Raw genomic sequence first — 56156 nt, forward strand, 5'->3', positions numbered from 1 at the left:
TAGCCCGGACAGGCGCACAGCGCCGCCTCCGGGAAGGTCATCAGATTAAAGCCAGCCCGCCAACCACCGCGCCGCACAGCGCCACCATCACGCCGGTGAGCCACAGCGCCTTCGCCGGAAACGCTTTCCGCAGCATAATCAGTGACGGTACGCTGACAGCAGGCAGCGTAATCAGCAGCGCCAGCGCGGGCGCCACGCCCATACCTGCCAGCATCATCGTCTGCACTATCGGAATCTCCGCCGCTGTCGGAATAACAAACAGGCAGCCGGCAATCGCCATAGCAATCACCCAGAACAGCGTGTTATCCACCACCCCATCGGCATGAGGGAATAACCACACCCGCGCGGCTCCCAGCACCAGCACCGCCAGAATATAAACCGGGATAGTGTTCCAGAACAGCGTCCAGAGAGCGCGCAGCCAGCGGCTAAAGAAACCGTCCTGCACGGTTGCAACCGGCTGTTCAGGCACCGAAACCGGCTGCGTCGCCGCCTCTTTTACCCATTTCTGCACCAGCGTTGCGACCACCAGCACCGTCGCCAGACCAGCCAGCAGGCGCACCAGCGCAAACTGCCAGCCCAGCACAAAACCCATAAACACCAGCGTCGCCGGATTGAGCAGCGGATTGCCCAGCCAGAACGCCAGCGCGCCGCCCATCGAGGCCTGCTGTTTACGCATTCCTGCCGCCACCGGCGCGGCGCAGCAGGTGCACATCATGCCCGGCAGAGAGAATACGGTTCCCAGCAGCGTACCGCGAAAACGCGCCTGCCCCAGCGTGCGTAGCAGCCAGTCACGCGGGATCAGCACCTGAATCAGCGAACCCAGCAGCACGCCCAGGACCGCCGCTTTCCATACGGCCAGGAAATAGACCAGGGCGTAATCCCAGGCCGCAGCGAAAGGGTTAGCGTTACTGTTAGCAAGGATAGATTTGCCGATACTGTGCGTCTCTGCGGCGGTGAAGGCTTTGCCATAGTAGGGTTGCCATTTAACGAACCACAGACCAACGATAACGACGAGAAAAAAGAGCGCGGGCTTCCACCATTGAAACGGTGATGCCGCCTGAGATGAAGACTGACCAGCCATAGCATTCCCCGGGGAGTGTCATGATAAATTGAGGACATGAATACTACGCCTCCGGGGAAATTTTGGAAATCAGTAATCCCCCGAGCGTGCCGCCCTTTCGCGCAGCTGCGACGAAGAGAGAATTTGTACGCCCTCCTGCGTGGGCGATAGCGCCTCCGCGAGTAGCGCGCTCGCCACGTCCCGCGCCTCTATTGACTTCAGATTTCCCGGCAGCAGATTGAAAAGCGGCGCAAAGAGCGTTTCGCCGGCGCGTTTTTTTTCGCGCTCGCCTATCAGCATTGACGGGCGGGCAATGGTCAGGCGCGGCCACTGCTGCGCAATCAGCGCCTCTTCCATCTCACCCTTTACACGATTATAGAAAAAGGGCGAATGCGCATTGGCCCCCATCGCGCTGACGACCAGCATATGCTGCGCGCCCAGCTTTTTTCCCACCAGCGCGGTATCAATGACCAGCGTATAATCGGCATGCACAAACGCCTCTTTGCTACCCGCTTCCCGGCGGGTAGTCCCCAGACAGCAGAAAACGATATCTATCGGATCGACAACCTGCGCCAGGGCGTCCGTTAGCTGCGGATCGTGGGGGTTAAAGACGCCGGAGATATCGGCCAGCGGCCGACGCGTCGGGGCGGCAACGGACTTAACGCCCGGCGCGTTGAGTAGCATTCGAAGTAAGTGACCGCCAACTAACCCGGTTGCCCCCGTTATCAGTACCTGACTCATCGAAACTCCTTTGCAGATTTTTCTATGTTGCGATCCCAGCCTCATGTTCCAGACTTAATACTCTACGAGGTAATTATCCATCATCATCAGGGAAATGCCTCATTCCACACCAAAACACTGGAGGAAGAATGAGTAAGAAGATAGCCGTTTTAATTACCGACGACTTTGAAGACTCGGAGTTCACCTCACCCGCGGACGCCTATCGTCTGGCCGGTCATGAGGTCGTGACGATTGAAAAACAGGCGGGGAAGAAGGTAAAAGGGAAAAAAGGGGAAGCTGAAGCCGTTATCGATAAAGCCATTGATGACGTCACCCCTGCCGACTTCGACGCTCTGCTGCTACCGGGCGGTTATTCACCGGACGCGCTGCGCGGAGACGAACGCTTTGTCACCTTCACCCGCGATTTTGTGAACAGCGGCAAACCGGTATTCGCCATCTGTCACGGTCCGCAGCTGTTGATTAGCGCCGATGTGATTCGCGGGCGTAAGTTGACGGCCGTGAAGCCTATCATCGTCGACGTGAAAAACGCCGGTGGCGAATTCTACGATCAGGAAGTGGTTATCGACAACGAGCAGCTGGTGACCAGCAGAACCCCGGACGACCTGCCGGCGTTTAATCGAGAAGCTTTACGTCTGCTCGGTGTCTGATTCACGCAGCCAGTGCAGCTTTTTACCAAAGCCCAGCGTGTTATCGGTGAACTTAAGCTCATCGGGGAGAATCTCCCAGACGGGCGCCGATAGCATGCGGGCAACCGGAAAACGGCTGACGTAACGCTTACGCATCGCCGCCTCTTCCTCCCCGGACAGGCGGCGAATTTGGCCTTTAAACTGGACTCCGCGGATCAAGGCGACGGTCTTCGGCTGGCCGTTTACCGTTCCGGCCACCCTGGCGCCTTTCCCGGTCATCTGGCCGTGGCGCGTTTTTTCATCGCTAAGCAAATAAAAGGCGACCTTTTCCGGGTCATAAACGTAAAAGGCATTGGCGCACCACAGCTCGTCATCGCGGGCGACGCACCAGGTCACGACATGCTGCTTTCCCAGCCAACGGCTGATAGCGGCGAGCGTATCCATCTTTACTCTCCAGTATGTTATGGTGCTCACACCTTAACATAGCGACCTCTGTACCGTGTGCTGGTTTCTCTATCTGATTCGTACCGCCGATAATCGCCTTTATACCGGGATTACTACCGATGTCTCACGCCGCTTTTGCCAGCACCAGGACGGCAAAGGCGCGAAAGCGCTGCGTGGGAAGGGAGAGCTTCAGCTGGCCTTCAGCCAGGAAGTTGGTGAACACTCACTAGCATTACGACTGGAGTATCGTATCAAGCAGCTAACGAAGCGCCAGAAAGAGCGCCTCGTTGCCGGAGACGGTTCGTTTGAGGCGCTGCTGGAAAGCCTCAGAAGCGGTTAAAGTGGTCGCTGTATTCGACCAGCCCGCTGACGCCATCAAGGGCGTTATCGGCCAGGCGGTGAACCTGGAAAGCATCCGCGCTATCCGGCCAACGGCAGTGCAGATTAAAACGCGCTGCGGGTTCAAAGCCCAGACGACCATAAAGCGCCGGATCGCCAAGGGTGACAACAGCGGCATAGCCAAACTCGTTCAGTGAATCGAGCCCTTCATAGACCAGCTGACGACCGATGCCCTGACCGCGGTAGCTTTCATCGACCGCCAGCGGAGCCAGTCCAACCCACTGCAGCTCTTCGCCTTCAACGGCAACCGGGCTAAAGGCCGCATAGCCCACGACCTGACCTTCGTCATCCGTCGCCACCACGCCCAGCGTGATCAGGCCATCTTCACGTAGGCTGTGCACCAGCTGCGCTTCCGCATCGCTGCCGAAGGTACGACGCAATAGCGCGTCGATTCCCGGTGCATCAATCCCAATTTCTACTCGAATCAGCATGCCTCACCTACCGATGTCTGTTCAGGTTTCTGCGGGCCTTTCAGGCCTGCTTCAACAAAGTCCGCCAGCTGCAGCAGCATAATACGCAGCGCCTTGGGCATCTGCTCCAGCTCAATGGCATCCATCAGGTTTTTTACATAAAGACCCAGCTCGGTATCGCCTTCGATAACCAGGCGACGCTGGAAGAACAACGTATCCGGATCCTGCTTGCGCGCCGCAATCATCAGCAGGTCGCTGGCGTCGGCGCTAAAGCTGACGTCCGCTTCAGCCTCCGGGCTGACCACCAGACGGCCGTTAATCACCGAGGTATACCACAGCAGGCCGATATCACGCACATGAATACTTAACCAGCGCCCCTCGAGAAAATCCAGTTCCCCATCCGCCAGCGCCTGGCGAAACTGCCAGCTTAATACTTGTTCCAGCACCTGGCGCTTGAGGGCAAAAGGCGCCAGCTTAACCGGCACGCTTATTAACGACGGGCCAAAGTGAACCAGTTGGGAACGCAGTTTATCCAACACAAGCTTTACTCCATGAATGCAATAGTTCCTCTATTGTGCCATATCAAATAAACGACATAGCGGCGTAAATCAACAAAATCACAATGTCGGGCCGCTGGTATTGATCCCGCCAATACGCTTTTAACTGCCTCAAATCAAAAATTGTCACCAGAAGGTTAACTAAAATCCCAGCTCATTAACCATCCAGCGTCCCTGACGGGCCGCGTTTTTCAGGAAAAATTATGGAGCTGCTCTGCCCAGCCGGTAACCTTCCGGCGCTTAAGGCGGCCATCGAAAACGGCGCCGATGCCGTCTATATCGGGCTGAAAGATGACACCAACGCCCGCCACTTTGCCGGCCTTAATTTCACCGAAAAGAAACTGCAGGAAGCCGTCAGCTTTGTGCACCAGCATCGTCGTAAACTGCATATTGCCATCAATACCTTCGCGCATCCTGATGGCTATGCCCGCTGGCAGCGCGCGGTAGATATGGCGGCCCAGCTGGGCGCCGACGCGCTGATCCTCGCCGATATCGCAATGCTGGAGTATGCCGCCGAGCGCTACCCGCACATCGAGCGTCACGTTTCCGTTCAGGCCTCGGCCACTAACGAAGAAGCGGTAAAATTTTATCATCGCAACTTTGACGTCGCCCGCGTGGTGCTGCCGCGCGTACTGTCGATTCACCAGGTCAAACAGCTGGCCCGCGCCACGCCGGTGCCGCTGGAGGTCTTCGCCTTCGGCAGCCTGTGCATTATGGCGGAAGGCCGCTGCTATCTTTCCTCTTATCTGACCGGCGAATCACCGAATACCGTCGGCGCCTGTTCGCCGGCACGCTTCGTGCGCTGGCAGCAAACGCCGCAGGGACTGGAATCACGCCTTAACGAAGTGCTGATCGACCGCTATCGAGATGGTGAAAATGCCGGCTATCCCACCCTCTGTAAAGGGCGGTATCTGGTCGACGGCGAGCGCTACCACGCACTGGAAGAGCCCACCAGCCTGAACACCCTGGAGCTGCTGCCGGAGCTGATGGCGGCAAATATTGCCTCGGTCAAAATCGAGGGCCGCCAGCGCAGTCCGGCGTACGTCACCCAGGTGGCGAAAGTCTGGCGTCAGGCGATCGATCGCTGCAAAGCCGATCCGCAAAACTTCGTGCCGCAGTCCGCGTGGATGGAGACCCTCGGTTCGATGTCCGAAGGGACGCAAACCACCCTTGGCGCCTATCACCGTAAATGGCAGTGAGAACAGCAATGAAATATTCATTAGGGCCGGTGCTTTATTACTGGCCAAAAGAGACGCTGGAAGATTTTTACCAGCAGGCAGCCAGCTGCAGCGCGGACACGATTTATCTCGGCGAAGCGGTATGCAGCAAACGCCGCGCCACCAAAGTCGGCGACTGGATCGAGATGGCGAAAGCGCTGGCGGGAAGCGGCAAACAGGTAGTGCTTTCCACCCTCGCGCTGGTGCAGGCGTCCTCGGAACTGGGCGAACTGAAGCGCTATGTCGATAACGGCGAATTTCTGATTGAAGCCAGCGATCTCGGCGTCGTTAACCTGTGCGCGGAACGTAAACTGCCGTTCGTCGCTGGCCATGCGCTCAACTGCTACAACGCCGTCACCCTGCGTCTGCTGCTTAAGCAAGGTATGGTGCGCTGGTGTATGCCGGTCGAGCTTTCCCGCGACTGGCTGGCGAACTTGCTGACCCAGTGCGACGAACTGGGCATTCGCAACCAGTTTGAGGTAGAGGTGCTGAGCTACGGCCATCTGCCGCTGGCCTACTCCGCCCGTTGCTTTACCGCCCGTTCGGAAGACCGACCCAAAGACGAGTGCGAAACCTGCTGCATTAAATATCCTAACGGGCGCGACGTGCTCTCACAGGAGAACCAGCAGGTATTCGTCCTCAACGGCATTCAGACCATGAGCGGCTACGTCTATAACCTCGGGAATGAGCTGAGCACCATGCACGGGCTGGTGGATATGGTCCGCCTGTCGCCGCTGGGCATCGAGACCTTTGCGATGCTGGACGCCTTCCGGGCAAATGAGAACGGCGCAGCGCCGCTACCGCTGACGGCGAACAGCGACTGCAACGGCTACTGGCGGCGGCTGGCCGGACTGGAACTGCAGAGCTGATTAACCGCTCACTTTGTTAATGGCTATCGCTGCTTTTTAATGCACTATTAAAGATGCAGCTTTTCTGGCAGGCGTATCGCGGATGCGCCAGGCTGGAAGAAGACCTTCAATCTGATGACTATGCTGTAGCAAAGTGAGCCTTTATGACTGACAAATCTGTTTCATTCTCGGTGCTCGACCTGGCGCCAATCCCGCAAGGATCTTCCGCAAAGGAAGCTTTCTCCCACTCTTTAGATCTGGCGCAGCTGGCGGAAAAACGCGGTTATCATCGCTACTGGCTGGCCGAGCACCATAATATGGTCGGTATTGCCAGCGCCGCGACCTCGGTGCTGATTGGCTATCTTGCCGCCCATACCACCACTCTGCATCTGGGCTCCGGCGGCGTGATGCTACCGAACCATTCGCCGCTGGTGATTGCCGAGCAGTTCGGCACGCTCAATACGCTCTACCCCGGTCGTATCGATCTCGGCCTTGGGCGCGCGCCGGGTAGCGACCAGCCGACCATGCGCGCGCTGCGTCGCCATATGAGCGGCGAAGTTGATAACTTCCCGCGCGATGTCGCGGAGCTGGTGGACTGGTTCGACGCCCGCGATCCTAATCCGCACGTACGGCCGGTTCCCGGCTATGGCGAGAAGATACCTGTCTGGCTGCTCGGCTCAAGCCTGTACAGCGCCCAGCTGGCGGCGCAGCTGGGGCTGCCGTTCGCCTTTGCCTCGCACTTCGCGCCGGATATGCTCTTCCAGGCCCTGCACCTCTACCGCACCCACTTCCAGCCGTCAGAACGGTTAGCGAAGCCGTACGCGATGGTATGCATTAACATTATTGCCGCCGATAGCGACAGAGATGCGGAATTTCTGTTTACGTCCATGCAGCAGGCGTTCGTCAAACTGCGCCGCGGCGAGACCGGACAGCTGCCGCCGCCGGTGCAAAATATGCATCAGCTGTGGTCCGCTTCAGAGCAGTACGGCGTTCAGCAGGCGCTGAGCATGTCGCTGGTCGGCGATAAAGCGAAAATCCGCCACGGGCTGGCATCGATCCTACGGGAGACCCAGGCTGATGAGATCATGGTTAACGGCCAAATCTTCGATCATCAGGCGCGCCTGCATTCATTTGATTTGGCGATGCAGGTGAAAGAAGAGCTGATCGGGTAGTGAGCAATGCGGCATTTTTGCCGCATTTTCAATTATTGATAGGTGGGTAATACGTTAAAGCTTGAGAGGAAATGCACGATAACGTTACCCAGCCCAAACAGCAGCACCAAAGCGATCATCGGCTTTCCACCCCAAACGCGAAACAATGGGCTGCCAAAACGTTTACGCGATGCGCGAGCCAGCAGCGCCGGTACAATTGCCGCCCAGATCGTCGCGGCCAGACCTGCATAGCCGATCGCATAGAGGAATCCGTTCGGCCACAGCAAGCCTCCCGCCATCGGCGGAACGAAGGTCAGTACCGCTGTTTTAAAACGTCCCAGCGCGGAGTCATCGAAGCCGAACAGATCCGCCAGATAATCAAACAGCCCCAGCGTTACGCCAAGGAATGAACTGGCAACGGCAAAGTTCGAAAAGATGACTAACAGCAGATCCAGGCTCCGGCTGTTCAGCACTCCGCTAAGCGCCTGGACCAGGACATCTATATTGCCCCCCTTCTGCGCGATGCCGATAAATTCAGGGCGCGGGATATTGCCCATCGTCACCAGCAGCCACACCACGTACAGACCCAGCGCCAGCAGCGTACCGTAAACCAGGCATTTCACGATTGTGCGCGGATCTTTGCCGTAGTACTTCATCAGGCTCGGCACGTTGCCATGATAGCCGAAAGATGCGAGACAGAACGGCAGCGTCATCAGCAGATAGGGCATATACGAGGCATTTTGTTCAGCCACGTTAAACAGCGTGGTCGGCTGGACGTGCCCCAACAGGCTGCCAAAGGTCAGAAAGAAGGTAATGACCTTAGCTCCCAGCACAATGGCCGTCATGCGGCTCACCGCTTTGGTGCTCAACCAGACGATAAACGCCACCAGTAGCGCAAAACCAAAACCGGCCGCCCTTGCCGGTACGTTCAGCGACATTTCGCTAAACGTATGGTGCAGGATCGAGCCGCTGGCGGAGATATAGGCGTAAGTCAGAATATAAAGTACAAAGGCGATCGACACGCCGTTAACCAGATTCCAGCCTTTACCGAGCAGATCTTTAGTAATGGTATCGAAGCTCGAACCAATCCGATAATTCAGGTTCGCTTCGAGGATCATCAACCCGGAATGCAGCATACAAAACCAGGTAAAAACCAGCGCCGCCAGAGACCAGAAGAACCATGCGCCGGACATTACAACCGGCAGCGAAAACATGCCCGCGCCAATAATTGTCCCGCCGATAATCACTACGCCGCCAAATAAGGACGGTCGGGTTGCCGTAGTGGTAAGTGTCGCCATTTGCCGAAATCTCCAGTCGAAAATACTTTTCTTGTTATCAACGTGACGCACTGTACCAGTACACGAGTACAAAGGAAATAAAAAAAGCCCCAATCGTTAAGATCGGGGCTGTATCGTTTACTTTACGTTAGCGGAAAGCGCTAATTATGCATCGCCACCGAAACGACGACGACCTGCGGAGTCGTCACGACGCGGCGCTGAAGCATCATCGCGGCGCGGCGCGCGGCCACCTTCGCGACGTTCACCGCTGAAACGACGACCTTCACCACGGCCGCCTTCGCGACGCTCACCGCCGAAACCACGACCTTCACGACGTTCACCGCCGCCGAAGCTACGGCCGCCTTCACGACGCTCACCGCCGCCACGACGTTCGCCGCTGCGCTCAGGGCGCGGCTGAGCATCGCCCAGCAACTGCATGTTCATCGGCTTGTTCAGGATGCGGGTACGCGTAAAGTGCTGCAGCACTTCGCCCGGCATGCCTTTCGGCAGTTCGATGGTGGAGTGAGAACCAAACAGCTTGATGTTACCGATGTAACGGCTGCTGATATCGCCTTCGTTCGCGATGGCGCCAACGATATGACGAACTTCAACGCCGTCATCACGGCCCACTTCAATGCGGTACAGTTCCATATCGCCAACGTCACGACGCTCACGCTTCGGACGATCTTCGCCACCGCGATCGCCGCGCGGGCCACGATCGTTACGGTCGCCACGACGTTCGAAACGATCGTCACGGTCGCGGAACTCGCGCTTAGGACGCATAGGCGCATCCGGCGGCAGGATCAGCGGACGTTCGCCCTGCGCCATTTTCAGCAGCGCTGCGGCCAGCGTTTCCACGTCCAGCTCTTCGCCTTCGGCAGACGGCTGGATTTTCGCCAGCAGCGCGCGGTACTGATCCAGATCGCTGCTTTCCAGCTGCTGCTGAACTTTCGCGGCAAATTTTTCCAGGCGACGTTTGCCCAGCAGCTCTGCGTTCGGCAGTTCAACTTCCGGAATGGTCAGCTTCATCGTACGTTCGATATTGCGCAGCAGACGACGCTCGCGGTTCTCAACGAACAGCAGCGCGCGGCCAGCGCGACCCGCACGACCGGTACGGCCGATACGGTGAACGTAAGACTCGGAATCCATCGGGATATCGTAGTTAACCACCAGGCTAATACGCTCAACGTCCAGGCCACGAGCCGCAACGTCGGTTGCAATCAGGATATCCAGACGACCGTCTTTCAGACGCTCCAGAGTCTGCTCACGCAGGGACTGGTTCATGTCGCCGTTCAGCGCAGCGCTGCTATAGCCGCTACGCTCCAGCGCTTCGGCCACTTCCAGGGTCGCATTTTTGGTACGAACGAAGATAATCGCCGCATCAAAATCTTCCGCTTCCAGGAAACGCACCAGCGCTTCGTTTTTACGCATACCGTAAGCAGTCCAGTAGCTCTGGCTGATGTCCGGGCGAGTCGTGACGCTGGACTGGATGCGCACTTCCTGCGGCTCTTTCATAAAGCGGCGGGTAATACGACGAATCGCTTCCGGCATGGTGGCAGAGAACAGAGCGGTCTGATGACCCTCCGGGATCTGCGCCATAATGGTTTCTACGTCTTCGATGAAGCCCATGCGCAGCATTTCGTCAGCTTCATCCAGTACCAGACCGCTCAATTTAGAGAGATCCAGCGTACCGCGTTTCAGGTGGTCCAGCAGACGACCCGGGGTACCGACAACGATTTGCGGCCCCTGACGCAGTGCGCGCAGCTGCACGTCATAACGCTGGCCGCCGTACAGGGCAACCACGTTTACGCCGCGCATATGTTTAGAGAACTCCGTCATTGCTTCAGCAACCTGTACCGCCAGTTCGCGGGTCGGCGCCAGCACCAGAATCTGCGGTGCTCTCAGCTCAGGATCAATGTTGTTCAGCAGCGGTAAAGAGAACGCTGCGGTTTTACCGCTACCCGTCTGGGCCATACCCAGAACGTCGCGGCCGCCCAGCAGATGCGGAATGCACTCAGCCTGGATCGGAGATGGTTTTTCGTAACCCAGATCGTTAAGCGCTTCAAGGATGGGAGCCTTCAGGCCCAGATCTGCAAATGTGGTTTCGAATTCAGCCATGTAGTACGTGTGCCTCAAAATTAATGGCGGCCAGTCTACATAACTCATCGTGAAAATTTACGGTAATTTTCATTGAAAAGTGTGAACCGGCTCAAAGTAGGTGTATTAACGAACAACAACGCCCTCACCCGCTAAGGTGATGGCAATCAAAAAAGGGCTGATGTGTTCGTCAGCTATTGCTGGTCCGATTCTGCCAGGTCATCTTGCTCCTGGCCCAAGAGCGATAATTCCAACAATGCGTATCGGTGCTCAACGTAGTTATGAACGTTGTTTGCGACCGCCAGTTTGAACAGTGCCGTAGCGCTGTCCTTGTCCCCCAGACTTAGGTAGTACTTACCTAAATAGAAGTTGGTTTCACTGAGATGCTCAGCGAGCGAGGTGTTATCCGTTGCGTCTGCCTTCAGACGGTCCATTAGCTCTTTTTCGCTAATGTCGCCAAGGTAGAACCCGACAATGTTCCATCCCCATTGTTCTTTGTCCGACTTGTTTAAGCGCTGTCTCAGTGCTTCAAGCGCCCGCTTCTCATCGAGCTGACGCTCGGCGAGATAAAGCCACAGGCTTCGGAAAGGATCATTGGGATCGTCTTGATAAAACGCCAGCAGATCATCTTGCGCTAACTTAGCACGACCGCCGTAATACAGAGCGATGCCGCGATTTAAGTGCGCGTAGTTGTAAGTTGGATCAAGCTCAAGTACAGAATCAAACGCTTCATAGGCAGCATCAAAATTGCCTGCCTGCGTTAAATAAATGCCTAAGTAATTGAATACTTCAGGCATATCCGGTCGGATTGCCAGCGCTTGTGAAAAATCATTTCGCGCTAATGCCCTCAGACCGAGACTATCATACAACACTCCGCGCTCATATAAAAGCTGTGCGCGTTCGTCATCGGTTAAAGCCCGACTGGCAAGAATTTGTTCCATGCGCGCCAGAATCACTTCCTGCTGCAAAGTCGGTTGCAATGGCACCGCGAGGACTGCGTCCTTACGCCAGGCAGAGTTGCTGCATCCTGCCAGCGTGAGAGCTGTCGCCACGAAACACCAGCGCAAAAAAGGCTTCATTTCCCACTCCCGAAGACAACGATTGGATGAACGTCCAGTTCCCCGGCTGCAAACAGGGCTTCCTGCCCGCAATGCGCCCTCCGCAATGCGGAGGGCAAACGGCAACCTTACTCGCCCTGCTGTTCGGCAGCCGGAGCTTCCGGCGCAGCCGCAGGCTGAGTTTGTTCAGTTGCTTCTTTGATGCTCAGACGGACACGGCCCTGACGGTCAACTTCCAGAACCTTAACCGGCACTTCCTGACCCATCTGCAGATAGTCGGTCACTTTCTCAACGCGCTTGTCGGCGATCTGAGAGATGTGAACCAGACCCTCTTTACCGCCGCCAATGGCAACGAATGCGCCAAAGTCAACGATGCGGGTCACTTTACCGTTATAGATACGGCCAACTTCGATCTCAGCGGTGATCTCTTCGATACGACGAATCGCGTGCTGCGCTTTGTCGCCATCGGTTGCTGCGATTTTGACGGTACCGTCATCTTCGATTTCGATAGTGGTGCCGGTTTCTTCGGTAAGCGCGCGAATAACGGAGCCGCCTTTACCGATAACGTCTTTAATTTTGTCCGGGCTGATCTTGATCGTGTGAATACGCGGTGCGAACTCAGAGATATCGCCGCGCGGCGCGTTAATCGCCTGTTCCATCACGCCCAGGATGTGCAGACGCGCACCCTTAGCCTGGTTCAGAGCAACCTGCATGATCTCTTTGGTGATACCTTCAATTTTGATATCCATCTGCAGAGCAGAGATACCTTCACGGGAACCCGCAACTTTGAAGTCCATATCGCCCAGGTGATCTTCATCGCCCAGAATGTCAGACAGTACGACGAAGTTGTCGCCTTCTTTCACCAGACCCATTGCGATACCCGCAACGGCGGCTTTCACCGGCACACCTGCGTCCATCAGCGCCAGAGAAGCGCCACAAACGGAAGCCATGGAGGAGGAACCGTTCGATTCGGTGATTTCAGAAACCACGCGTACGGTGTACGGGAACTCTTCGATAGTCGGCATCACGGCCAGTACGCCGCGCTTAGCCAGACGACCGTGACCGATTTCACGACGCTTCGGAGAGCCGACCATTCCCGTTTCGCCTACGGAGTACGGAGGGAAGTTATAGTGGAACAGGAAGGAGTCGGTACGCTCGCCCATCAGCTCATCGATGTTCTGCGCGTCACGTGCGGTGCCCAGGGTCGCGGTAACCAGCGCCTGAGTTTCACCACGGGTAAACAGTGCTGAACCGTGGGTACGCGGCAGAACGCCGGTACGAACGTCCAGACCACGAATCATATCTTTTTCACGACCATCGATACGCGGCTCACCGGCCAGTACGCGGCTACGCACCACGTTTTTCTCGATTGCGTGCAGGATTTCGCCCAGTTCGTTAGCGTCCAGGGTTTCATCTTCCGCAACCAGGGTCGCGATAGTTTCGGATTTGATCACGTCAACCTGAGCATAACGCTCCTGTTTGTCGGTGATACGGTACGCATCGCTCAGGCGAGATTCAGCCAGCGCAGCGACGCGCGCGTTCAGCGCGGCATCAACCACTTCCGGCTGCCAGTCCCAACGCGGTTTACCGGCTTCTTTCACCAGGTCGTTGATGTTCTGAATAACAACCTGCTGCTGGTCGTGACCAAACACGACCGCGCCCAGCATCTGGTCTTCGCTCAGCAGTTCAGCTTCGGATTCAACCATCAGTACTGCGGCTTCGGTACCCGCAACAACCAGATCCAGTTTGCTGGACTTCAGCTCTTCCTGGGTCGGGTTCAGCACGTACTGGTCATTAATATAACCCACGCGCGCGGCGCCAATTGGGCCGTTAAACGGAATACCGGACAGAGACAGCGCAGCGGAAGCGCCGATCATCGCGACGATATCCGGGTTAACCTGTGGGTTAACAGAAACGACGGTCGCAATAACCTGAACTTCGTTAACGAAGCCTTCCGGGAACAGCGGGCGAACCGGGCGGTCAATCAGACGCGCAATCAGGGTTTCGCCTTCGCTCGGACGGCCTTCACGACGGAAGAAACCACCCGGGATTTTACCAGCAGCGTAAGTACGCTCCTGATAGTTAACGGTCAGCGGGAAGAAATCCTGGCCTGGCTTCGCTTTTTTCTGGCCGACTACGGTAACGAATACCGCGGTGTCATCCATGCTAACCATAACGGCGGCAGTTGCCTGGCGCGCCATCATGCCGGTCTCCAGCGTTACGGTATGTTGGCCGTACTGGAATTTACGAACGATCGGATTAAGCAAAATTCTATCCTTTTATCTATAGATGATGTCAAATCCACGATAAGACATCGTATGACCCGATCTTCTGCATCCTCGCGACTAATGACAACCTTTACCCGCCCCTGCGAGTCAAGCCTCTCATTAGCCGCGCGAACCTCTGCATGAAGATCATTAATAGCAACAATACATGAGTTTTTAATGAATTGCTGCCGCCCGGTCGAAAAAAGGGGCCGTGAGGCCCCTTCTTCTGAAACTCGCAGAATTAGCGACGCAGACCCAGACGCTCGATCAGCGAAGAGTAACGTGCAACATCTTTACGTTTCAGGTAGTCGAGCAGTTTACGACGCTGAGAAACCATGCGCAGCAGACCACGACGGCTGTGGTGATCTTTTTTGTGCTCTGCAAAGTGACCCTGCAGGTGGTTGATCTGTGCAGTCAGCAGTGCAACCTGAACTTCAGTAGAACCGCTGTCGTTTTCGCCACGACCGAACTCAGAAACGATTTTTGCTTTAGCTTCAACGCTTAGAGACATTTTCGAACTCCAAAATTAAAAGAAAGAAAGGGTGCCGATCTCTAATTCAGCAACCCCTGATATAACGCTCGCAAATGTTAAAACACTTTGGCGGACGTTAAGCGGCGATATTCTACTCGCAGCAGCCTTTTATCGCAAGGAAAGCGCTCAGGCAGGGTATTCAACCACCAGACGACGAGGCGCCACGCGGCCTTCATCATCGATTTCCCCCATGCCAAGAAACTTCTCGTCATCACCTTCGGTGACGCGAACCAGCCCCTGCAGCGGCGCACCCGATGTCCGCACCGGATTACCGTTTTTAAAGTAGATGGCGGAGGTTTCCGGAATATTCACCAGCGGGTAATCCGAAGCCGGGCTGTCCATCGGCATCAACAGCGGGTCCAACAGCTGGGCTGCCGGAATATCCTGCGCATTTGCTTGTTCAACCAGCGCCTGCAACTGCTCCAGCGTCACCATCCGTTCGACGGGATATTTACTGACCGCCAGGCGACGCAGGAAAGTGACGTGCGCGCCGCATCCAAGTTTCTCGCCTAAATCATCAATAATCGTGCGAATGTAGGTGCCTTTGGAGCAATGAATTTCCAGCTCAAGCTCCGTCCCCTCATGGCGGATAAACAGCAGCTCGTAAACCGTAATCGGCCGGGGTTCACGCGGTACTTCAATCCCCTGACGGGCATATTCGTACAGTTTTTTCCCCTGGTATTTCAGCGCCGAATACATCGACGGCACCTGCTGGGTTTCGCCACGAAAGCCATCGAGCGCGGCTGCCAGCTGCTCAGGACTAAAAGTCAGCGGACGTTCTTCCACCACCTGGCCGTCGGCATCAGAGGTATCGGTGCGCTGGCCAAGTTTAGCAATCACGCGGTAGCGCTTGTCAGAATCGAGCAGATACTGGGAAAACTTTGTCGCTTCCCCGAGGCAAATCGGCAACATGCCGGTCGCCAGCGGATCCAGCGCTCCCGTATGCCCTGCCCGGTTAGCATTATAAAGTCGTTTAACTTTCTGCAGCACGTCGTTGCTGGATGCGCCTTGCGGTTTATCCAGCAACAGTACGCCGTGCACGTCGCGACCGCGACGACGAGGACGACTCATTAGTCCTCCTTACTGTCGTCCGGGTTCACACGACGCTCATCGTCATGTTTCACCACGCTGGTCACCAGGTTCGACATGCGCATTCCTTCGACTAATGAATTGTCGTAGAAGAAGGTCAGTTCCGGCACGATACGCAGGCGCATTGCTTTGCCCAGCAGCGAGCGGATGAAACCAGACGCTTCCTGCAAAGCCTTGATGCCCGCTTTCACGGCGGCTTCGTCTTTGTCGTTCAGGAAGGTCACAAACACTTTGGCATAGGCCAGGTCGCGGGACATCTCGACGCCTGAAACCGTGGTCATCATGCCCAGACGCGGGTCTTTAATTTCGCGCTGCAGGATGATTGCGATCTCTTTTTGCATCTCCTGGGCCACGCGCTGCGGGCGACCAAATTCTTTCGCCATAATAAATTCTCCAGACAAATAAGGGGGCCACGCGGCCCCCTTTAATTTTGTATAACCGGGTGGCGCTGCGCTTCCCCGGCCTACTAAACGATTAATCGATGGTACGTTGAATCTCGATGATTTCGAACACTTCGATCATATCGCCAACGCGAACGTCGTTGTAGTTCTTAACGCCGATACCACACTCCATGCCGTTACGAACTTCGTTAACGTCATCTTTGAAGCGGCGCAGGGATTCCAGCTCGCCTTCATAGATAACCACGTTGTCGCGCAGTACGCGGATTGGGTTATGACGCTTAATCGTACCTTCAGTAACCATACAGCCTGCGATGGCGCCGAATTTCGGCGATTTGAACACATCACGGACTTCGGCCAGACCAATGATCTGCTGTTTCAGTTCCGGAGACAGCATGCCGCTCATCGCTGCTTTCACTTCGTCGATCAGATGATAGATGACGGAGTAGTAGCGCAGATCCAGGCTTTCCGCGTCGATAACTTTACGTGCGGATGCATCAGCACGAACGTTAAAGCCAACCAGAATCGCGTTGGAGGCAGCGGCCAGGGTTGCATCGGTTTCGGTGATACCACCTACGCCGGAACCGATAATCTTCACTTTCACTTCGTCAGTAGACAGTTTCAGCAAGGAGTCGGAGATCGCTTCCACAGAACCCTGCACGTCCGCTTTGAGGACGATGTTCACTTCGTGAACTTCGCCTTCGGTCATGTTGGCGAACATGTTCTCAAGTTTAGATTTCTGCTGACGAGCCAGCTTAACTTCACGGAATTTACCCTGACGATACAGCGCAACTTCACGTGCTTTCTTCTCGTCACGAACGACGGTCACTTCGTCACCGGCAGCCGGTACGCCTGACAGGCCGAGGATTTCCACCGGAATGGATGGACCCGCTTCCAGCACTTCCTGACCCAGTTCGTTACGCATCGCACGAACGCGACCATATTCGAAACCGCACAGGACGATGTCACCCTTGTGCAGCGTACCTTCGCGTACCAGAACGGTAGCAACCGGACCACGACCTTTATCCAGGAAGGATTCGATAACCGCGCCGCTCGCCATACCTTTACGAACCGCTTTCAGCTCCAGAACTTCAGCCTGCAGCAGGATTGCGTCCAGCAGTTCGTCGATGCCGGTACCCGCTTTAGCAGACACGTGGACGAACTGGCTTTCACCGCCCCACTCTTCCGGCAGAATGCCGTACTGGGACAGTTCGTTTTTAACGCGATCCGGATCCGCTTCCGGCTTATCGATTTTGTTCACCGCAACCACGACCGGCACACCCGCCGCTTTCGCGTGCTGGATTGCTTCGATGGTCTGCGGCATCACGCCGTCGTCTGCCGCCACAACCAGAACCACGATATCCGTCGCCTGAGCACCACGAGCACGCATAGAGGTGAACGCGGCGTGGCCCGGGGTATCCAGGAAGGTGATCATACCGTTGTCGGTTTCGACGTGGTAAGCACCGATATGCTGGGTAATGCCGCCCGCTTCGCCAGAGGCCACTTTCGTTGAACGAATGTAGTCCAGCAGAGAGGTTTTACCGTGGTCAACGTGACCCATGATAGTCACAACCGGTGCGCGCGGTTCCGCCGCAGCGCCGGTGTCACGGTCGCTCATTACCGCTTCTTCCAGCTCGTTTTCACGACGCAGGATAACTTTGTGGCCCATCTCTTCGGCAACCAGCTGTGCGGTTTCCTGGTCGATGACCTGGTTAATCGTCGCCATAGCGCCCAGCTTCATCATCGCTTTGATGACCTGAGAACCTTTAACGGCCATCTTGTTGGCCAGATCGCCAACGGTGATGGTTTCACCGATGATAACATCACGGTTAACCGCCTGAGCCGGCTTCTGGAAGCCTTGCTGCAGAGCAGAACCCTTACGATGTTTACCACCTTTACCGCCGCGAACGGCCGCACGGGCTTCTTCACGATCGGCTTTCGATTCAGCGTGTTTGTTGCCTTTCTTAGCCGGACGCGCTGCTTTCGCATTACGTCCACGGCCGCGACCGCCTTCAACTTCACGATCGTTATCGTCTTCAGCCTGACGCGCATGCTGAGAAGTTGTTACGTGATAGTCAGTGGTCTCTTCAGGCGTTTCTGGCGCTTCAGTCCAGTTCTTTTCGTTTTCTTGAGCCATACGGCGTGCTTCTTCCGCTACACGGCGCGCTTCTTCTTCAAGTTTGCGGCGTGCTTCTTCTTCCGATTTGCGCTTCAGCTCCGCAGCTTCGTTTTCGCGGCGTTGCTTTTCAGCCTGGGCGGTTTTGGTCATATCGTCGGTTTGTTGATTGCTCACTTTGTCTTTTTCCGCGGCTTCACGTTTCGCTTTATCGGCGAGTTCACGTTTCGCTTGTTCTGCGGCCTCACGTTCAGCTTTTAATTGCGCCTCGCGTTTGGCAGCTTCTTCTGCCTCACGACGGGCTTGCTCTTCCGCTTCACGCTGCGCCTGCTCTTCCGCGGCAAGGCGTTCGGCCTCTTGCGGATCGCGTTTCACAAAGGTGCGTTTCTTGCGGACTTCGATTTGTACCGACTTACTCTTTCCACCGGTACCCGGAATATTTAACGTGCTGCGCGTTTTGCGCTGCAGCGTCAGCTTGTCGGGCGCTGAGCCGTGTTCACGGTTCAGGTGCGTCAACAAGGTTTGCTTCTCTTGCGCGGTCACAGAATCATCAGCCGATTTGCGGATCCCTGCATCAGCAAATTGCTGTATCAGGCGATCCACAGAGGTCTGAATCTCTGAGGCCAGCGCTTTAATGGTCACATCTGTCATGCTGTTCCTTCCTGCTACAGTTTATTACGCTTCGTCGCCGAACCAACAAATATTACGAGCGGCCATGATAAGTTCTCCGGCTTTCTCGTCGGTCAAGCCTTCGATATCAGCCAGATCATCAATGCCCTGCTCGGCGAGATCTTCCAGCGTACAAACACCACGGGCGGCCAGGGTGAATGCCAGGGTGCGATCCATACCTTCCAGATTCAACAGATCGTCGGCAGGTTTGCTGTCTCCCAGGCTCTCTTCTTTGGCCAGCGCCAGCGTGGTCAGCGCGTTTTTCGCCCGCTCACGAAGTGCTTCAACGGTCGGTTCATCCAGACCGTCAATTTCCAGCAGTTCTTTCATTGGCACATAGGCCAGTTCTTCCAGAGTGGCGAAACCTTCTTCAACCAGCAGCGTGGCGAAATCTTCATCAATATCAAGATATTTAGTGAAGGTATCAATCGCTGCATGGGCTTCAGCCTGATGCTTAGCCTGGAGGTCATCAACGGTCATGACGTTCAGTTCCCAGCCGCTCAGCTGAGACGCCAGACGGACGTTCTGACCGTTACGGCCAATGGCCTGCGCCAGGTTGCCCGCTTCGACTGCGATATCCATGGTGTGCTTGTCTTCATCTACCACGATAGAGGCGACGTCAGCCGGAGCCATGGCGTTAATGACAAATTGCGCCGGGTTATCGTCCCACAGCACGATATCAATACGCTCGCCGCCCAGTTCAGTCGAGACTGCCTGAACGCGCGCGCCGCGCATACCGACGCAGGCACCCACCGGATCGATGCGCTTATCGTTGGTTTTAACCGCGATTTTAGCACGAGAGCCAGGATCGCGAGCCGCCGCTTTAATTTCGAGAACTTCTTCACCAATTTCCGGAACTTCAATGCGGAACAGTTCAATCAGCATTTCCGGCTTGGAACGCGTCACGAACAGCTGCGCGCCACGCGCTTCCGGGCGGACTGCGTACAGTACGCCGCGGATACGGTCACCCGGACGGAAGTTTTCACGCGGCAGCATGTCTTCACGCAGGATCACGGCTTCAGCGTTGTTGCCCAGATCCAGCGTAATGTTGTCGCGATTCACTTTCTTCACTACGCCCGTGATAATTTCACCTTCGTGCTCACGGAACTGATCAACGACCATTGCGCGTTCGGCTTCACGTACTTTTTGTACGATAACCTGCTTCGCAGTCTGCGTAGTGATACGGTCAAAGGTGACAGATTCAATCTGGTCTTCGACGTAATCGCCAGGATTCATGCTTTCATCTTCGAAACGCGCAGCTTCCAGCGTGATTTCGCGCGTCGGCTGGGTGACTTCTTCCACAACCAGCCAGCGACGGAATGTGTCGAAATCACCGCTTTTACGATCGATTTCTACGCGAACGTCGATCTCTTGTTCATATTTTTTCTTAGTAGCCGTTGCTAACGCACTTTCCAACGCTTCGAAAATTTTCTCACGCGGCAGCGCCTTTTCGTTGGAAACGGCTTCAACAACAGCCAAAATTTCTTTGTTCATCGGGGCCTTTCACCTCAATCCAGACTGTTAAAAGTGGGGAACCAGGTTCGCCTTCTGGATGTTACTCAGCGCGAACACTTCATCTTTGCCTTCGACGGTTACCGTGATCATCTCACCGTCTACCGCTTTGATAAGGCCCTGCCATTTGCGTCGGTTCTGTACCGCCATGCGCAAAACCAGCGAAACTTCTTCGCCGATGAAACGCTCATAGTGTTCGGCGGTAAACATAGGACGATCGAGACCAGGGGAAGAAACTTCCAGGTTATAAGCGACTGTAATCGGGTCTTCTACGTCCATAACAGCACTGACCTGGTGACTCACATCAGCACAATCATCAACATTGATGCCATCTTCACTATCAATATAGATGCGCAGTGTGGATGTGCGACCGCGAATAAATTCGATGCCGACCAGCTCAAAGCCAAGCGCTTCAACTGGCGCTGTGAGCATCTCTGTTAATTTTTGCTCTAATGTGGACAAACCCACCCCCAAGACATAAAAAAAGGGCGTATAGCCCAGTTATTCTGAAGTCAGATAACAAAAAACCCCGATAAATCGGGGCTTTAGATAACTGAACCCTGAGATCGCAACTGCGATCTGGAACACTTTCCAGAAGAATTCTTTCAAATTCGTCTACGAAGGACCCGGTCCTCACAGTATATTTGAAAAAGTACTTAATGGGAAAGTGGTTGCGGGGGCCGGATTTGAACCGACGACCTTCGGGTTATGAGCCCGACGAGCTACCAGGCTGCTCCACCCCGCGCCTGAAACGTGGCATATTTTACTCGTTTTGAGCAAAAGACGCAAATACTGCTGGGATTTGGTACCGAGAGACGGGACATAAAATCGTAGTGAATTGTATTGATACTTCATATATTTTGTCAACATGAATTTCACATAGCGGGTTTCGGTTCGTGCTGGTATTTCAGGGTTTTTTGGTAAAAAGCGGTTTCGCCTCTTCCTGTCACCAGCAAAAGATGATTAAATGAAAACTCACAATTAATGCATAAACATGCAATAAAGATTGTTGAGTCAAACTCACCACAGTCTCTCTAGCAGGGTTTTATTTTATGACGACGATTCTCAAGCATCTCCCGGTAGGACAACGTATTGGTATTGCTTTTTCTGGTGGGCTGGATACCAGCGCCGCGCTGCTGTGGATGCGTAAAAAGGGAGCAGTCCCTTATGCATATACCGCTAACCTGGGACAGCCAGACGAAGACGATTACGAAGCCATTCCTCGTCGTGCCAAAGAGTATGGTGCTGAAGGAGCTCGTCTGATCGACTGCCGTAAGCAGCTGGTTGCGGAAGGTATTGCTGCAATCCAGTGCGGCGCATTTCATAACACCACCGGCGGGTTGACCTACTTTAATACCACTCCGCTGGGCCGCGCAGTGACCGGTACTATGCTGGTTGCCGCGATGAAAGAAGACGGCGTTAACATCTGGGGCGACGGCAGTACCTATAAAGGCAACGATATCGAACGTTTCTATCGTTACGGCCTGCTGACCAACGCAGAGCTGAAAATTTACAAACCGTGGCTGGATAGCGACTTTATCGACGAGTTAGGCGGCCGCCAGGAAATGTCAGAATTTATGATTTCCTGCGGGTTTGACTATAAAATGTCCGTTGAAAAAGCCTACTCAACCGACTCCAATATGCTGGGAGCTACGCACGAGGCTAAAGATCTTGAGTTCCTGAACTCCAGCGTCAAGATTGTGAACCCGATTATGGGTGTGAAGTTCTGGGATGAAAGCGTCAAAATTCCTGCGGAAGAAGTCACCGTCCGCTTTGAACAAGGCCACCCGGTTGCGCTGAATGGACAGACCTTTAGCGATGACGTTGAGCTGATGCTGGAAGCTAATCGCATCGGCGGCCGCCATGGACTCGGCATGAGCGATCAGATCGAAAACCGTATCATCGAAGCGAAGAGCCGCGGCATTTATGAAGCCCCCGGGATGGCGCTGCTGCATATTGCCTATGAGCGTCTGCTGACCGGTATTCATAATGAAGATACCATCGAACAATATCACGCACACGGTCGTCAGCTGGGTCGTCTGCTGTATCAGGGGCGCTGGTTCGACTCACAGGCTCTGATGCTACGCGACGGCCTGCAGCGCTGGGTGGCCAGCCAAATCACCGGCGAAGTGACCCTTGAACTGCGTCGCGGCAACGACTATTCCATCCTGAATACCGTGTCAGATAATCTGACCTATAAAGCAGAACGCCTGACCATGGAAAAAGGCGACTCAATGTTCTCCGCTGAGGACCGTATCGGCCAGCTGACAATGCGCAATCTGGATATCACCGATACCCGCGATAAGCTGTTTGGCTACGCTCAGTCCGGACTGCTGACCGCCTCTTCCGCCACCGGCTTGCCGCAGGTGGAAAACCTGGAAAATAAAGCTAAGTAACATCCCTGAGAAAACAGTAAAGGCCGCGCAAGCGGCCTTTTTTATGCTGTGAAATCCCGACCCCAACTGAAGAGGAATATCAGCCGCTTATGCGACTGCGCACTTTTCTCTGGACGAAAAAAAAGACGCTTTTCAGCGTCTTTTTTCAGGAAATTGGTACCGAGGATGGGACTCGAACCCACAAGCCCGTTAGGGCACTACCACCTCAAGGTAGCGTGTCTACCAATTCCACCACCTCGGTACGGATACTACTTATCAGTGCGGGATGTCGCTGCTCGGCTGTGCCGGAGCTGTCGGCTGAGTTTGCTCAGTTTTCGGAGCGCTCAGGTTATCCCACTCACTTCCTTTGTTGGTCTTGTTGCTGTTGATATTACCCAGCGCCAGACTGATGATGAAGAACAGCGCAGCCAGGATACCAGTCATGCGGGTCATGAAGTTACCAGAACCGCTGGATCCAAACAGAGTGCCGGAAGCGCCTGCTCCGAAGGAGGCTCCCATATCAGCGCCTTTACCTTGCTGCAGCATAATCAGACCAACAAGGCCAATTGCTACAATAAGGAAAACAACTAAAAGAGCTTCGTACATAATCAACCTGTTCCTTGCGGATTCGCCGCATACCAAGTGCTTCGACCAATAAAGCGGGACGTATTAACGTTTCCCACTGAAGCGGGTGTGAATACTAACCAAAGCGAATGACCTTCGCAAGGGCAATTTCAACGCATTGTATCAAGTGCGGAAAAAAACAGCAAAAAGCGATTTTTTGTCGATTAAAAAGGCGGCAAGCGTCGCCTTTTTAATTACTTAGCCAGACAAATTACACGCTTTTTACGGCATCAGCGATACGATGGGCGAACTCGTGTACCTTTTCTTCATGCTCGCCTTCCACCATAACGCGAATCAGCGGCTCGGTGCCTGATTTACGCAGCAGTACGCGGCCACGATTGCCCAGCTCGGCTTCCACTTCTGCCGTGACCGCTTTTACGTGTTCATGTTCCAGTGGGTTACCGCTACCTTCGGTAAAGCGGACATTAACCAGCAGCTGCGGGAACATTTTCATTCCGCTACACAGATCGTGCAGGCTCATATGGTTACGCACCATCGCCGCCACCACCTGCAGGCTGGCGACAATCCCATCCCCCGTTGTGGTTTTGTCCAGCAGGATCACATGGCCGGAGTTTTCGGCACCGATGCGCCAGCCTTTCTCCTGCAGTTTTTCCAGCACATAACGGTCACCTACCTTCGCGCGAACGAAAGGAATACCCAGCTGTTTGAGCGCCAGTTCAAGCCCCATGTTGCTCATGAGCGTCCCGACGGCGCCGCCACGCAGTTGCCCCTGGCGCAGACCTTCGCGAGCTATGATGTAGAGGATCTGGTCACCGTCGACTTTATTGCCTTCATGGTCCACCATTATGACCCGATCGCCATCGCCATCGTAGGCAATACCCAGGTCGGCTTTTTCCTCCAGCAGGCGCGCCTGCAGAGCACGAACATCCGTCGCTCCGACTTCTTCATTGATGTTGAGTCCATCAGGCTCACAGCCCATGGCGATCACCTGAGCGCCCAGCTCGCGGAAAACACTCGGGGCGATATGGTAAGTCGCGCCGTGAGCGCAATCGACCACCACCTTCAAGGAGTTGAGGCTCAGCTCGTTCGGAAAGGTGCCTTTGCAAAACTCGATATAGCGGCCAGCGGCGTCGACGATACGGCTGGCTTTGCCCAGCTCGGCGGAATCAACGCAGGTCAGCTCTTTTTCCATTTCGGCTTCAATGGCTTCTTCAACTTCATCCGGGAGCTTAGTCCCTTCGATAGAGAAGAATTTAATGCCGTTATCATAGAACGGATTATGCGAAGCGGAGATCACAATTCCGGCCTCCGCGCGGAAGGTTCGCGTCAGATAGGCAATTGCCGGCGTTGGCATTGGGCCGGTAAAAGAAGCCGATAACCCTGCGGCAGCCAGGCCAGCCTCCAGCGCGGACTCCAGCATATAGCCTGAAATACGGGTATCTTTACCGATAATAATCTTGCGCGAACCGTGGCGCGCCAGCACCTTTCCAGCCGCCCAGCCCAGCTTTAAGACAAATTCTGGCGTTATTGGCGCATCGCCTACGCGGCCACGGATACCATCAGTACCAAAATATTTGCGGTTACTCATAACGTTTATTTTCCTTAGCGGCCAGGGTAGCTTCCACCACACGCAGCGCTTCTACCGTTTCTTTGACATCATGGACGCGAATAATCTGCGCGCCCTGCATTGCAGCAATGACTGCGCAAGCCAGGCTGCCATTCAGGCGTTCTTTCGGCCCGACATTAAGCAACTGGCCTACCATCGACTTACGCGACATACCGACCAGTAGCGGAAGACCGAAATGATGGAACTCGCTGAGTCGGGCAAGCAGTTCATAATTATGGGAAAGATTTTTACCGAAACCGAATCCCGGGTCGAGCAGCAATTTATCTTTTGCGATACCGGCCCGCTCGCAGCGCACAATATGTTCGACAAAAAAGCGTTCAACGTCAGCAAAGACATCCGCGTATTTAGGGGCATCCTGCATGGTCTTGGGCTGGCCCTGCATATGCATCAGGCACACCGGCAAGCCGGTTTCCGCCGCAGCCTCCAGCGCTCCCGGTTCGGTTAACGAACGGATATCATTGATGATATGCGCCCCCACGCGCGCTGATTCACGAATCACCTCCGGTTTAGAGGTATCAACGGAGATCCACACTTCGAAGCGCTGGGCAATGGCTTCTACCGTCGGAATGACTCGAGCGAGCTCTTCCTCAACGCTGACATCTGCGGCCCCCGGGCGCGTCGATTCCCCACCGATATCAATAATAGTCGCTCCGGCATTAATCATCAGATTGGCATGTTTAACGGCTTCTACCAGCGTATTGTGAGTCCCGCCGTCAGAGAACGAATCCGGGGTGACGTTAAGAATTCCCATTACATGGGGGTGGGAGAGATCGAGGGTTGAACCCTGGGCTTCAAGTTTCATCGCTATGTCCCTGAGTCAGAGAAAGATTGAAAAAGAAAAACCCCGGAGCAAACGCCCTGGGGTTTTAAAAGTACAACAGCATCAATGACGGCTAACTTATTTGTCGCCCAGCTGTTCTGACATGGTATTACCCGGGTTTGGCGTACGCGGTTCATCAACCGGACGCGGCGCACGAGGCGTGCCGTTATTGTCAGAATTGTTGGACGAACCCGGTTCTTCCCAGCCAGCTGGCGGGCGAACATCGCGGCGAGCCATCAGGTCATCAATCTGCGGAGCATCGATGGTCTCATATTTCATGAGCGCATCTTTCATCGCGTGCAGGATGTCCATGTTATCGTTCAGAAGCTGGCGTGCACGATTGTAGTTACGCTCAATCAGTGACTTCACTTCCTGGTCGATGATACGAGCCGTTTCATCGGACATATGTTTCGCTTTCGCGACGCTGCGGCCAAGGAAAACTTCGCCTTCTTCTTCGGCATACAGCAGCGGGCCGAGTTTGTCAGAGAAGCCCCACTGGGTCACCATGTTACGCGCCAGGTTAGTCGCGACTTTAATGTCGTTAGACGCACCGGTAGAAACATGCTCTACGCCGTAGATAATTTCTTCAGCCAGACGACCGCCGTACAGGGTCGAAATCTGACTTTCCAGCTTCTGACGGCTGGCGCTGATAGCGTCGCCTTCAGGCAGGAAGAAGGTAACACCGAGCGCACGACCGCGCGGAATAATCGTCACTTTGTGCACCGGATCGTGTTCCGGCACCAGGCGACCGATAATCGCATGACCCGCTTCGTGGTACGCGGTGGACTCTTTCTGCGCTTCCGTCATCACCATGGAGCGACGTTCCGCACCCATCATGATTTTGTCTTTCGCTTTCTCGAACTCAACCATCGAGACCACGCGCTTGTTGCCACGAGCGGCAAACAGCGCAGCTTCGTTTACCAGGTTCGCGAGGTCAGCACCGGAGAAGCCTGGCGTACCGCGGGCGATAATTGCCGCATCGATATCCGGCGCCAGCGGTACGCGACGCATATGCACTTTCAGGATCTGTTCACGACCGCGAACATCCGGCAGACCAACAACAACCTGACGGTCAAAGCGGCCCGGACGCAGCAGCGCAGGGTCAAGAACGTCCGGACGGTTGGTCGCCGCGATAACGATGATACCTTCGTTACCCTCAAAACCATCCATCTCAACCAGCATCTGGTTCAGCGTCTGCTCACGTTCATCGTGACCGCCGCCTAAGCCCGCGCCACGCTGGCGGCCTACGGCGTCGATTTCATCGATAAAGATGATGCACGGTGCCGCTTTCTTGGCCTGTTCGAACATGTCGCGCACGCGAGATGCGCCAACGCCCACGAACATTTCAACGAAGTCAGAACCTGAAATTGTAAAGAATGGAACCTTCGCTTCGCCTGCAATGGCCTTGGCCAGCAGGGTTTTACCGGTACCCGGAGGGCCGACCATCAGGACGCCTTTCGGGATCTTGCCGCCCAGCTTCTGGAAACGGCTCGGTTCACGCAGGTATTCAACCAGTTCACCGACTTCTTCTTTCGCTTCGTCACAACCGGCGACGTCGGCAAAAGTGGTTTTGATCTGGTCTTCCGTCAGCATGCGCGCCTTGCTCTTACCGAACGACATGGCGCCTTTGCCACCGCCGCCCTGCATCTGACGCATGAAGAAGATCCAGACGCCGATAAGAAGCAGCATCGGGAACCAGGAAATGAAGATAGAAGCCAGCAGGCTTGGCTCTTCCGGCGGTTCGCCAACCACTTTGACGTTTTTCGTCAACAGGTTATCAAGCAGCTTCGGATCGTTAACCGGAATGTAAGTCGTGTAACGGTTACTATCTTTCTTGGTAACGTTGATCTCACGTCCGTTGATACGCGCTTCGCGAACCTGGTCCTGATTGACCTCTTGCAGGAAGGTTGAATAATCTACCTTTCGGCCATTCGACTCGCTGGGCCCAAAGCTCTGGAAAACTGACATCAGCACAACGGCAATGACCAGCCAGAGTATTAGGTTTTTCGCCATGTCACTCAAGGGATTAACCTCTTATTACAACTGTGTTAAAAACAGCGTCAGGATACTCTATATCCCGCGTCTTTCAAACTTTCGTTTGAAATCTGCCGGTTATGGTTTACGCCCGGTCGCTACAATATACACTTCACGCGAACGGGCGCGAGAAGAGTCCGGCTTACGAACTTTGACCTTCGTAAACAGGGAGCGAATCTCTCTTAGATACTCATCGAAGCCTTCGCCCTGGAACACCTTCACTACAAAACTACCACCTGGCGCTAATACATCTCGAGCCATTCCAAGCGCCAGCTCCACCAGATACATGGCCCGGGGAATATCCACCGCCGGTGTTCCACACATATTTGGCGCCATATCGGACATGACAACTTGTACTTTACTGTCACCTACACGCTCAAGTAACGCTTTCAGGACTAATTCATCACGAAAGTCGCCCTGAAGGAAGTCCACACCAACGATTGGATCCATAGGTAAAAGATCGCAAGCAATGATGCGGCCGCTGTTACCGATCTGCGTAACCGCGTATTGCGACCAGCCACCGGGTGCAGCGCCGAGGTCAACTATCGTCATCCCCGGTTTAAAAATCTTGTCACTTTGCTGTATTTCATCAAGTTTAAACCAGGCACGGGAACGTAACCCCTTTTTCTGTGCCTGCTGAACATATTTATCGCTAAAGTGTTCCTGAAGCCAACGACTTGAGCTGGCAGAACGCTTTTTACCTGTCATTTAACATTCCCATTTCGGGTTCATCGTACTTCGCGACGTAAAAATCGACGCGGTAGTTTGGCGATATATGGGAGATGGCGGTAGAATGAACCGTTTTCAATCCCAACGTAAGCAAAAAAATACGATGAATCTGAGTACTAAACAAAAACAGCACCTGAAAGGTCTGGCACATCCGCTCAAGCCGGTAGTTATGCTTGGCAACAATGGTTTGACCGAAGGGGTACTGGCCGAGATTGAACAAGCGTTAGAGCACCATGAACTTATCAAGGTGAAGATCGCCTCGGAAGATCGCGAAACTAAAACCCTGATCGTGGAAGCTATCGTGCGCGAAACCGGCGCCTGTAATGTACAGGTCATCGGTAAAACGCTGGTTCTGTACCGCCCGACTAAAGAGCGTAAAATCTCGCTGCCACGCTAAGAATATCCTGGTTATCGACACAACTTTGTGTAAATCGAGGGTTTTCTGCGGGTAGACGAGCAAAATGCCATGCTCCGGACGTTGATAAAAGGCCGCTACGCGGCCTTTTTCCTTTCTTTACAATCCATCAACATCGTAGCGTTAAATTCGGATTAAAGGTACTCAACCTTGATAATTTCGAATTCAACTTCGCCGCCCGGTGTACGGATGACGACAACATCATCCTGTTCTTTACCGATTAAACCACGCGCAATCGGTGAGTTTACAGAGATCAGATTTTGCTTAAAATCGGCCTCGTCATCGCCGACGATACGATAAGTTTGCTCTTCATCGGTATCAAGATTCAGAACGCTGACTGTGGAACCAAAAATCACTCGGCCATTGTTAGGCATTTTGGTGATATCGATGACCTGCGCGTTAGACAGCTTCGCCTCGATATCCTTGATGCGTCCTTCACAGAAACCCTGCTGTTCGCGGGCAGCGTGATACTCAGCATTTTCTTTCAGATCGCCGTGCTCACGCGCCTCAGCGATAGCCGCGATGATTTCAGGGCGACGTACGGACTTCAGGAAATCCAGTTCTTCGCGCAGTTTTTCAGCGCCACGTAAGGTCATCGGAATAGCTTGCATTTGTTATACCTCTTTATCGATCCTTCATGGAGCAGACGCCGCTGCTCCGCAGCCGGTCAAGTCTTGAGCATGGCCGGAGCAAAAGAAAACCGACCCGGAAAGCGATCCCCAGGCCAGCAGCAATTTTCAATTTGATACGTATTTTAACCCGAAGTTCATTATGGGTCATCGTTTACTTTACAGGGCGTTGCACCGTAGTATGACGGACTGGTTTCAGGTTGTTAGCGCGAGATTATGCGATTTCCCAGATTTATCATCGGATTGACTGCCGGTATAGCGATTAGCGCTCATGCGGCGAATATTGACGAGTACATCAATCAGCTTCCTGCGGGCGCAAACCTTGCCTTTATGGCGCAGAAGGTAGGCTCCCCGACGCCGGAGATAGACTACCATAGCCAGCAGATGGCGCTACCCGCCAGCACCCAAAAAGTGATCACCGCGCTGGCCGCACTGCTGCAGCTGGGTCCGGATTTCCGCTTCACCACGACGCTGGAAACGAAAGGCAGCCTCAGCGGTGGCATCCTGAAAGGAGACCTGATTGCGCGCTTTGGCGGCGACCCTACCCTCAAGCGCCAGGATATTCGTAATATGGTTGCCACGCTGAAGAAAGCAGGCGTCCAGCGAATTGAAGGCAATGTTCTGATCGATACCTCCATTTTCGCCAGTCATGATAAAGCGCCAGGCTGGCCATGGAACGATATGACGCAGTGCTTTAGCGCACCTCCGGCGGCGGCGATTGTCGATCGAAACTGTTTCTCCATCTCGCTTTATAGCGCGCAAAAGCCGGGCAATTTGGCGTTTATCCGCGTGGCGTCTTATTACCCGGTGACCATGTTCAGCCAGGTGCGTACCCTCGCTCGCGGCTCTTCTGAAGCACAATACTGTGAGCTGGACGTGGTTCCCGGCGATCTCAACCGTTACACCCTGACCGGCTGTCTACCGCAGCGCAGCGAGCCGCTGCCGCTGGCTTTTGCCATTCAGGATGGCGCCAGCTATGCCGGCGCGATTCTGAAAGCGGAGCTGACCGACGCCGATATCACCTGGAGCGGTACGCTGCTGCGTCAGACGCTGGCAAACGAGCCGGGTACCGTACTGGCGAGTACGCAATCTGCGCCGCTGCACGATTTGCTGCGTATTATGTTGAAAAAATCGGACAACATGATCGCCGATACGGTGTTTCGCACCATTGGCCATGCTCGCTTCGGCGTGCCGGGAACCTGGCGAGCCGGATCCGATGCCGTACGGCAGATCCTGCGTCAGCAGGCCGGTGTCGATCTCGGGAATACGATCATTGCCGATGGCTCAGGCCTGTCGCGTCATAACCTGATCGCGCCAGCGACGATGATGCAGGTGCTACAGTACATCGCCCAGCATGATAACGCGCTCAACTTTATCTCGATGCTGCCCCTGGCTGGCCACGATGGCTCTCTGCAATACCGCGCGGGTCTGCATCAGGCAGGCGTTGACGGCAAAGTTTCGGCGAAAACGGGCTCACTGCAGGGGGTGTATAACCTGGCTGGATTCATTACCACGGCCAGCGGGCAGAAGATGGCGTTCGTGCAGTATTTATCAGGCTACGCCGTGCCTCCGGCCGACCAGCGTAACCGACGTATTCCGCTGGTGCGCTTCGAAAGCCGCTTGTATAAAGACCTGTATCAGAATAATTAAGCAAAAGGGCCGCATCTTCTGCGGCCCTTTTAGTTTACCCGGAATTAACGTTTATAGATGAATTCGACACCTTCTTCGTCGTCTTCGTCCCAATCGTCATCCCAATCTTCATCATCTTCCACTTCAGCTTCTTCAAGCTGCTGACGGTGGTAGTCATCCCACATAAACTCGACTTTTTCTGCGGGCTTCGCTTCTTCCGCATGCACTATCGGGTTTTCGATGATAAAGGTCATGACATCCCAGCACAGGTCTTTTACGCCCTGCTGGCTGGCGGCGGAAATCAGATAGAACTTATCTTCCCAGCCCAGCGCTTGGGCGATGGCTTTCGCTTTCTCTTCCGCCTCAGCTTTATCCATCAGGTCAATCTTGTTAAAGACCAGCCAGCGCGGCTTAGAAGCCAGTTTCTCACTGTATTTTTCCAGCTCGCCGATGATGATCCGCGCATTCTCAACCGGATCGGAACCGTCAATCGGCTCGATATCGATGAGATGCAGCAGTACGCGGCAACGCTCCAGGTGCTTCAGGAAGCGAATGCCGAGGCCTGCGCCTTCAGCTGCGCCTTCAATCAGCCCAGGGATGTCGGCCACCACGAAGCTCTTCTCGTTGTCCATACGCACCACGCCGAGGCTCGGTACCAGCGTAGTGAACGGGTAGTCAGCAACTTTAGGCTTCGCCGCGGAAACGGCGCGAATGAAGGTCGATTTACCCGCATTAGGCATCCCCAGCATTCCGACATCCGCCAGCAGCATCAGCTCCAGCTGCAGATCGCGCTTATCGCCCGGCGTCCCCATCGTCTTTTGGCGCGGAGTACGGTTAACGGACGATTTGAAACGGGTGTTGCCGAGACCGTGCCAGCCGCCTTTAGCGACCATCAGGCGCTGGCCATGTTTGGTCATATCACCCATCGTCTCGCCGGTGCCCTGGTCAATCACGCGGGTCCCTACCGGCACTTTCACCGTCACGTCTTTACCGCGTTTGCCGGTACAATCGCGGCTCTGGCCGTTCTGCCCGCGTTCGGCGCGGAAAGACTTCTCAAAACGGTAGTCGATCAGGGTATTCAGGTTTTCGTCCGCCTCGAGCCAGACATCACCACCGTCGCCGCCGTCGCCGCCGTCGGGGCCGCCTTTCGGGATATATTTTTCGCGGCGGAAGCTAACGCAACCATTGCCGCCATCACCTGCTACGACCAGGATCGTTGCTTCATCAACAAACTTCATTTTACTCTCCGTAAATCATTCGCCTGAGCGGGGGAGCGGCACAACCGCTTCTCGCTTACGCCACCGTCCCCAAAGACGGTGGCCGACGGCGGAATACATCGCGCCCGCAACCACGACAAACGCACCGAGATAACCCATCAGGTTCAACAGCGGTCTGGCGAAAACGTCGGGCCAGGCCAGTGATAATAAATCTGAAAATAGCAGCGTAAATAACGGCGTTAAGGTAATCAACGCGCTCACCTGCGCCGCCTGCCAGCGCGCCATGGCTTCCGCCAGCGCACCGTAGCCCACCAGGGTATTGAGCCCGCAAAAAACCAGACAGGCCAGCTGCCAGTCGCTTAATGCCAGCACCTGTGAAGGCATTGCTAATGGCAATAGCGATATCGTACATAAAGTGTACAGCAAAAAAAGGATTTGCTGCGATGCCAGACGGCGTAATAACACCTTTTGCGCGACGCCGTAGCTCACCCACACCGTCGCGGCGCCTACGCCGAAAATTACCCCCCATGTGTAGTCCGTCAGGCGGGTAAATATCTCAATCAGGCTGGTGTTAAAAAACATCACCAGACCGCTCACCAGCATTAGCGCTCCCGCAACCTGGGTGCCGCGCATTTTCTCTTTAAGGATAAAAACGCTGGCCACCATCATGCCGACCGGGGACAGCTGGCCAATCACCTGAGAAGCGGTGGGGCTGAGATATTGCAAGGAAGAGCTAAACAGAATGAAGTTACCGAACAAACCACCCGTCGCAATGACCAGCAGTATCAACCAGCGCGGCTTGCGAAAAATACGCAGCGGAGGCAGTTTTCTTTTCATGGCCAGAATGGCGCCGAGACCAATACTTGCCATCAAAAAGCGGTAAAACACCACCGTCGGCGGTTCCATCACTTCAAGAACCTGCTTCATTGCGATCGGCAAAGCGCCCCAACACATCGCCGTGGTGAGCGCTAAAATAATGCCGATGCCGGCCTGCTGCTTCATGCCCGTTTTCCCTGCAGAAAATTTTCCGGGTTTTCAATGTAAAAAGCCCCGCAACACGTTGCGGGGCTTTAATCCGTTACCGGACCACGAAAAACTTACTCAGCAACGATGCTGATGTATTTACGGTTGTTCGGGCCTTTAACTTCGAATTTCACTTTACCGTCTGCTTTAGCAAACAGAGTGTGGTCACGACCGCAACCTACGTTAGTGCCAGCGTGGAATTTGGTACCACGTTGACGAACGATGATGCTACCCGCCAGAACGGATTCGCCACCGAAACGCTTAACGCCCAGGCGTTTGGCTTCTGAATCGCGACCGTTACGAGTTGAGCCGCCAGCCTTTTTATGTGCCATTTAAATCTCTCCTCAGGTCTTAGGCGCTGATGCCAGTAATTTTCACATCAGTGAACCACTGACGATGGCCCTGCTGCTTACGGTAGTGTTTACGACGACGAAACTTAACGATTTTAACTTTCTCGCCACGACCGTGTGCAACAACTTCAGCTTTAATTACGCCGCCCTCAACGAAAGGAACGCCGATTTTAATTTCTTCACCGTTTGCGATCATCAGCACTTCAGCGAACTCAACAGCTTCGCCAGTTGCGATGTCCAGCTTTTCCAGGCGAATGGTTTGACCTTCGCTTACTCGGTGTTGTTTACCACCACTTTGGAAAACCGCGTACATATAGAACTCCGCTTCCGCGCACCTCTTCGTATGATTCAGAGTGCGCTATAAATATTCACAATAGGGCGCGAATATTACGCAAAACGCGAGCCTTTGACAAGAGCGATCAGCGATCAACGCAGAAAAAAAACACAACTTTCACTCCAGCGTTTATCTACGGCAATTTTTCAGTACAATCACATCTTCTTTTAATTCTGTCTTAATCCTTCTGTGATCCTATTCGGATACGCGATAACAGGACATTTGGCCCGGCTTTTGCGATGAATTTAGAAAAAATCAATGAGTTAACCGCGCAGGATATGGCGGGCGTCAATGCGACAATTCTTGAGCAACTCGACTCTGATGTTCAGCTTATCAATCAGTTAGGCTATTACATTGTTAGCGGAGGCGGTAAACGCATTCGTCCGATGATCGCCGTACTGGCCGCGCGTGCCGTTGGATATCAGGGCAACGCTCATGTCGCCATTGCCGCGCTGATCGAATTTATCCACACCGCCACCCTGCTGCATGATGATGTCGTCGATGAGTCTGATATGCGCCGCGGAAAAGCCACAGCAAACGCCGCTTTTGGTAATGCCGCTAGCGTGCTGGTTGGTGATTTCATCTACACCCGCGCCTTTCAGATGATGACCAGCCTTGGCTCGCTGAGAGTTCTGGAAGTGATGTCGGAAGCCGTTAACGTTATCGCTGAAGGCGAAGTGCTGCAGTTGATGAACGTCAACGATCCGGACATCACCGAAGAAAACTACATGCGGGTTATTTACAGCAAGACTGCCCGTCTGTTTGAAGCTGCAGCTCAGTGCTCCGGTATTCTGGCCGACTGTACCGCGGAACAAGAAAAAGCGTTACAGGATTACGGACGCTATCTGGGGACCGCTTTCCAGCTGATCGATGATTTGCTGGACTACAGTTCTGACGGCGAGCGACTCGGTAAAAACGTCGGTGACGATCTGAATGAAGGCAAACCTACCCTTCCGCTGCTGCACGCGATGCGGCACGGCAACGCCGAACAATCCGCCATGATCCGCGGAGCGATTGAACAGGGTAACGGTCGTCATCTTCTTGAAGCCGTGCTGGAAACCATGGCCACCTGTGGTTCGCTTGAATGGACCCAAAAACGCGCGGAGGAAGAAGCTGATAAAGCTATTGCCGCGCTTCAGGTCCTTCCCGATTCTCCATGGCGGGAAGCGCTAATTGGCCTCGCCCACATCGCTGTACAGCGCGATCATTAATTCCCGCCCTCCTTTCCCGCGTCAATCGCGGGAAAGTTCCAATAAACTCCTGTAAACTCAAAAGCTGCTTTATTTCTTGATATATTCCTAATATCCCATCCATTAAAAGAACTTGTTAGAACATTACTGGAACTCAAGGTATAGTCATTTTGTCGCCCATTAAGGACGAACGGAATGTTTAATACCAGGAGAATTTATGGATAAGTTCATCGACTGGCATCCGGCGGATATTATTGCCGGATTACGCAAAAAAGGGACGTCGCTGGCAGCTGAATCGCGGCGTAATGGTTTAAGTTCTTCAACGCTTGCCAACGCGTTGACTCGTCCCTGGCCCAAAGGCGAGCTGATTATTGCGAATGCGCTGGAAACCGATCCGTGGGTGATATGGCCATCGCGCTATCACGACCCCCATACCCATCAGTTTATCGACAGAACGCAGATGATGCGTCAGAGGAAGAATAACAAGTAAAGCGAGGTTGCAGAAAACAGCCCCCGGACCAACGTCAGAGGGCTGCTGCTACAGGCTTATTCGCCTTTGACGCGTTCGATATTCGCGCCCAGCGCCTGCAGTTTGTCTTCGATACGCTCGTAGCCGCGGTCAATGTGGTAAATACGATCGACAATCGTCGTACCTTCCGCGATACAGCCCGCCAGTACCAGGCTGGCTGACGCGCGCAGATCCGTCGCCATTACCTGAGCGCCAGAAAGCTGCTGCACGCCGTGGCAAATCGCCGTGTTGCTTTCGATTTCCGCATGCGCACCCATACGGATCAGTTCCGGAATATGCATAAAACGGTTTTCGAAGATCGTCTCGGTGATCACCCCTGTTCCCTCAGCAACCAGATTCAGTAATGTGAACTGGGCCTGCATGTCGGTCGGGAAGCCCGGGTGCGGAGCAGTACGCACGTTGACAGCCTTCGGCCGGTTGCCATGCATGTCGAGGCTAATCCAGTCCTCGCCCGTTTCGATATCCGCGCCGGCATCACGTAGCTTCGCCAGAACCGCATCCAGGGTATCGGGCTGAGCATTGCGGCACAGAATCTTACCGCCAGAAATCGCCGCTGCCACCAGGAACGTCCCGGTTTCAATACGATCCGGCAGAACGCGGTACACGCCGCCACCGAGGCGCGCTACGCCTTCGATGGTGATACGATCGGTACCCTGACCTTTGATTTTCGCGCCCAGCGTATTAAGGAAGTTTGCGGTATCAACGATTTCCGGCTCACGCGCGGCGTTTTCGATAACGGTCGTGCCTTCCGCCAGCGTCGCTGCGCTCATGATGGTCACGGTTGCGCCAACGCTGACCTTGTCCATCACGATATGCGCGCCTTTCAGACGGCCGTTGACCGACGCCTTAACATACCCTTCTTCCAGTTTGATTTCCGCGCCCAGCTGCTCAAGGCCGGTAATGTGTAAATCAACGGGGCGCGCGCCGATAGCGCAGCCGCCAGGCAGAGATACCTGACCCTGGCCAAAGCGGGCCACCAGCGGCCCCAGCGCCCAAATAGACGCGCGCATAGTTTTAACGAGATCATACGGAGCACAGAAAACGTCGACCGGGCCGGCATCAATCCAGACGGAGCCGTTGCGCTTAACGTTCGCGCCCAGCTGGCTCAGCAGTTTCATGGTGGTATCGATGTCTTTCAGCTTCGGTACGTTTTGGATCTCAATCGGCTCTTCGGCTAATAGCGCGGAAAAGAGGATTGGCAGGGCGGCGTTTTTCGCGCCGGAAATGGTGACCTCGCCCTGAAGGCGAGTTGGCCCCTGAACACGGAATTTATCCATTGATTCTGTTCTCTGTTAAGAATTCACATACGCTGCGGGGAACATCCCTACAGCTTATAAGCCATTAAGTTTGCGGTCTCGCGCCCACTCCTGCGGAGTAAACGCTTTAATCGACAGAGCATGGATGCGGTTATCGGCAATATATTCCATCAGCGGGGCGTAGATAGCCTGTTGCTTCTTAACCCGGCTCATGCCGTCGAACATCTCACCCACAGCAATAACCTGAAAGTGGCTGCCATCGCCAGAGACGTGGACTTCCTGAAGGGAGAGTGCGTTCATCAGCACGGTCTGAATTTCATGATTTTCCATGGGCTACATTTATCTGATAGTGAAAACAGCCCAACATCTTAGAGGAAAGTGGCGCTGTCTTAAACAAGCAAAAAGCCCCATCGAAAAGTTTGATGGGGCTTTCAGAATAGCTTCAGCAGTAAGGCACTGAAAAATTTATGGGATCATATCAGCAGGAAGGTTATATAACCTGACCAGGGTTTGCAGATTTTCACTCTTACCGATCAATTTCGCTTCCCGACCCTGCCGACGAATCAGCGCGATAAAATGCACCAATAGCGCCAGTCCGGCGGTATCCACGCGGGTCACTGCGCTCAGGTCAATTGCCGACACGCCATCCGTCGCCTGAGCGCGTGCATCCCACAGCGGGACCAGGAGATCCTGATCCAGCTCTCCGCGTAGCGCCAGCGTCTCACCATCGCGAGCCCAGCTCAGCTGCCCGGTCATTATTTTTTCTGTTCCAGGGTAATCGGCTGCGCGGAGCTTGCCTTCAGCTGTGCCGTCAGGCCATCAACGCCTTTGGTGCGCAGCAGGTCGCTCCACTCATTTTGTTTAGTGGTGATCATGCTCACCCCTTCCGCAATCATGTCGTACGCCTGCCAGTTGCCGGTCTGGGTATTTTTACGCCACTGGAAATCCAGGCGCACCGGCGGACGACCATTCGGGTCAAGGATCGTGACGCGGATAGGGATAATAGTCGCATCGCCCAGAGGCTGCTCCGGCGCTATCTGGTAGGTCTGACCGTGGTACATCGCCAGCGCCTGGCCGTAGGCCTGCTTCAGATATTCACGGAAGGCGGCAAAATAGGCTTCACGCTGCGCCGGGGTCGCTTCTTTGTAATAACGGCCCAGCACCAGCGCACCGGCGTATTTTACCTGAACGTACGGCAGCAATTCCTGATCGACGATTTCGCGCAGGTAGTTCGGGTTAGCCTGAATCTTCGGCTGCTCGTTTTTCAGGCGGTCGAAGGTTTTCTGCGCCGCTTCGTTCATCAGCTTATACGGATTGGACTGGTCCGCGGCGGTAGCCGCAGTCAATGGGGCAATCACCAGCATGGCGACCATTAGTAAGCGTTTAAACATGTCTTCTCTCTCCTGAAATTAATGCGTCGTGCCGGCAGGCGGCGTAGCGTCAGTATGGCTCTCTCCAGCAGCCTGTTCATCGCCAGAATTCTTATTGTCACTACCTTTACTGTTATAGAGGAACTGGCCTATCAAATCTTCCAGCACCATGGCGGATTTGGTGTCCTGAATGGTGCCGCCATCTTTAAGGATAGCCGTTCCCAGCTCAGGGTCTTCAAACCCGATGTTCATCGCCAGGTACTGTTCGCCCAGCAGACCGGAAGTTCTGATCGCCAGCGAGCTGGTATCGGGGATATGGTTATAGCGCTCATCAATATCGAGAGCCACGCGAGGCAGGTAGGTTTTAGGATCGAGGGTAATATCCGCCACACGTCCTACGACCACGCCGCCAATTCGCACCGGTGAGCGCGCTTTCAGACCGCCGATATTGTCAAAAGTGGCATAGAGCCGGTAGGTCGGTTCAGTACGTATAGAGGTCACGTTTGCCGCCTTCAGGCAGACAAACAGCGCCGCCAGCAGCGCAACCAGTAAGAATACCCCAACCCAGATTTCATTTTTTCTCGTTTGCATGAACTCAATTCCCAAACATCAGCGCAGTCAGCACAAAATCCAGCCCCAGAACCGCCAGCGACGCATGTACTACCGTACGCGTCGTCGCCCGGCTAATCCCGGCGGAAGTGGGGATAGCGTCATAACCGTTAAATAACGCGATCCATGTTACCGTAATGGCGAAAACCAGACTCTTAATCAGGCAGTTGACCAGATCCATCCGCCAGTCGACGGCATTTTGCATCGCCGTCCAGAAGAAGCCGGCATCAATGCCCTTCCAGTTAACCCCAACCAGCGAACCGCCCCATACGCCGACCGCCACAAAAATAATGGTTAGTAACGGCAGTGAAATCACCCCGGCCCAGAAACGCGGTGAAATCACGCGGCGAAGCGGGTCGACCGCCATCATCTCCATGCTGGAGAGCTGTTCAGTGGCGCGCATCAGGCCAATTTCGGCCGTCAATGCCGAACCGGCACGTCCGGCAAACAGCAGCGCGGCAACAACCGGCCCCAGTTCACGCAGCAGCGACAGCGCCACCAGCATGCCGAGGCTGGTTTCAGCGCTATAGGTGGTTAACACCAGATAGCCCTGCAGACCCAGCACCATACCGATGAACAGCCCCGATACAATAATGATCAGCATCGACAGCACGCCAACGTTATACAGCTGGCGTACCAGCAGCGGCGCATGCTTGCGAAACTCAGGCTTGCCCACAACTGCGTTGAAGAGCATCAATCCAGCACGCCCGAACGTCGCGATAGTTTTAATACCGCGATGCCCGAGCGCGGCTAGCGCATTTAACAACATGAGTCGCTTAACTCCCTTTGCCCAATAAATCATGATGATAATCACCCGCCGGATAGCGGAACGGCACCGGGCCGTCAGCGATACCATCAATGAACTGACGAACGCGAGGATCGGCATTTTCACGCAGCGACTGCGCGCTCCCATGCGCCACGACTTTTTTGTCCGCCACAATATACGCAAAGTCCGCAATGCTGAGCACTTCCGGCACATCATGCGAAACTACGATACAGGTGACACCCAGGGTGCTGTTGAGTTCAGAAATCAATTTCACCAGTACCCCCATCGTAATGGGGTCCTGTCCGACAAAGGGCTCATCGAACATGATGAGATCAGGTTCCAGCGCAATCGCCCTCGCCAGCGCAGCACGGCGCGCCATCCCCCCCGAAAGTTCGGAAGGCATCAGCTTAGCGGCTCCGCGAAGGCCGACGGCTTCCAGCTTCATCATTACTGTGCTGTGCAGCAGCGCTTCCGGCAGACGAGTATGCTCGCGCAGCGGATAGGCGACGTTATCAAACACGTTCATGTCGGTGAACAGCGCGCCGGATTGAAACAGCATGCTCATACGCTTGCGCACGGTGTACAGGCGCGAGCGCGACATCTGCGGTACGTTTTCACCATCAAACAGGATCTCGCCCTTGTCCGGCGGGATCTGGCCGCCGATCAGGCGTAACAGGGTGGTTTTGCCGATCCCTGATGGCCCCATAATCGCGGTGATCTTTCCGCGGGGTACCGATAGCGAGATATCATCGAAGATCACGCGATCGCCCCGCGAGAAGCGAATACCGCGCACTTCGACTAGATTCGCCAAACTCTGGCTCATAAAATCATCCTTACTAGACACCCTTCGGGCTAAGCATGGCGCTTTCTTTCACCACAAACCCAACATTTTTACAGAATCTTACCTGCCCAGGTTAGCGAAAGCTGGCATTTGTTTTACTTTTGGCACACATAAAGTCAAAATTAAGAATTCGTTACGCTGCCTACGGACGGCCAGCGAGGCGACGATTATACCTGAATAAAGGACTTTAGATGCTCTTAGCGACGGCTCTGTTAATTATTGGTTTATTGCTGGTTGTCTACAGCGCCGATCGTCTGGTCTACGCCGCTTCAATACTCTGCCGTATGCTGGGGATCCCTCCCCTGATTATTGGCATGACGGTGGTAAGCATCGGAACCAGCTTACCGGAAACGATCGTTTCCGCCGCCGCTTCTCTGCATGGGCAAACCGATTTAGCGATCGGAACGGCTCTCGGATCGAATATCACCAACATCCTGCTGATCCTCGGCCTCACAGCTCTGTTTCAACCTTTTACCGTGCATTCTGATATCCTGCGCCGCGAATTGCCGTTAATGTTGCTGGTCAGTTTACTGGCGGGATTCGTGCTGTACGACGGACAGCTCACGCGGATAGACGGCCTTTTTTTGCTGGCGCTGGCCATATTATGGCTGCTGTTTACCATTAAAATCGCCCGCCTGGCAGAGCGTCAGGGGAACGACAGCCTGACCCGCGAACAGCTGGCGGAGCTGCCGCGGGAGGGTTCGCTTCCCGTCGCGCTGCTCTGGTTGGGCGTTGCGATGATAGTGATGCCGATGGCCACGCGAATGGTCGTTGATAACGCCACGGTTCTGGCGAACTTTTTTGCCATCAGCGAACTGACCGTCGGCTTAACGGTCGTCGCGATAGGCACCAGCCTGCCCGAGCTGGCTACCGCCATTGCCGGAGCGCGCAAAGGCGAGAACGATATCGCCATCGGCAATATCATTGGCGCTAATATTCTGAATATTGTACTGGTCCTCGGGCTCCCCGCGCTGATTGCGCCGGGTACCTTTGCCGCCGAGGCCTTTACCCGCGACTATGGCGTTATGCTGCTGGTCAGCCTGATCTTCGCTGCGCTGTGCTGGCGCCGTAAGCAGCAGCCAGGTCGCCTTGCCGGCGCCCTGCTGGTTGGCGGTTTTATGCTTTGGTTAGCGATGCTGTACTGGACAGCGCCGCTCTTCGTTGAATGATTCGGGATAACATTATGTCGCAAACAGATTTGCCAGCGGATTTTGACTTTCAACGGGCAGGCCGTGAGGTTCTGGAAATTGAACGTGAAGGTCTGGCCCAGCTCGATCAATATATTAATGAAGATTTTACCCGTGCCTGTGAGACCATCTTCCGCTGTAACGGTAAAGTTGTGGTGATGGGGATGGGCAAATCCGGCCATATCGGGCGAAAAATGGCGGCGACGTTTGCCAGCACCGGTACTTCATCTTTCTTCGTTCACCCCGGAGAGGCCGCGCACGGCGATTTGGGTATGGTCACCCCCTGCGATGTGGTGATTGCGCTGTCCAACTCCGGCGAATCAAACGAAATCCTCGCCCTGATCCCGGTGCTTAAGCGCCAGCAGGTGTCGCTGATTTGTATCACCAGCCGACCGGACAGCAGCATGGCGCGCGCGGCGGATATTCATCTGTGCGTAAAGGTGCCCAAAGAGGCTTGCCCGTTAGGGCTGGCTCCGACATCCAGCACCACCGCCGCGCTGGTCATGGGCGATGCGCTTGCCGTAGCGCTGCTGGAAGCCCGCGGTTTTACCGCAGAGGATTTTGCGCTATCGCATCCCGGCGGCGCGCTGGGCCGTAAGCTACTGCTGCGGGTCAATGATATCATGCACACCGGTGATGAAATTCCGCACGTGAGCCTGGAGGCTACGCTGCGCGATGCGCTGCTGGAAATCACGCGCAAAAATTTAGGCATGACTGCCATTTGCGATGATGAGATGAATATCATCGGCATCTTCACCGATGGCGATCTGCGCCGCGTATTTGATACCGGTATTGATATGCGTAACGCCAGCATTGCCGAGGTGATGACGCGAGGCGGTATCCGTATCCGTCCCGGCACTCTGGCCGTTGATGCGCTCAACCTGATGCAGTCCCGTCATATCACCTGCGTACTGGTTGCCGATGGCGACCGCCTGGTAGGTGTGATACATATGCACGATCTCCTGCGCGCGGGCGTAGTGTAAGTAAGGAAAAAATAATGAATAATGCTGATGCCCTGATCGCGACCTGCTATGGGCCGGTGAGCCAGGACTTTATTGACCGGGCGGCAAAAATCCGTTTACTCATACTTGATGTGGACGGCGTTCTATCCGACGGCGTTATCTACATGGGCAATAACGGTGAAGAGCTGAAAGCGTTTAACGTGCGCGATGGCTACGGCATCCGCTGCGCCCTGACTTCAGATATTGAAGTGGCGATAATTACCGGGCGAAAAGCTAAACTGGTGGAAGATCGCTGCCAAACGCTGGGCATCAGGCATCTGTACCAGGGACAGTCCGATAAGCTGCTGGCGTTCCATGAACTATTGAATAAGCTGGCCGTTGATGCTGATGAAGTCGCCTACATTGGCGACGATCTGATTGACTGGCCGGTGATGGCTAAAGTGGGTTTAAGTGTAGCGGTAGCCGATGCGCATCCGTTGCTGCTCCCGCGCGCGGATTACGTCACGCGTATTAACGGCGGTCGCGGAGCGGTACGGGAAGTATGCGATTTGCTACTATTGGCGCAGGGCAAGCTGGATGAGGCCAAAGGGCAATCTATATGAGTAAAACCAGACGTTGGGTTATCATTTTACTGTCGCTGGTCGCGCTGATTCTGATCGGCCTGAACCTGGCGAGTACGGACGATACGACCCAGCAAGCGATCAATCCTGATGACCCAACGTATACCAGCGAACATACCGATACCGTCGTGTATAGTCCCGAGGGGGCGCTTAACTACCGGCTCATCGCTGAACACGTGGAGTACTTCTCCGCGCAGCAGCTGTCGTGGTTTGCCAAACCGGTGATGACCACCTTTGATACGAATAAAGCACCAACCTGGTCTATCAAAGCGGATAAAGCTAAGTTGACCAATGATCGCATGCTGTATCTTTACGGGCACGTTGAAGTCGATGCGCTGTCGGCTGACTCTCAACTGCGCAAAATTACGACGGATAACGCCCAGATAAACCTGGTGACGCAGGATGTTACCTCCGATGACATGGTGACGTTGTACGGAACAACATTTAATTCCAGCGGCCTGAAAATGCGCGGGAACCTGCGCAGCAAAAATGCCGAGCTGATTGAAAAGGTTAGAACCTCATATGAAATTCAGAACAAACAAACTCAGCCTTAAGATTGCGCTCGCCAGCGCCTTACTGGCGGCCAGCCTGTCGGCTCAGGCAAAGACGGGTGATACCGATCAGCCGATTCACATTGAATCCGATCAGCAGTCGCTGGATATGCAGGGCAACGTCGTGACCTTTACGGGGAATGTTGTCGTCACTCAGGGAACCATCAAAATCAATGCCGACAAAGTCGTTGTGACCCGTCCTGGCGGCGAAAAAGGTAAAGAGGTTATCGATGGCTACGGTAACCCTGCCACCTTCTACCAGATGCAGGACAACGGCAAGCCGGTGAAAGGCCGCGCGTCGAAAATGCATTATGAACTGCAAAATGACTTTGTCGTCCTGACCGGCAATGCGCATCTGGAGCAGGTCGATAGCAATATCCAGGGTGACAAAATCACTTACCTGGTGAAAGAACAAAAAATGCAGGCTTTCAGCAATAAAGGCGGGCGCGTGACCACGGTTCTGGTTCCTTCGCAGCTGCAGGACAAAAGTGGCGATCAGTCAAAGAAAGGTAAGTAATTCGTTATGGCAACATTAACTGCAAAGAACCTTGCTAAAGCCTATAAAGGCCGCCGCGTCGTGGAAGATGTCAGTCTGACCGTGAACTCGGGCGAAATTGTAGGCCTGCTCGGCCCAAACGGCGCCGGTAAAACGACCACCTTCTATATGGTCGTTGGCATCGTACCGCGCGACGCAGGGAATATTATCATCGATGACGAAGATATTAGCCTGCTGCCGCTGCACGCGCGCGCGCGTCGCGGAATCGGCTATCTCCCTCAGGAAGCCTCTATTTTTCGCCGCCTGAGCGTATACGATAACCTGATGGCGGTATTGCAGATTCGCGACGACCTGAGCACCGAACAGCGTGAAGATCGCGCGAAAGAGCTCATGGAAGAGTTTCACATTGAGCACCTGCGCGACAGTCTCGGTCAGGCGCTCTCCGGTGGTGAACGCCGCCGCGTTGAAATCGCCCGCGCGCTGGCCGCTAATCCGAAATTCATCCTGCTTGATGAACCCTTCGCCGGCGTTGACCCCATTTCCGTTATCGACATCAAACGTATTATTGAACACCTGCGCGACAGCGGCCTCGGCGTGTTGATTACCGACCATAACGTCAGGGAAACGCTGGCCGTTTGCGAACGCGCTTATATCGTCAGCCAGGGCCACCTGATTGCTCACGGTACGCCACAGCAAATCCTTGAAGACGAGCAGGTTAAGCGCGTGTATCTTGGGGAAGACTTCAGACTCTGATAGGGTAGAGGTTCCAGACGTTTTAGCCGGAGATATTGGCCCTGAATATGAAGCAAGGTTTGCAATTAAGGCTAAGCCAACAGCTTGCCATGACGCCACAGCTGCAGCAGGCGATTCGTTTACTGCAGTTGTCTACGTTAGAACTCCAGCAAGAACTCCAGCAGGCGCTGGACAGCAACCCGTTGCTGGAGCAAACCGATCTTCACGATGAGGTAGAAACCAAAGAGGCCGAGGATCGCGAATCTCTGGATACCGTCGATGCCCTTGAGCAGAAAGAGATGCCCGACGAGCTGCCGCTTGATGCCAGCTGGGATGAGATCTATACCGCGGGAACGCCCTCAGGCAACGGCGTCGATTATCAGGATGATGAACTGCCCGTCTATCAGGGCGAGACCACGCAAAGCCTGCAGGATTACCTGATGTGGCAGGTTGAACTCACGCCATTTACCGATACCGATCGCGCCATTGCGACCTCAATCGTCGATGCCGTTGATGACACAGGGTACCTGACTATTCCTGTCGAAGAGATCGTTGAAAGTATTGGCGATGATGAAATCGGACTTGAAGAAGTTGAAGCGGTGCTCAAGCGCATCCAGCGTTTCGACCCCGTCGGCGTGGCGGCGAAAGACTTGCGCGATTGCCTGCTGGTTCAGCTTTCACAGTTTGCCAAAGAGACGCCGTGGATTGATGAAGCTCGCCTGATCATCAGCGATCATCTCGATCTGCTGGCCAACCATGACTTCCGTACTCTGATGCGCGTTACCCGCCTGAAAGAAGAGGTGTTAAAGGAAGCGGTGAATCTGATCCAATCGCTGGATCCGCGCCCGGGCCAGTCGATTCAAACTGGCGAGCCGGAATATGTCATCCCTGACGTGCTGGTGCGTAAGGTTCACGATCGTTGGGTTGTCGAACTCAATTCAGATAGCCTTCCCCGCCTGAAGATCAATCAGCACTATGCGGCAATGGGCAACAGCGCGCGGAATGATGCTGACGGCCAGTTTATCCGCAGCAATCTCCAGGAAGCCCGCTGGCTTATCAAGAGCCTGGAGAGCCGCAACGACACCCTGCTGCGCGTCAGCCGCTGCATCGTCGAACAGCAGCAGGCCTTTTTTGAACAAGGTGAAGAGTTTATGAAGCCGATGGTGCTGGCGGATATCGCTCAGGCCGTCGAAATGCATGAATCCACTATTTCACGCGTTACCACGCAAAAATACCTGCACAGTCCACGCGGTATTTTTGAGCTGAAGTATTTCTTCTCCAGCCATGTGAACACCGAAGGCGGCGGCGAAGCATCGTCGACGGCCATTCGCGCGCTGGTGAAGAAATTAATCGCCGCGGAAAACCCCGCGAAACCATTGAGTGACAGTAAGCTCACCACCATGCTGTCCGATCAGGGTATTATGGTGGCGCGGCGAACCGTTGCTAAGTACCGAGAGTCTTTATCCATCCCGCCGTCGAATCAGCGCAAGCAGCTGGTTTGACCCAACCGATAAGGAAGACACTATGCAGCTCAACATTACAGGACACAACGTCGAAATAACTCCCGCCATGCGCGATTTCGTGACGGCGAAGTTCAGCAAACTGGAGCAGTTTTTCGACAGGATCAATCAGGTCTATATTGTGTTAAAAGTGGAGAAGGTGACGCAAATTGCGGACGCCAATCTGCATGTCAACGGTGGCGAAATCCATGCCAGTGCGGAAGGGCAGGATATGTATGCTGCTATCGATGGCCTTATCGATAAGCTGGCAAGACAGTTAACAAAACATAAAGATAAACTGAAACAACACTAATTGTCCGGGCAATAGCCTACGCCAACCGCCTGCAGGCGGTTGGCCAGGGTGAGCTCAGGTGAAATTATGATAAATAACGATTCGGCTCTACAACTGAGCAATGTCCTTAACCAGGAATGTACCCGTAGCCAGGTTCACTGCCAGAGCAAAAAGCGCGCGCTGGAAATCATCAGCGAGCTGGCGGCAAAGCAGTTAGGCTTAGCGCCCCAGGTGGTGTTCGAGGCGATTCTCACCCGTGAGAAAATGGGCAGTACCGGGATTGGTAACGGCATTGCGATCCCCCACGGTAAACTCGAAGAGGATACGCTGCGGGCCGTGGGCGTTTTTGTTCAACTGGAAACCCCGATTGCCTTTGATGCTATCGACAATCAACCTGTCGATCTGCTGTTTGCCCTTCTCGTCCCGGCCGATCAAACTAAAACGCATCTGCATACGCTCTCGCTGGTGGCGAAGCGCCTGGCAGATAAAACTATTTGCCGCCGTCTGCGCGCTGCACAAAGTGATGAAGAGCTCTATGAAATCATCACTGAAGCGGGAAGCAACAATGAGGCATAACGGAAGTCGCACCTTACTCTTTTTCGTACTGAGGAGAAACGGTACATGGTACTGATGATCGTCAGCGGCCGTTCAGGGTCGGGGAAATCCGTCGCCCTGCGAGCGCTGGAAGATATGGGTTTTTACTGCGTCGATAACCTGCCGGTTGTGCTGTTGCCAGAGCTGGCGCGTTCGCTCGCCGACAGAAACATCTCGGCGGCCGTCAGTATTGACGTGCGAAACATGCCCGAATCGCCGGAAATCTTCGAGCAGGCGATGAAAAATCTGCCCGCAGAGTTTTCACCTCAGTTGCTGTTCCTTGATGCCGATCGTAACACCCTGATTCGCCGCTATAGCGACACCCGTCGTTTACATCCTCTATCGAGCAAAAACCTGTCGCTGGAAAGCGCCATTGATGAAGAGAGCGATCTGCTGGAACCTCTGCGCTCCCGCGCCGACCTGATCGTCGATACTTCTGAAATGTCGGTGCATGAGCTGGCAGAAATGTTGCGCACGCGTTTGCTGGGCAAACGCGAACGCGAACTGACGATGGTATTTGAATCCTTTGGCTTTAAGCACGGCATCCCTATCGATGCCGACTACGTTTTTGACGTGCGCTTTCTGCCGAACCCGCACTGGGATCCGAAGCTGCGCCCGATGACCGGCCTTGATAAACCCGTGGCCGCTTTCCTCGACCGGCACACGGAAGTTCATAATTTCATTTACCAGACCCGCAGCTATCTTGAGCTATGGTTACCTATGCTGGAGACCAATAACCGCAGCTATCTGACGGTAGCTATTGGTTGTACCGGTGGTAAACACCGTTCGGTTTATATCGCCGAACAGCTGGCTGACTACTTCCGCTCACGCGGTAAGAACGTGCAGTCCCGTCATCGGACGCTGGAAAAACGCAAATCATGACCGTTAAGCAAACCGTTGAAATCACCAATAAGCTGGGCATGCACGCTCGCCCGGCGATGAAGCTGTTTGAATTAATGCAGAACTATGATGCTGAAGTCCTGCTGCGCAATGATGAAGGTACTGAAGCTGAAGCGAATAGCGTGATTGCCTTGCTGATGCTCGACTCGGCTAAAGGCCGTCAGATTGAGATTGAAGCTAACGGCCCGCAGGAGGTTGAAGCGCTGGCCGCCGTTATCGCGCTATTCAACGCCGGGTTTGATGAAGACTAGAGGTATTCCCCGGCTGCAGCGGTGCTGACCGGGGAGATCTGATAGCAAGTTTATTGATGTAGCTTATTCGCCCGCATAAAACCTTCCCCACCCAACTGCCTCATCTGGCGCAGGATCCACGCCTGACGGCGATGAACATAACCCGACGGCGCATCGGCGCGAAAGCGAATGGGATTGGGCAAAACCGCAGCTAAAAGCGCGGCTTCTGCAGCCGTCAGTCTACTGGCAGGTTTGTGAAAATAGCGCTGCGATGCGGCTTCTACGCCAAACGTTCCGTCGCCAAACTCAGCAATATTGAGGTAAACGGTGAGGATCCGTTTTTTGCTCCAGACCGTCTCGATGCCGACGGTCAGCCCCGCCTCCAGCCCTTTTCTCAGCCAGCTGCGGCCATCCCACAGGAACAGGTTTTTTGCCGTTTGCTGCGACAGCGTTGACGCTCCGCGGATCCGGCTGTCATTGCGCTCGTTATGCGCCAGCGCCTTCTCAATGGCCGAAACATCAAACCCCCAGTGCTCCGGGAATTTCTGATCTTCTGCAGCAATAACGGCAAGCCCCATCCACGGCGAGATTTCATCCATCCCCACCCAATCGGAATGGGCGACATAATGAAAATTCCCGGAAAGCCAGGCGCTGACCTGGCGCTCCAGCATCACTGCCGAAAAAGGGACGGGCACGATACTAAACAGCGCAATTCCGCCGCCCCAAAGCACCACGCAAGCCAACAGCAGCCTCAGAACAAAACGCTTCATCATCCGCAGCGGCGAAAAGCGGAGGGTCATGCGGCCAGCACCAGGACGCGAGCGACCAGTTTTTCAATTCCGTTCGCCGCCTCCGCGATGTTCTGCGCCAGCATGTACGCCGGAGTCGTCACCACTTTGTTATCTTCATCAACTACAATATCATCCACCGGGCAAGGCACGTGCTCAGCGCCCATTTCCTCTACCGCATCGGCGGTATCGAGATCGGTACCGATGGTCACGCGTAGCGGAATAGCGAAAATTTTCGGCAACAGCGCCGGAGCGATGCAGATAAAGCCCAGCGGCTTACCGGCCTGATGCATCGCCAGAGCCAACGCTTTAAGATCGCTATCCACTTCACATTCGCTCCCCTGCGAGGCAAAGCTACTAAGATTCTTTGCCGCGCCAAAACCGCCGGGCACAATCAGCGCGTCCAGCTCATCCGCTCGGGCATTGGCCAAAGGCTGAATCTCTCCGCGCGCGATACGCGCCGCTTCCACCAGCACATTACGGCTTTCCGCCTGCGCTTCGCCGGTCAGATGATTGATAACATCGGTTTGTACTTTATCCGGCGCATAGCAAACGGCCTGAGCCCCGCTGCGGGCAATTGCCAGCAGGGTAATGACGGCTTCATGGATTTCACTTCCGTCATAAACGCCGCATCCGCTCAGCACGACACCAATTTTCTTCATCACATCAGCCCCTTAGTACAAGTTTATGAAAGCAGTCAAAAATTTTGATTTACTCGCTATGCTTCACATATTTTACTGTTTCACGTAACAAAATATTTAAGGTTTGCTATCTTAATGAGCGAGTAAGCCAAATCCTCAGGTTGCGCCGTGTAAAAAAAATCACTTAAATGATTCTGGCGCAATGTCCAGTTCCCTGGTGTTGGCGCAGTATTCGCGCACCCCGGTTTATCCGGGGTCATTTTTTATCTGCCGCCGCGACCCACGCTTTCAGTACCGCGACATCGCTTTGCCATTCGGATTTCATCTCTTCAACCCATTCGCCAACGTTATCCGCCCATGCGGGTAAATCCGGCGTCTGGATCTGCTGACCTAACTGTTGAATATGGCGCAAACCGATCGAGCCCGCAGCCCCTTTAATCTTGTGCCCCTCTTCAACAATTCCTTTCTGGTCGCGAGCGGTCAAATTAGACTCCAGAACCGCCATATAGCCCGGCATCATTCTTTCAAAGACGGCCAGACCGTCATAAATAAGCTTCGGCCCTACCAGTTCGATGTACTGCTCAAGCATCGGAATATCCAGTACTGAAGCCGATTTACTGCTATCTACAGATGGCATCTCATTCTCCTCTTCTTCCGGCGCATCCCAGAATTTTTTGATAATCGCGGTTAATGCCGGAACCGATAACGGCTTACTCAGGACATCATCCATTCCCGCTTCCAGATACTCATTCTTGTTCTTCAGTACGTTAGCGGTAAGCGCAACCAACGGCGGAAGCTCGTCGGCGGCAAAGCGCTGTTTAAGCTGACGAGAGATATCAAGGCCGGTCATATCCGGCAGCTGGATATCAAGCAGCACCAGGTCGTATTCGCCGGGGACGAACATCTCCAGCGCAGCCTTACCGGTCATCGCCACATCGACGCTATTGCCAAGCTTCTCAAGTACCGATCGCGCAACGATCACGTTTAGCTCAATATCTTCCACCAGCAGCACGTTCAGCGCAGGTAATGGCATTTCATCTTCCGCCAGCGTATCTTCAACCTCTTCCGCAACGGCCGGAGCATGTACGGTGAGGGTAAATGTCGCGCCTTTACCCGGCAGGCTGGAAACGCAGATATCCCCCCCCATATTTCGCGCCAGGCGACGTGATACGGCAAGACCGATACCGGTGCCCGTCGCAGGCTTGCCGCCCTGGCTATCTTTAACCTGGTAGTACATGGCGAAAATCTTATCCTGCTCCGCTTCAGGGATGCCGATACCTGAATCTTCCACCTCGAAGTGCAGTATATTCCCCTCGTCATAGCGCACGCGGACGTTCACATTCCCGCCTTGCGGAGTAAATTTCACCGCATTACTAATAAGATTCCACAAGATTTGGCGTAAACGCGTTCCGTCGGTGATCACTTTATGCGGCAGCGGAAGCGTGGGTTCCAGCACAAAATGCAGGCCTTTCTGCTGCGCCTGCAGGCCGGAGAGGTTTTCCAGGTCCGCAAGGAAACCGGTAAAATCAACCGGCTGGTTGTCCAGCTGAATTTTACGCCGCTCCATCTTATCCATCTCAATAATATCATTGAAGATATTACCAAGGGTTACCGCTGAGACATGGATGGTTTTCAGGTATCTTTCCTGTTCGCCGGTCAAATCGGTATCCAGCAGAATTCGGCTAAGCCCTACAATGCCGTTAAGCGGCGTACGCAGCTCGTGGCTGATCGTTGAGATAAAGGTGGTCTTATCTCGGCTGGCTCGCTCCAGAGCGTCCTGATAGCGCTTACGCTCCGTGATATCGCGGCCAAAACCCATCAGGCCGCGCCGCTTACCTACGCGGTCGTAATAAGGAACCTTACGGATTTCAAAGCAGGCCTTACGCCCGTCCGGATAATCCAGCCACTGTTCGTAGGTTAGTGAGACGTTATGGCGGAAGACTTTCTCATCCGTTTCCAGCACCTTTTCCGCCACTTCTTCGGTATAAACATCCTGCGGCTTCAGATGGATAAGCTGCTTTTCACTTTTACCTGTCAAAAGCTCCATCGCACGGTTACAACCGGAAAACTCTTTATCTTCATTACGATAGAAAACCAGATCCGGAGAAGCATCAAGGAAGGAGCGCAGAAAAGAGGATTGTTGCTCAAGCTGAATTTGCGCCTCTTCACGCTCTTTCATCTCAATTTTGAGCTGCTCAAGCGTCGTTTCACGTTCCGCTTCCGCCTTTTCACGTTCGCCGATTTCCTGATTAAGCTGGGCGATATTGTCCTTAAGCTGCACATTCAGCTTGAGATCGCGCTCGCGCATCTCCTCCAGTTTCTCTACCAGCCGCGAGAGGCGCTGCCGGGACTCTTCCAACTGCTCAACCACCACCGAAAGGAAATAGACCGCCCACGGGGTAATCAGCAGGCCGAAGAAGATGGAGCGGATCACATCAATACTTTCCACCTGGCCATGCAGCACCATCGTAACGGCCATCTGCACAACTATCGCCAGCACCACCAGCGCAAAGGCCAGCAGCATTGAAAAGCGCACCAGACCCAGCTTCATCATCAGGTCAACATAATACTGCGCCAGCATACGGATTTGCTTCATAAGGGATTCCTTCGCGACAACTTCGCACAATAATACTCAATTCTGAGCAAGACGCTGTAAGTTGTGCAAAAAATGCGGGAAGGATTGCAGTTACGCGGCTGACGCTGAACGGGCATCAGCCGGAAATAGAGAAGAGAACAAAACGAGCGTTAGCGTTTACTGAGCGCTTCCCACAGCCCCTTCAGGTAGGTCACGCCCAGCGCACGGTCGTATAATCCATAACCTGGCCGCCCTGTTTCACCCCAGATAAAACGTCCATGATCCGGGCGTATATAGCCACTAAAACCATTGTCATAGAGCGCCTGCATCACTTTATACATGTCCAAAGAGCCGAATTCTGACGGATGGGCGCATTCATAAAAGTCTTTATCTTTAATAAGATTAATATTACGCACATGGGCAAAATGGATACGCTTGCGCCGTGTAAACTCGGCCAGAATCGAGTAGACGTCATTGGCAGGATCTTCCGCGATTGAACCGGTGCAGAGCGTGATGCCATTGGCCTCAGAATCTACCGCCCGGCAGATCCAATCCAGATCGTCGCGATTTTTCACGATACGCGGCAAGCCAAAAATAGAGTACGGCGGATCGTCTGGGTGAATAGCCATTTTCACGCCGACCTCTTCGCAGACGGGGATAACCGCCTTCAGAAAATAGACCAGATTCTCCCGCAGCGTCTTGTCATCAACATCTTTGTACTGCGCAAACAGCTCCTGAACTTTGGCCAGACGCTCAGGTTCCCAGCCCGGCAGCGCAAAACCATTTGAGTTATCCAGAACCTCTTTCACCACCTCTTCCAGGCTCTTATCAATGTCTTTTTTTTCAAAAGCCATCGTCCGGGAGCCATCCGGCAGAACATAGTTCATATCGGTCTTCATCCAGTCAAAAACCGGCATGAAGTTATAGCAAATCACTTTTACGCCAAACCGGGCAAGATTACGGATAGTCTGTTGATAGTTGGCAATATAGCGATCGCGGGAAGGCAGGCCTATTTTAATATCGTCATGAATATTGACGCTTTCGATAACTTCCATTTTTAGCCCGGCATCATGAACCTGATTTACCAGGCGCTGGATTTTTTCCAGCGGCCAGACCTCACCAACCGCGACATCATAGAGCGCCCCCACCACGCCTTCAACGCCGGGAACCTGGCGGATATATTCCAGAGAGACCTTGTCTTCCTCCGGCCCAAACCAACGCATTGTCATTTGCATACGAAATCACCTGATTCAATATTATTAACGATCATAGCCTACTACCATACAAGATAAAATAACCAGATTTATATCAACGACAGTGACGTTGGTCACACCACTTTTTTTCAGAGGATAAAGCAAAATAAATCCGCCGTAGCGATGACGTTATCCGCCTGCTATGGAGAGATCCAGCGACGACCGAGAGCAGACCCCTGCACGCCGTGTTCATTGAGGTATTTATCCAGTTCAACCATCCCGGTCCAGCGGTTCTCACACCACAGCGGCGCCAGCAGCGTTGGGCGGCGCGCGCTGGCGGAGATACGGTGAAAAATCACTTCCGGAGGGGTGTGACGGATCATCTCTCCTGCGGTAACCGTATAGTCGTCCAGCGCAATACCGTTTAACCTTCCTGCCTGCCAGGCCCTGGCCATAATGCTCCCCTTCACAATATGAAGTGGATGCAGCTTAATGCCGTCTACGCCGGTCTCCACTACCTGCTCTAAGGTCTCCAGGCATTCACCCTGTCCCTCGCCCGGCAGGCCCACGATAAGGTGGCTACACACTTTAAGGTCGCGCTCGCGTGCCAGGCGGGTGGTTCGCTGATAGCAGGCAAAATCGTGGCCGCGGTTAATTCGGTGCAGCGTTTTATCATGCGCGGTTTGTAAACCCAGCTCGAGCCATACTTCGTAGCCCTGCTCCCGATACTCACTCAGCAGGTCCAATACGGCTCCGGGGACGCAGTCCGGGCGGGTGCCCACGCACAGCCCGACGATGCTGGCCTGGCTGATTGCCTGCTGATACATGGATCGCAGTACCTGAACTTCGGCAAACGTACTGGTATAGGCCTGGAAATAGGCCAAATAGCGCTTAGCCCGGTTTACCCGCTGCGCCTGATGGGCTAGCTGCTCAGCAATCGAACGGTGCTGCTGCTCTTCATCGGCAAAAGAAGCGACATTACAAAAGGTACAGCCGCCACGACCAATGGTGCCATCGCGATTTGGACAGCTAAATCCACCGTGCAGCGTCAGTTTGTGAACCTTTTCTCCATACCGGCGCGCAAGATCCCCACCAAACATGTTGACTAATTTTTGTAACTGCATAATCTGATAGACCGGCCTTAAGAAAGGGGCCAAGCCTGCCATTTTTAGCTACCGACGGCGATGACCTGGATCAATCGTCAACGCGGCCGCTTACCTCATTGCATAAACAATCAAGATAACTGTAATTTAATTCATAGTCAGGGTAATGAGTTTTCCTTATACATAGCCGCTGATTGGCAATTATCTTTACCCGGGCACAAAACAGTATTAGCCACCAAAAAATAAATAAAAAGCAGTTTAAAAAACTGTGATAAAAAAACAATTCAGCACAGACAGATAATGTCGTGCCGTCGATACAGTGAGACAGATCACACTCGTTTCTGTCTCCTGGCGCGTTTCAGTAGTATTTAAAACGCATTTATTCTCTTAAAAATCATTTAATTAGCTGTTGCATAGCACATTTTTGTATAAATAAGATTGCCATTTGACGTATGTGTGGATTCCCGATAAGTTGGGAATCCGCTGGAAGCTTTCTGGATGAGCGCTCTGCTCATCATATTTATGCAGTAATTGAGATTCCCTCTTAACAGCAAGTCCTCAAACTTGTGTACCGATGCGAAAAGGATTTAAAGAGGGCGAATGCGAGGTGTAAACCCCGTCGCCATGCTCTTTCTGTGCCCGTGCGCAATCGGTATCGGAGGGTGTCCCGTAGAGCCTGGGGAGGTTCACTGATATGTTGTACGATAAATCCCTTGAGAGGGATAACTGTGGTTTCGGCCTGATCGCCCACATAGAAGGCGAACCTAGCCACAAGGTAGTGCGAACCGCTATACACGCACTGGCCCGAATGCAGCACCGCGGCGCGATTCTTGCCGATGGAAAAACCGGCGACGGTTGTGGCTTGCTGCTACAAAAACCCGATCGTTTCTTCCGAATTGTTGCGGAAGAGCGCGGCTGGCGTTTAGCCAAAAATTACGCCGTTGGGATGCTGTTCCTTAATAAGGATCCTGAACTGGCAAACGCGGCGCGCCGCATC

Annotated in this window: 60 protein-coding genes and 2 tRNA genes (1 of these 62 only partly in view); 22 read left to right on the top strand and 40 right to left on the bottom strand. The window is 54.2% G+C overall.

The features are described 5' to 3' along the window. Positions 1-40: 40 nt before the first annotated feature. Together HMPREF3178_RS04615 and HMPREF3178_RS04620 are read right to left on the bottom strand one after the other, a co-directional pair. Positions 41-1081 (bottom strand): permease, encoded by a 1041-nt coding sequence (locus HMPREF3178_RS04615; protein ID WP_017145359.1) that lies wholly within the window; start codon positions 1079-1081, stop codon positions 41-43. Between the two features lie 69 nt (positions 1082-1150). Continuing rightward, on the bottom strand, positions 1151-1801 hold the full coding sequence (locus HMPREF3178_RS04620) for an NAD(P)H-binding protein (protein ID WP_017145358.1): 651 nt from the start codon (positions 1799-1801) through the stop codon (positions 1151-1153). Positions 1802-1929: 128 nt separating this feature from the next. Here HMPREF3178_RS04620 and HMPREF3178_RS04625 point away from each other — a divergent pair, with 128 nt between their 5' ends. Continuing rightward, the gene (locus HMPREF3178_RS04625; RefSeq protein ID WP_017145357.1) at positions 1930-2448 is read left to right on the top strand and encodes a type 1 glutamine amidotransferase domain-containing protein; all 519 of its coding nucleotides are present in this window, start codon (positions 1930-1932) and stop codon (positions 2446-2448) included. On the opposite strand, the gene HMPREF3178_RS04630 is transcribed toward HMPREF3178_RS04625, so the two are convergent. Further along, positions 2428-2871, bottom strand: a complete 444-nt coding sequence (locus HMPREF3178_RS04630) for a YhbP family protein (protein ID WP_017145356.1) — start codon at positions 2869-2871, stop codon at positions 2428-2430. The genes HMPREF3178_RS04625 and HMPREF3178_RS04630 overlap by 21 nt on opposite strands. A 55-nt stretch (positions 2872-2926) precedes the next feature. Here HMPREF3178_RS04630 and HMPREF3178_RS04635 point away from each other — a divergent pair, with 55 nt between their 5' ends. Next, the gene (locus HMPREF3178_RS04635) at positions 2927-3211 is read left to right on the top strand and encodes a GIY-YIG nuclease family protein (protein ID WP_004115802.1); all 285 of its coding nucleotides are present in this window, start codon (positions 2927-2929) and stop codon (positions 3209-3211) included. Here the strand turns inward: HMPREF3178_RS04635 and HMPREF3178_RS04640 are convergent. Both HMPREF3178_RS04640 and ubiT read right to left on the bottom strand, forming a co-directional pair. Continuing rightward, positions 3198-3701 carry a GNAT family N-acetyltransferase gene (locus HMPREF3178_RS04640; RefSeq protein WP_004115804.1) on the bottom strand — a complete coding sequence of 168 codons (504 nt, stop codon included), beginning with the start codon at positions 3699-3701 and terminating at the stop codon, positions 3198-3200. The genes HMPREF3178_RS04635 and HMPREF3178_RS04640 overlap by 14 nt on opposite strands. Next, positions 3695-4219 (bottom strand): ubiquinone anaerobic biosynthesis accessory factor UbiT, encoded by a 525-nt coding sequence (gene ubiT, locus HMPREF3178_RS04645; RefSeq protein ID WP_017145355.1) that lies wholly within the window; start codon positions 4217-4219, stop codon positions 3695-3697. Before ubiT ends, HMPREF3178_RS04640 begins: the two co-directional genes overlap by 7 nt. Before the next feature lie 221 nt (positions 4220-4440). On the opposite strand from ubiT, the gene ubiU reads away from it, so the two are divergent. The 3 genes from ubiU to HMPREF3178_RS04660 all read left to right on the top strand — a co-directional run bounded on the left by ubiU (position 4441) and on the right by HMPREF3178_RS04660 (position 7474). Next, positions 4441-5436 carry a ubiquinone anaerobic biosynthesis protein UbiU gene (ubiU, locus tag HMPREF3178_RS04650; protein ID WP_004106058.1) on the top strand — a complete coding sequence of 332 codons (996 nt, stop codon included), beginning with the start codon at positions 4441-4443 and terminating at the stop codon, positions 5434-5436. A gap of 8 nt (positions 5437-5444) precedes the next feature. Next, a complete protein-coding gene (locus HMPREF3178_RS04655) occupies positions 5445-6323 on the top strand; it encodes a U32 family peptidase (protein WP_004106060.1) in 879 nt (292 codons plus the stop codon). A 143-nt stretch (positions 6324-6466) separates the two neighbouring features. Next, positions 6467-7474, top strand: coding sequence for a luciferase-like monooxygenase (locus tag HMPREF3178_RS04660; protein ID WP_017145354.1), 1008 nt, complete (start codon positions 6467-6469; stop codon positions 7472-7474). 32 nt (positions 7475-7506) lie between these two features. On the opposite strand, the gene mtr is transcribed toward HMPREF3178_RS04660, so the two are convergent. The 12 genes from mtr to HMPREF3178_RS04715 form a co-directional block, all read right to left on the bottom strand. Then, on the bottom strand, positions 7507-8751 hold the full coding sequence (gene mtr, locus HMPREF3178_RS04665; protein WP_017145353.1) for a tryptophan permease: 1245 nt from the start codon (positions 8749-8751) through the stop codon (positions 7507-7509). A 144-nt stretch (positions 8752-8895) separates the two neighbouring features. Then, positions 8896-10848, bottom strand: coding sequence for a DEAD/DEAH family ATP-dependent RNA helicase (locus HMPREF3178_RS04670; RefSeq protein WP_016809829.1), 1953 nt, complete (start codon positions 10846-10848; stop codon positions 8896-8898). Next, on the bottom strand, positions 10841-10921 hold the full coding sequence (yrbN, locus tag HMPREF3178_RS30765; RefSeq protein ID WP_085903200.1) for a protein YrbN: 81 nt from the start codon (positions 10919-10921) through the stop codon (positions 10841-10843). The genes HMPREF3178_RS04670 and yrbN overlap by 8 nt, the downstream gene beginning before the upstream one ends. 100 nt (positions 10922-11021) lie before the next feature. Continuing rightward, positions 11022-11906, bottom strand: a complete 885-nt coding sequence (nlpI, locus tag HMPREF3178_RS04675; RefSeq protein ID WP_004106088.1) for a lipoprotein NlpI — start codon at positions 11904-11906, stop codon at positions 11022-11024. Between the two features lie 107 nt (positions 11907-12013). Beyond that, positions 12014-14152, bottom strand: coding sequence for a polyribonucleotide nucleotidyltransferase (gene pnp, locus HMPREF3178_RS04680; RefSeq protein ID WP_004106089.1), 2139 nt, complete (start codon positions 14150-14152; stop codon positions 12014-12016). Between the two features lie 241 nt (positions 14153-14393). After that, the gene (rpsO, locus tag HMPREF3178_RS04685; RefSeq protein WP_004106090.1) at positions 14394-14663 is read right to left on the bottom strand and encodes a 30S ribosomal protein S15; all 270 of its coding nucleotides are present in this window, start codon (positions 14661-14663) and stop codon (positions 14394-14396) included. 147 nt (positions 14664-14810) lie between these two features. Beyond that, complete coding sequence (gene truB, locus HMPREF3178_RS04690; RefSeq protein WP_017145352.1) at positions 14811-15755, bottom strand: tRNA pseudouridine(55) synthase TruB; 945 nt, start codon at positions 15753-15755, stop codon at positions 14811-14813. Beyond that, positions 15755-16156 (bottom strand): 30S ribosome-binding factor RbfA, encoded by a 402-nt coding sequence (gene rbfA / locus HMPREF3178_RS04695; protein WP_004106092.1) that lies wholly within the window; start codon positions 16154-16156, stop codon positions 15755-15757. Before rbfA ends, truB begins: the two co-directional genes overlap by 1 nt. A gap of 91 nt (positions 16157-16247) precedes the next feature. Beyond that, on the bottom strand, positions 16248-18938 hold the full coding sequence (infB, locus tag HMPREF3178_RS04700) for a translation initiation factor IF-2 (protein WP_004106093.1): 2691 nt from the start codon (positions 18936-18938) through the stop codon (positions 16248-16250). A gap of 24 nt (positions 18939-18962) precedes the next feature. Continuing rightward, entirely contained in the window at positions 18963-20450 is a 1488-nt protein-coding gene (nusA, locus tag HMPREF3178_RS04705; protein ID WP_004106094.1) for a transcription termination factor NusA, read from the bottom strand. 27 nt (positions 20451-20477) lie between these two features. Further along, positions 20478-20930 carry a ribosome maturation factor RimP gene (rimP, locus tag HMPREF3178_RS04710; protein WP_004125659.1) on the bottom strand — a complete coding sequence of 151 codons (453 nt, stop codon included), beginning with the start codon at positions 20928-20930 and terminating at the stop codon, positions 20478-20480. Positions 20931-21136: 206 nt separating this feature from the next. Next, a tRNA-Met gene (locus HMPREF3178_RS04715) sits at positions 21137-21213 on the bottom strand. A 307-nt stretch (positions 21214-21520) separates the two neighbouring features. Here HMPREF3178_RS04715 and argG point away from each other — a divergent pair. Next, positions 21521-22864 (top strand): argininosuccinate synthase, encoded by a 1344-nt coding sequence (argG, locus tag HMPREF3178_RS04720; protein WP_004106101.1) that lies wholly within the window; start codon positions 21521-21523, stop codon positions 22862-22864. A gap of 154 nt (positions 22865-23018) precedes the next feature. Here the strand turns inward: argG and HMPREF3178_RS04725 are convergent. The 6 genes from HMPREF3178_RS04725 to rlmE form a co-directional block, all read right to left on the bottom strand. Continuing rightward, positions 23019-23105, bottom strand: a tRNA-Leu gene (locus HMPREF3178_RS04725). A gap of 14 nt (positions 23106-23119) precedes the next feature. After that, a complete protein-coding gene (gene secG / locus HMPREF3178_RS04730; RefSeq protein ID WP_004106103.1) occupies positions 23120-23449 on the bottom strand; it encodes a preprotein translocase subunit SecG in 330 nt (109 codons plus the stop codon). 229 nt (positions 23450-23678) lie between these two features. Beyond that, positions 23679-25016 (bottom strand): phosphoglucosamine mutase, encoded by a 1338-nt coding sequence (glmM, locus tag HMPREF3178_RS04735; protein ID WP_017145351.1) that lies wholly within the window; start codon positions 25014-25016, stop codon positions 23679-23681. Then, positions 25009-25857 (bottom strand): dihydropteroate synthase, encoded by an 849-nt coding sequence (folP, locus tag HMPREF3178_RS04740; protein ID WP_004106106.1) that lies wholly within the window; start codon positions 25855-25857, stop codon positions 25009-25011. Before folP ends, glmM begins: the two co-directional genes overlap by 8 nt. Before the next feature lie 96 nt (positions 25858-25953). Further along, complete coding sequence (gene ftsH / locus HMPREF3178_RS04745) at positions 25954-27888, bottom strand: ATP-dependent zinc metalloprotease FtsH (RefSeq protein ID WP_004854549.1); 1935 nt, start codon at positions 27886-27888, stop codon at positions 25954-25956. A 99-nt stretch (positions 27889-27987) separates the two neighbouring features. Further along, on the bottom strand, positions 27988-28617 hold the full coding sequence (gene rlmE / locus HMPREF3178_RS04750; RefSeq protein WP_004106110.1) for a 23S rRNA (uridine(2552)-2'-O)-methyltransferase RlmE: 630 nt from the start codon (positions 28615-28617) through the stop codon (positions 27988-27990). A 124-nt stretch (positions 28618-28741) separates the two neighbouring features. On the opposite strand from rlmE, the gene yhbY reads away from it, so the two are divergent. Continuing rightward, entirely contained in the window at positions 28742-29035 is a 294-nt protein-coding gene (gene yhbY / locus HMPREF3178_RS04755) for a ribosome assembly RNA-binding protein YhbY (protein ID WP_004139797.1), read from the top strand. Positions 29036-29187: 152 nt separating this feature from the next. On the opposite strand, the gene greA is transcribed toward yhbY, so the two are convergent. After that, a complete protein-coding gene (gene greA / locus HMPREF3178_RS04760) occupies positions 29188-29664 on the bottom strand; it encodes a transcription elongation factor GreA (protein ID WP_004106115.1) in 477 nt (158 codons plus the stop codon). A 234-nt stretch (positions 29665-29898) separates the two neighbouring features. Here greA and dacB point away from each other — a divergent pair, with 234 nt between their 5' ends. Continuing rightward, a complete protein-coding gene (gene dacB, locus HMPREF3178_RS04765) occupies positions 29899-31332 on the top strand; it encodes a serine-type D-Ala-D-Ala carboxypeptidase (RefSeq protein ID WP_017145350.1) in 1434 nt (477 codons plus the stop codon). Between the two features lie 44 nt (positions 31333-31376). On the opposite strand, the gene cgtA is transcribed toward dacB, so the two are convergent. The 4 genes from cgtA to rplU all read right to left on the bottom strand — a co-directional run bounded on the left by cgtA (position 31377) and on the right by rplU (position 34214). Beyond that, positions 31377-32549, bottom strand: coding sequence for an Obg family GTPase CgtA (cgtA, locus tag HMPREF3178_RS04770; RefSeq protein ID WP_004106119.1), 1173 nt, complete (start codon positions 32547-32549; stop codon positions 31377-31379). Positions 32550-32564: 15 nt separating this feature from the next. After that, positions 32565-33530, bottom strand: a complete 966-nt coding sequence (locus tag HMPREF3178_RS04775) for a DMT family transporter (protein ID WP_017145349.1) — start codon at positions 33528-33530, stop codon at positions 32565-32567. A gap of 95 nt (positions 33531-33625) precedes the next feature. Beyond that, positions 33626-33883, bottom strand: coding sequence for a 50S ribosomal protein L27 (gene rpmA, locus HMPREF3178_RS04780; RefSeq protein WP_003861831.1), 258 nt, complete (start codon positions 33881-33883; stop codon positions 33626-33628). 19 nt (positions 33884-33902) lie between these two features. After that, positions 33903-34214 carry a 50S ribosomal protein L21 gene (gene rplU, locus HMPREF3178_RS04785; RefSeq protein ID WP_004106123.1) on the bottom strand — a complete coding sequence of 104 codons (312 nt, stop codon included), beginning with the start codon at positions 34212-34214 and terminating at the stop codon, positions 33903-33905. A gap of 260 nt (positions 34215-34474) precedes the next feature. Between rplU and ispB the strand changes: the two genes are divergently transcribed. Together ispB and sfsB are read left to right on the top strand one after the other, a co-directional pair. Beyond that, entirely contained in the window at positions 34475-35446 is a 972-nt protein-coding gene (gene ispB, locus HMPREF3178_RS04790) for an octaprenyl diphosphate synthase (protein ID WP_004106125.1), read from the top strand. A gap of 196 nt (positions 35447-35642) precedes the next feature. Continuing rightward, positions 35643-35915, top strand: a complete 273-nt coding sequence (gene sfsB / locus HMPREF3178_RS04795; protein WP_004106127.1) for a DNA-binding transcriptional regulator SfsB — start codon at positions 35643-35645, stop codon at positions 35913-35915. Positions 35916-35971: 56 nt separating this feature from the next. Here sfsB and murA read toward each other — a convergent pair whose 3' ends face one another. From murA to mlaF, 7 genes are all read right to left on the bottom strand, one after another. After that, complete coding sequence (murA, locus tag HMPREF3178_RS04800; protein ID WP_004106129.1) at positions 35972-37231, bottom strand: UDP-N-acetylglucosamine 1-carboxyvinyltransferase; 1260 nt, start codon at positions 37229-37231, stop codon at positions 35972-35974. 54 nt (positions 37232-37285) lie between these two features. Next, positions 37286-37540, bottom strand: coding sequence for a BolA family iron metabolism protein IbaG (ibaG, locus tag HMPREF3178_RS04805; protein WP_004106141.1), 255 nt, complete (start codon positions 37538-37540; stop codon positions 37286-37288). A 135-nt stretch (positions 37541-37675) separates the two neighbouring features. After that, entirely contained in the window at positions 37676-37966 is a 291-nt protein-coding gene (mlaB, locus tag HMPREF3178_RS04810) for a lipid asymmetry maintenance protein MlaB (protein ID WP_004106144.1), read from the bottom strand. Further along, complete coding sequence (gene mlaC, locus HMPREF3178_RS04815) at positions 37966-38601, bottom strand: phospholipid-binding protein MlaC (RefSeq protein ID WP_004106146.1); 636 nt, start codon at positions 38599-38601, stop codon at positions 37966-37968. Before mlaC ends, mlaB begins: the two co-directional genes overlap by 1 nt. Positions 38602-38619: 18 nt before the next feature. After that, positions 38620-39171 (bottom strand): outer membrane lipid asymmetry maintenance protein MlaD, encoded by a 552-nt coding sequence (mlaD, locus tag HMPREF3178_RS04820; protein ID WP_004106149.1) that lies wholly within the window; start codon positions 39169-39171, stop codon positions 38620-38622. Between the two features lie 4 nt (positions 39172-39175). Continuing rightward, positions 39176-39958 (bottom strand): lipid asymmetry maintenance ABC transporter permease subunit MlaE, encoded by a 783-nt coding sequence (gene mlaE / locus HMPREF3178_RS04825; protein WP_004106151.1) that lies wholly within the window; start codon positions 39956-39958, stop codon positions 39176-39178. Positions 39959-39965: 7 nt separating this feature from the next. Then, complete coding sequence (gene mlaF, locus HMPREF3178_RS04830; RefSeq protein ID WP_004106152.1) at positions 39966-40778, bottom strand: phospholipid ABC transporter ATP-binding protein MlaF; 813 nt, start codon at positions 40776-40778, stop codon at positions 39966-39968. 209 nt (positions 40779-40987) lie between these two features. On the opposite strand from mlaF, the gene HMPREF3178_RS04835 reads away from it, so the two are divergent. The 11 genes from HMPREF3178_RS04835 (at position 40988) to npr (ending at position 48880) form a co-directional block, all read left to right on the top strand. Next, positions 40988-41965, top strand: a complete 978-nt coding sequence (locus HMPREF3178_RS04835; protein ID WP_004106154.1) for a calcium/sodium antiporter — start codon at positions 40988-40990, stop codon at positions 41963-41965. Further along, complete coding sequence (kdsD, locus tag HMPREF3178_RS04840) at positions 41962-42966, top strand: arabinose-5-phosphate isomerase KdsD (RefSeq protein WP_004115845.1); 1005 nt, start codon at positions 41962-41964, stop codon at positions 42964-42966. The genes HMPREF3178_RS04835 and kdsD overlap by 4 nt, the downstream gene beginning before the upstream one ends. 14 nt (positions 42967-42980) lie before the next feature. Further along, positions 42981-43547: a 3-deoxy-manno-octulosonate-8-phosphatase KdsC gene (kdsC, locus tag HMPREF3178_RS04845; RefSeq protein WP_004106158.1), complete on the top strand. Its 567-nt coding sequence runs from the start codon at positions 42981-42983 to the stop codon at positions 43545-43547. Next, on the top strand, positions 43544-44119 hold the full coding sequence (gene lptC / locus HMPREF3178_RS04850; protein WP_004106160.1) for an LPS export ABC transporter periplasmic protein LptC: 576 nt from the start codon (positions 43544-43546) through the stop codon (positions 44117-44119). The genes kdsC and lptC overlap by 4 nt, the downstream gene beginning before the upstream one ends. Further along, entirely contained in the window at positions 44088-44633 is a 546-nt protein-coding gene (gene lptA, locus HMPREF3178_RS04855) for a lipopolysaccharide ABC transporter substrate-binding protein LptA (RefSeq protein ID WP_004106163.1), read from the top strand. The genes lptC and lptA overlap by 32 nt, the downstream gene beginning before the upstream one ends. 6 nt (positions 44634-44639) lie before the next feature. Next, positions 44640-45365, top strand: a complete 726-nt coding sequence (lptB, locus tag HMPREF3178_RS04860) for an LPS export ABC transporter ATP-binding protein (RefSeq protein ID WP_004106165.1) — start codon at positions 44640-44642, stop codon at positions 45363-45365. A gap of 47 nt (positions 45366-45412) precedes the next feature. Then, positions 45413-46846, top strand: coding sequence for an RNA polymerase factor sigma-54 (gene rpoN / locus HMPREF3178_RS04865; RefSeq protein ID WP_004106166.1), 1434 nt, complete (start codon positions 45413-45415; stop codon positions 46844-46846). A 22-nt stretch (positions 46847-46868) separates the two neighbouring features. Further along, complete coding sequence (hpf, locus tag HMPREF3178_RS04870) at positions 46869-47156, top strand: ribosome hibernation promoting factor (RefSeq protein ID WP_004106167.1); 288 nt, start codon at positions 46869-46871, stop codon at positions 47154-47156. A 66-nt stretch (positions 47157-47222) separates the two neighbouring features. Beyond that, a complete protein-coding gene (gene ptsN, locus HMPREF3178_RS04875) occupies positions 47223-47711 on the top strand; it encodes a PTS IIA-like nitrogen regulatory protein PtsN (RefSeq protein ID WP_004106168.1) in 489 nt (162 codons plus the stop codon). Positions 47712-47756: 45 nt separating this feature from the next. Next, positions 47757-48611, top strand: a complete 855-nt coding sequence (rapZ, locus tag HMPREF3178_RS04880) for an RNase adapter RapZ (RefSeq protein WP_004106169.1) — start codon at positions 47757-47759, stop codon at positions 48609-48611. Then, positions 48608-48880 (top strand): PTS phosphocarrier protein NPr, encoded by a 273-nt coding sequence (npr, locus tag HMPREF3178_RS04885; protein WP_004106170.1) that lies wholly within the window; start codon positions 48608-48610, stop codon positions 48878-48880. The genes rapZ and npr overlap by 4 nt, the downstream gene beginning before the upstream one ends. A gap of 50 nt (positions 48881-48930) precedes the next feature. On the opposite strand, the gene mtgA is transcribed toward npr, so the two are convergent. The 5 genes from mtgA to HMPREF3178_RS04910 form a co-directional block, all read right to left on the bottom strand. Then, the gene (mtgA, locus tag HMPREF3178_RS04890) at positions 48931-49659 is read right to left on the bottom strand and encodes a monofunctional biosynthetic peptidoglycan transglycosylase (RefSeq protein WP_004106171.1); all 729 of its coding nucleotides are present in this window, start codon (positions 49657-49659) and stop codon (positions 48931-48933) included. Then, positions 49656-50309 (bottom strand): isoprenoid biosynthesis glyoxalase ElbB, encoded by a 654-nt coding sequence (elbB, locus tag HMPREF3178_RS04895; protein WP_004106173.1) that lies wholly within the window; start codon positions 50307-50309, stop codon positions 49656-49658. Before elbB ends, mtgA begins: the two co-directional genes overlap by 4 nt. Positions 50310-50544: 235 nt before the next feature. Beyond that, entirely contained in the window at positions 50545-52884 is a 2340-nt protein-coding gene (arcB, locus tag HMPREF3178_RS04900) for an aerobic respiration two-component sensor histidine kinase ArcB (protein WP_004106175.1), read from the bottom strand. 149 nt (positions 52885-53033) lie between these two features. Then, positions 53034-54098 (bottom strand): mannonate dehydratase, encoded by a 1065-nt coding sequence (gene uxuA / locus HMPREF3178_RS04905; protein WP_004106177.1) that lies wholly within the window; start codon positions 54096-54098, stop codon positions 53034-53036. A 158-nt stretch (positions 54099-54256) separates the two neighbouring features. Continuing rightward, positions 54257-55180: a tRNA modification radical SAM protein MnmL/YtqA gene (locus HMPREF3178_RS04910; RefSeq protein WP_017145348.1), complete on the bottom strand. Its 924-nt coding sequence runs from the start codon at positions 55178-55180 to the stop codon at positions 54257-54259. 673 nt (positions 55181-55853) lie between these two features. Here HMPREF3178_RS04910 and gltB point away from each other — a divergent pair. Then, on the top strand, positions 55854-56156 hold the start of the coding sequence (gene gltB / locus HMPREF3178_RS04915) for a glutamate synthase large subunit (protein WP_004106181.1). 4158 nt of this gene lie beyond the right edge of the window; the window shows 303 of its 4461 coding nt (coding positions 1-303); it begins with the start codon at positions 55854-55856; the stop codon falls past the right edge of the window.

It is taken from the genome of Klebsiella sp. HMSC09D12 (genome assembly GCF_001808475.1).
Lineage (GTDB): Bacteria > Pseudomonadota > Gammaproteobacteria > Enterobacterales > Enterobacteriaceae > Klebsiella > Klebsiella oxytoca.

Bases quoted from the DNA above. Each gene is read 5' to 3' on its own strand.
- lptA (WP_004106163.1), top strand. From the start codon at position 44,088: ATGAAATTCAGAACAAACAAACTCAGCCTTAAGATTGCGCTCGCCAGC.
- arcB (WP_004106175.1), bottom strand. From the start codon at position 52,884: ATGAAGCAAATCCGTATGCTGGCGCAGTATTATGTTGACCTGATGATG.
- HMPREF3178_RS04670 (WP_016809829.1), bottom strand. From the start codon at position 10,848: ATGGCTGAATTCGAAACCACATTTGCAGATCTGGGCCTGAAGGCTCCC.
- HMPREF3178_RS04615 (WP_017145359.1), bottom strand. From the start codon at position 1,081: ATGGCTGGTCAGTCTTCATCTCAGGCGGCATCACCGTTTCAATGGTGG.
- rapZ (WP_004106169.1), top strand. From the start codon at position 47,757: ATGGTACTGATGATCGTCAGCGGCCGTTCAGGGTCGGGGAAATCCGTC.
- folP (WP_004106106.1), bottom strand. From the start codon at position 25,857: ATGAAACTTGAAGCCCAGGGTTCAACCCTCGATCTCTCCCACCCCCAT.
- mtgA (WP_004106171.1), bottom strand. From the start codon at position 49,659: ATGACCCTCCGCTTTTCGCCGCTGCGGATGATGAAGCGTTTTGTTCTG.
- mlaD (WP_004106149.1), bottom strand. From the start codon at position 39,171: ATGCAAACGAGAAAAAATGAAATCTGGGTTGGGGTATTCTTACTGGTT.
- rpoN (WP_004106166.1), top strand. From the start codon at position 45,413: ATGAAGCAAGGTTTGCAATTAAGGCTAAGCCAACAGCTTGCCATGACG.
- ispB (WP_004106125.1), top strand. From the start codon at position 34,475: ATGAATTTAGAAAAAATCAATGAGTTAACCGCGCAGGATATGGCGGGC.
- npr (WP_004106170.1), top strand. From the start codon at position 48,608: ATGACCGTTAAGCAAACCGTTGAAATCACCAATAAGCTGGGCATGCAC.
- cgtA (WP_004106119.1), bottom strand. From the start codon at position 32,549: ATGAAGTTTGTTGATGAAGCAACGATCCTGGTCGTAGCAGGTGATGGC.
- yrbN (WP_085903200.1), bottom strand. From the start codon at position 10,921: ATGAAAATTACCGTAAATTTTCACGATGAGTTATGTAGACTGGCCGCC.
- truB (WP_017145352.1), bottom strand. From the start codon at position 15,755: ATGAGTCGTCCTCGTCGTCGCGGTCGCGACGTGCACGGCGTACTGTTG.
- nusA (WP_004106094.1), bottom strand. From the start codon at position 20,450: ATGAACAAAGAAATTTTGGCTGTTGTTGAAGCCGTTTCCAACGAAAAG.
- uxuA (WP_004106177.1), bottom strand. From the start codon at position 54,098: ATGCAAATGACAATGCGTTGGTTTGGGCCGGAGGAAGACAAGGTCTCT.
- HMPREF3178_RS04640 (WP_004115804.1), bottom strand. From the start codon at position 3,701: ATGCTGATTCGAGTAGAAATTGGGATTGATGCACCGGGAATCGACGCG.
- HMPREF3178_RS04660 (WP_017145354.1), top strand. From the start codon at position 6,467: ATGACTGACAAATCTGTTTCATTCTCGGTGCTCGACCTGGCGCCAATC.
- argG (WP_004106101.1), top strand. From the start codon at position 21,521: ATGACGACGATTCTCAAGCATCTCCCGGTAGGACAACGTATTGGTATT.
- HMPREF3178_RS04630 (WP_017145356.1), bottom strand. From the start codon at position 2,871: ATGGATACGCTCGCCGCTATCAGCCGTTGGCTGGGAAAGCAGCATGTC.
- mlaC (WP_004106146.1), bottom strand. From the start codon at position 38,601: ATGTTTAAACGCTTACTAATGGTCGCCATGCTGGTGATTGCCCCATTG.
- ubiU (WP_004106058.1), top strand. From the start codon at position 4,441: ATGGAGCTGCTCTGCCCAGCCGGTAACCTTCCGGCGCTTAAGGCGGCC.
- rplU (WP_004106123.1), bottom strand. From the start codon at position 34,214: ATGTACGCGGTTTTCCAAAGTGGTGGTAAACAACACCGAGTAAGCGAA.
- mlaE (WP_004106151.1), bottom strand. From the start codon at position 39,958: ATGTTGTTAAATGCGCTAGCCGCGCTCGGGCATCGCGGTATTAAAACT.
- infB (WP_004106093.1), bottom strand. From the start codon at position 18,938: ATGACAGATGTGACCATTAAAGCGCTGGCCTCAGAGATTCAGACCTCT.
- HMPREF3178_RS04655 (WP_004106060.1), top strand. From the start codon at position 5,445: ATGAAATATTCATTAGGGCCGGTGCTTTATTACTGGCCAAAAGAGACG.
- murA (WP_004106129.1), bottom strand. From the start codon at position 37,231: ATGGATAAATTCCGTGTTCAGGGGCCAACTCGCCTTCAGGGCGAGGTC.
- HMPREF3178_RS04775 (WP_017145349.1), bottom strand. From the start codon at position 33,530: ATGAAGCAGCAGGCCGGCATCGGCATTATTTTAGCGCTCACCACGGCG.
- lptC (WP_004106160.1), top strand. From the start codon at position 43,544: ATGAGTAAAACCAGACGTTGGGTTATCATTTTACTGTCGCTGGTCGCG.
- yhbY (WP_004139797.1), top strand. From the start codon at position 28,742: ATGAATCTGAGTACTAAACAAAAACAGCACCTGAAAGGTCTGGCACAT.
- lptB (WP_004106165.1), top strand. From the start codon at position 44,640: ATGGCAACATTAACTGCAAAGAACCTTGCTAAAGCCTATAAAGGCCGC.
- mlaB (WP_004106144.1), bottom strand. From the start codon at position 37,966: ATGACCGGGCAGCTGAGCTGGGCTCGCGATGGTGAGACGCTGGCGCTA.
- ptsN (WP_004106168.1), top strand. From the start codon at position 47,223: ATGATAAATAACGATTCGGCTCTACAACTGAGCAATGTCCTTAACCAG.
- mlaF (WP_004106152.1), bottom strand. From the start codon at position 40,778: ATGAGCCAGAGTTTGGCGAATCTAGTCGAAGTGCGCGGTATTCGCTTC.
- hpf (WP_004106167.1), top strand. From the start codon at position 46,869: ATGCAGCTCAACATTACAGGACACAACGTCGAAATAACTCCCGCCATG.
- dacB (WP_017145350.1), top strand. From the start codon at position 29,899: ATGCGATTTCCCAGATTTATCATCGGATTGACTGCCGGTATAGCGATT.
- HMPREF3178_RS04625 (WP_017145357.1), top strand. From the start codon at position 1,930: ATGAGTAAGAAGATAGCCGTTTTAATTACCGACGACTTTGAAGACTCG.
- mtr (WP_017145353.1), bottom strand. From the start codon at position 8,751: ATGGCGACACTTACCACTACGGCAACCCGACCGTCCTTATTTGGCGGC.
- kdsC (WP_004106158.1), top strand. From the start codon at position 42,981: ATGAATAATGCTGATGCCCTGATCGCGACCTGCTATGGGCCGGTGAGC.
- glmM (WP_017145351.1), bottom strand. From the start codon at position 25,016: ATGAGTAACCGCAAATATTTTGGTACTGATGGTATCCGTGGCCGCGTA.
- rpmA (WP_003861831.1), bottom strand. From the start codon at position 33,883: ATGGCACATAAAAAGGCTGGCGGCTCAACTCGTAACGGTCGCGATTCA.
- nlpI (WP_004106088.1), bottom strand. From the start codon at position 11,906: ATGAAGCCTTTTTTGCGCTGGTGTTTCGTGGCGACAGCTCTCACGCTG.
- HMPREF3178_RS04835 (WP_004106154.1), top strand. From the start codon at position 40,988: ATGCTCTTAGCGACGGCTCTGTTAATTATTGGTTTATTGCTGGTTGTC.
- kdsD (WP_004115845.1), top strand. From the start codon at position 41,962: ATGATTCGGGATAACATTATGTCGCAAACAGATTTGCCAGCGGATTTT.
- sfsB (WP_004106127.1), top strand. From the start codon at position 35,643: ATGGATAAGTTCATCGACTGGCATCCGGCGGATATTATTGCCGGATTA.
- ftsH (WP_004854549.1), bottom strand. From the start codon at position 27,888: ATGGCGAAAAACCTAATACTCTGGCTGGTCATTGCCGTTGTGCTGATG.
- HMPREF3178_RS04620 (WP_017145358.1), bottom strand. From the start codon at position 1,801: ATGAGTCAGGTACTGATAACGGGGGCAACCGGGTTAGTTGGCGGTCAC.
- elbB (WP_004106173.1), bottom strand. From the start codon at position 50,309: ATGAAGAAAATTGGTGTCGTGCTGAGCGGATGCGGCGTTTATGACGGA.
- greA (WP_004106115.1), bottom strand. From the start codon at position 29,664: ATGCAAGCTATTCCGATGACCTTACGTGGCGCTGAAAAACTGCGCGAA.
- rbfA (WP_004106092.1), bottom strand. From the start codon at position 16,156: ATGGCGAAAGAATTTGGTCGCCCGCAGCGCGTGGCCCAGGAGATGCAA.
- ibaG (WP_004106141.1), bottom strand. From the start codon at position 37,540: ATGGAAAATCATGAAATTCAGACCGTGCTGATGAACGCACTCTCCCTT.
- rlmE (WP_004106110.1), bottom strand. From the start codon at position 28,617: ATGACAGGTAAAAAGCGTTCTGCCAGCTCAAGTCGTTGGCTTCAGGAA.
- HMPREF3178_RS04910 (WP_017145348.1), bottom strand. From the start codon at position 55,180: ATGCAGTTACAAAAATTAGTCAACATGTTTGGTGGGGATCTTGCGCGC.
- rpsO (WP_004106090.1), bottom strand. From the start codon at position 14,663: ATGTCTCTAAGCGTTGAAGCTAAAGCAAAAATCGTTTCTGAGTTCGGT.
- secG (WP_004106103.1), bottom strand. From the start codon at position 23,449: ATGTACGAAGCTCTTTTAGTTGTTTTCCTTATTGTAGCAATTGGCCTT.